This window comes from Exiguobacterium sp. s125 (assembly GCF_018618605.1).
In the GTDB taxonomy this organism is placed as follows: domain Bacteria; phylum Bacillota; class Bacilli; order Exiguobacteriales; family Exiguobacteriaceae; genus Exiguobacterium_A; species Exiguobacterium_A oxidotolerans.
This window is the reverse complement of record NZ_JACSMI010000003.1, coordinates 1-56,358: the sequence shown is the minus strand read 5'-3', so window position 1 is coordinate 56,358 and position 56,358 is coordinate 1. Positions and strand designations below refer to the sequence as shown.

Annotated in this window: 57 protein-coding genes, 10 tRNA genes, 1 rRNA gene, 1 riboswitch and 1 other annotated feature (1 of these 70 only partly in view); of the genes, 40 read left to right on the top strand and 28 right to left on the bottom strand. The window is 47.4% G+C overall.

Features of this window, described 5'->3' with window-relative positions:
- Positions 1-1,205, bottom strand: partial view of a GGDEF domain-containing protein gene (locus KNQ05_RS09970; protein WP_214802229.1) — the 5' portion only. Its footprint begins 472 nt before the window's first position; only the first 1,205 of its 1,677 coding nucleotides appear in the window; it begins with the start codon at positions 1,203-1,205; the stop codon falls past the left edge of the window.
- Positions 1,206-1,334: 129 nt separating this feature from the next.
- Positions 1,335-1,555: a binding site (T-box leader), on the top strand.
- Between the two features lie 56 nt (positions 1,556-1,611).
- Between KNQ05_RS09970 and argS the strand changes: the two genes are divergently transcribed.
- On the top strand, positions 1,612-3,294 hold the full coding sequence (gene argS / locus KNQ05_RS09965) for an arginine--tRNA ligase (protein WP_088838135.1): 1,683 nt from the start codon (positions 1,612-1,614) through the stop codon (positions 3,292-3,294).
- Positions 3,295-3,323: 29 nt separating this feature from the next.
- Positions 3,324-3,929, top strand: a complete 606-nt coding sequence (locus tag KNQ05_RS09960; RefSeq protein ID WP_088838133.1) for a hypothetical protein — start codon at positions 3,324-3,326, stop codon at positions 3,927-3,929.
- Positions 3,930-3,993: 64 nt separating this feature from the next.
- Here KNQ05_RS09960 and KNQ05_RS09955 read toward each other — a convergent pair whose 3' ends face one another.
- The 3 genes from KNQ05_RS09955 to KNQ05_RS09945 form a co-directional block, all read right to left on the bottom strand.
- Positions 3,994-4,587: a metallophosphoesterase family protein gene (locus KNQ05_RS09955; RefSeq protein ID WP_088838131.1), complete on the bottom strand. Its 594-nt coding sequence runs from the start codon at positions 4,585-4,587 to the stop codon at positions 3,994-3,996.
- Positions 4,588-4,650: 63 nt separating this feature from the next.
- Positions 4,651-5,061, bottom strand: a complete 411-nt coding sequence (locus KNQ05_RS09950) for a carboxymuconolactone decarboxylase family protein (RefSeq protein WP_088838130.1) — start codon at positions 5,059-5,061, stop codon at positions 4,651-4,653.
- Positions 5,062-5,147: 86 nt separating this feature from the next.
- On the bottom strand, positions 5,148-6,032 hold the full coding sequence (locus tag KNQ05_RS09945; protein WP_214766398.1) for a LysR family transcriptional regulator: 885 nt from the start codon (positions 6,030-6,032) through the stop codon (positions 5,148-5,150).
- 115 nt (positions 6,033-6,147) lie between these two features.
- Here KNQ05_RS09945 and KNQ05_RS09940 point away from each other — a divergent pair, with 115 nt between their 5' ends.
- Positions 6,148-6,930, top strand: a complete 783-nt coding sequence (locus KNQ05_RS09940; RefSeq protein WP_214805279.1) for a 3-hydroxybutyrate dehydrogenase — start codon at positions 6,148-6,150, stop codon at positions 6,928-6,930.
- Positions 6,931-6,978: 48 nt separating this feature from the next.
- On the opposite strand, the gene KNQ05_RS09935 is transcribed toward KNQ05_RS09940, so the two are convergent.
- The gene (locus tag KNQ05_RS09935) at positions 6,979-7,473 is read right to left on the bottom strand and encodes a YajQ family cyclic di-GMP-binding protein (protein ID WP_029331969.1); all 495 of its coding nucleotides are present in this window, start codon (positions 7,471-7,473) and stop codon (positions 6,979-6,981) included.
- Positions 7,474-7,579: 106 nt separating this feature from the next.
- Here KNQ05_RS09935 and pulA point away from each other — a divergent pair, with 106 nt between their 5' ends.
- Both pulA and KNQ05_RS09925 read left to right on the top strand, forming a co-directional pair.
- Positions 7,580-9,589 (top strand): type I pullulanase, encoded by a 2,010-nt coding sequence (pulA, locus tag KNQ05_RS09930; protein WP_214771696.1) that lies wholly within the window; start codon positions 7,580-7,582, stop codon positions 9,587-9,589.
- Between the two features lie 137 nt (positions 9,590-9,726).
- Entirely contained in the window at positions 9,727-10,209 is a 483-nt protein-coding gene (locus KNQ05_RS09925; RefSeq protein WP_029331967.1) for a hypothetical protein, read from the top strand.
- Positions 10,210-10,272: 63 nt separating this feature from the next.
- Here KNQ05_RS09925 and KNQ05_RS09920 read toward each other — a convergent pair whose 3' ends face one another.
- The gene (locus tag KNQ05_RS09920; protein WP_088838124.1) at positions 10,273-10,446 is read right to left on the bottom strand and encodes a YycC family protein; all 174 of its coding nucleotides are present in this window, start codon (positions 10,444-10,446) and stop codon (positions 10,273-10,275) included.
- A 108-nt stretch (positions 10,447-10,554) separates the two neighbouring features.
- Between KNQ05_RS09920 and KNQ05_RS09915 the strand changes: the two genes are divergently transcribed.
- The 3 genes from KNQ05_RS09915 to KNQ05_RS09905 all read left to right on the top strand — a co-directional run bounded on the left by KNQ05_RS09915 (position 10,555) and on the right by KNQ05_RS09905 (position 14,749).
- Positions 10,555-11,355: a hypothetical protein gene (locus tag KNQ05_RS09915; protein WP_088838122.1), complete on the top strand. Its 801-nt coding sequence runs from the start codon at positions 10,555-10,557 to the stop codon at positions 11,353-11,355.
- Positions 11,356-11,423: 68 nt separating this feature from the next.
- Positions 11,424-13,532 carry an MMPL family transporter gene (locus tag KNQ05_RS09910; protein ID WP_214805277.1) on the top strand — a complete coding sequence of 703 codons (2,109 nt, stop codon included), beginning with the start codon at positions 11,424-11,426 and terminating at the stop codon, positions 13,530-13,532.
- 101 nt (positions 13,533-13,633) lie between these two features.
- Complete coding sequence (locus KNQ05_RS09905; RefSeq protein WP_214805275.1) at positions 13,634-14,749, top strand: NADH-dependent flavin oxidoreductase; 1,116 nt, start codon at positions 13,634-13,636, stop codon at positions 14,747-14,749.
- Positions 14,750-14,909: 160 nt separating this feature from the next.
- Here the strand turns inward: KNQ05_RS09905 and KNQ05_RS09900 are convergent, their stop codons facing one another.
- The 6 genes from KNQ05_RS09900 to KNQ05_RS09875 form a co-directional block, all read right to left on the bottom strand.
- A complete protein-coding gene (locus tag KNQ05_RS09900) occupies positions 14,910-15,485 on the bottom strand; it encodes a 3'-5' exonuclease (protein WP_214766410.1) in 576 nt (191 codons plus the stop codon).
- A 127-nt stretch (positions 15,486-15,612) separates the two neighbouring features.
- The gene (locus KNQ05_RS09895) at positions 15,613-17,001 is read right to left on the bottom strand and encodes an MATE family efflux transporter (protein WP_088838116.1); all 1,389 of its coding nucleotides are present in this window, start codon (positions 16,999-17,001) and stop codon (positions 15,613-15,615) included.
- A gap of 180 nt (positions 17,002-17,181) precedes the next feature.
- Entirely contained in the window at positions 17,182-18,267 is a 1,086-nt protein-coding gene (locus tag KNQ05_RS09890) for a site-2 protease family protein (RefSeq protein WP_088838115.1), read from the bottom strand.
- Between the two features lie 99 nt (positions 18,268-18,366).
- Positions 18,367-18,918 carry a maltose acetyltransferase domain-containing protein gene (locus KNQ05_RS09885; RefSeq protein WP_371816012.1) on the bottom strand — a complete coding sequence of 184 codons (552 nt, stop codon included), beginning with the start codon at positions 18,916-18,918 and terminating at the stop codon, positions 18,367-18,369.
- 123 nt (positions 18,919-19,041) lie between these two features.
- Positions 19,042-19,926, bottom strand: a complete 885-nt coding sequence (locus KNQ05_RS09880; RefSeq protein WP_088838112.1) for an SDR family oxidoreductase — start codon at positions 19,924-19,926, stop codon at positions 19,042-19,044.
- 227 nt (positions 19,927-20,153) lie between these two features.
- Positions 20,154-21,506, bottom strand: a complete 1,353-nt coding sequence (locus tag KNQ05_RS09875) for an FAD-dependent oxidoreductase (RefSeq protein WP_214766414.1) — start codon at positions 21,504-21,506, stop codon at positions 20,154-20,156.
- A gap of 421 nt (positions 21,507-21,927) precedes the next feature.
- Here KNQ05_RS09875 and KNQ05_RS09870 point away from each other — a divergent pair, with 421 nt between their 5' ends.
- Both KNQ05_RS09870 and KNQ05_RS09865 read left to right on the top strand, forming a co-directional pair.
- Positions 21,928-22,545: a YitT family protein gene (locus KNQ05_RS09870; protein ID WP_088838108.1), complete on the top strand. Its 618-nt coding sequence runs from the start codon at positions 21,928-21,930 to the stop codon at positions 22,543-22,545.
- 72 nt (positions 22,546-22,617) lie between these two features.
- Entirely contained in the window at positions 22,618-23,178 is a 561-nt protein-coding gene (locus KNQ05_RS09865; RefSeq protein WP_088838107.1) for a GNAT family N-acetyltransferase, read from the top strand.
- 439 nt (positions 23,179-23,617) lie between these two features.
- On the opposite strand, the gene KNQ05_RS09860 is transcribed toward KNQ05_RS09865, so the two are convergent.
- The 9 genes from KNQ05_RS09860 to KNQ05_RS09820 all read right to left on the bottom strand — a co-directional run bounded on the left by KNQ05_RS09860 (position 23,618) and on the right by KNQ05_RS09820 (position 32,494).
- The gene (locus tag KNQ05_RS09860; RefSeq protein ID WP_214805270.1) at positions 23,618-25,009 is read right to left on the bottom strand and encodes a hypothetical protein; all 1,392 of its coding nucleotides are present in this window, start codon (positions 25,007-25,009) and stop codon (positions 23,618-23,620) included.
- A complete protein-coding gene (locus KNQ05_RS09855) occupies positions 25,006-25,923 on the bottom strand; it encodes an FTR1 family iron permease (RefSeq protein WP_088838100.1) in 918 nt (305 codons plus the stop codon). Before KNQ05_RS09855 ends, KNQ05_RS09860 begins: the two co-directional genes overlap by 4 nt.
- Positions 25,924-25,939: 16 nt before the next feature.
- The gene (locus tag KNQ05_RS09850) at positions 25,940-26,680 is read right to left on the bottom strand and encodes a hypothetical protein (protein WP_214805268.1); all 741 of its coding nucleotides are present in this window, start codon (positions 26,678-26,680) and stop codon (positions 25,940-25,942) included.
- The gene (locus KNQ05_RS09845) at positions 26,677-27,408 is read right to left on the bottom strand and encodes a glycosyltransferase family 2 protein (protein ID WP_088838097.1); all 732 of its coding nucleotides are present in this window, start codon (positions 27,406-27,408) and stop codon (positions 26,677-26,679) included. Before KNQ05_RS09845 ends, KNQ05_RS09850 begins: the two co-directional genes overlap by 4 nt.
- The gene (locus KNQ05_RS09840; RefSeq protein WP_088838095.1) at positions 27,405-28,838 is read right to left on the bottom strand and encodes an alkaline phosphatase family protein; all 1,434 of its coding nucleotides are present in this window, start codon (positions 28,836-28,838) and stop codon (positions 27,405-27,407) included. Before KNQ05_RS09840 ends, KNQ05_RS09845 begins: the two co-directional genes overlap by 4 nt.
- Complete coding sequence (locus tag KNQ05_RS09835) at positions 28,835-29,698, bottom strand: lysylphosphatidylglycerol synthase domain-containing protein (protein WP_214805266.1); 864 nt, start codon at positions 29,696-29,698, stop codon at positions 28,835-28,837. Before KNQ05_RS09835 ends, KNQ05_RS09840 begins: the two co-directional genes overlap by 4 nt.
- The gene (locus KNQ05_RS09830; RefSeq protein WP_088838092.1) at positions 29,677-30,597 is read right to left on the bottom strand and encodes an NAD-dependent epimerase/dehydratase family protein; all 921 of its coding nucleotides are present in this window, start codon (positions 30,595-30,597) and stop codon (positions 29,677-29,679) included. The genes KNQ05_RS09835 and KNQ05_RS09830 overlap by 22 nt, the downstream gene beginning before the upstream one ends.
- Before the next feature lie 24 nt (positions 30,598-30,621).
- Positions 30,622-31,806 (bottom strand): hypothetical protein, encoded by a 1,185-nt coding sequence (locus tag KNQ05_RS09825; RefSeq protein WP_214805264.1) that lies wholly within the window; start codon positions 31,804-31,806, stop codon positions 30,622-30,624.
- Between the two features lie 154 nt (positions 31,807-31,960).
- Complete coding sequence (locus KNQ05_RS09820) at positions 31,961-32,494, bottom strand: type III secretion system chaperone family protein (RefSeq protein ID WP_088838088.1); 534 nt, start codon at positions 32,492-32,494, stop codon at positions 31,961-31,963.
- 205 nt (positions 32,495-32,699) lie between these two features.
- On the opposite strand from KNQ05_RS09820, the gene KNQ05_RS09815 reads away from it, so the two are divergent.
- From KNQ05_RS09815 to KNQ05_RS09805, 3 genes are all read left to right on the top strand, one after another.
- Positions 32,700-35,156 carry a CoA-disulfide reductase gene (locus KNQ05_RS09815; RefSeq protein WP_214805262.1) on the top strand — a complete coding sequence of 819 codons (2,457 nt, stop codon included), beginning with the start codon at positions 32,700-32,702 and terminating at the stop codon, positions 35,154-35,156.
- 582 nt (positions 35,157-35,738) lie between these two features.
- Positions 35,739-37,184: an alanine/glycine:cation symporter family protein gene (locus tag KNQ05_RS09810; RefSeq protein ID WP_088838085.1), complete on the top strand. Its 1,446-nt coding sequence runs from the start codon at positions 35,739-35,741 to the stop codon at positions 37,182-37,184.
- Positions 37,185-37,352: 168 nt separating this feature from the next.
- Positions 37,353-37,814 carry a hypothetical protein gene (locus tag KNQ05_RS09805; RefSeq protein WP_088838083.1) on the top strand — a complete coding sequence of 154 codons (462 nt, stop codon included), beginning with the start codon at positions 37,353-37,355 and terminating at the stop codon, positions 37,812-37,814.
- Positions 37,815-37,871: 57 nt separating this feature from the next.
- Here KNQ05_RS09805 and KNQ05_RS09800 read toward each other — a convergent pair whose 3' ends face one another.
- Entirely contained in the window at positions 37,872-38,684 is an 813-nt protein-coding gene (locus KNQ05_RS09800) for an aldo/keto reductase (protein WP_088838082.1), read from the bottom strand.
- Between the two features lie 158 nt (positions 38,685-38,842).
- On the opposite strand from KNQ05_RS09800, the gene KNQ05_RS09795 reads away from it, so the two are divergent.
- Positions 38,843-39,043, top strand: coding sequence for a hypothetical protein (locus KNQ05_RS09795; protein WP_088838080.1), 201 nt, complete (start codon positions 38,843-38,845; stop codon positions 39,041-39,043).
- Between the two features lie 43 nt (positions 39,044-39,086).
- Here the strand turns inward: KNQ05_RS09795 and KNQ05_RS09790 are convergent, their stop codons facing one another.
- Together KNQ05_RS09790 and KNQ05_RS09785 are read right to left on the bottom strand one after the other, a co-directional pair.
- Positions 39,087-40,394, bottom strand: a complete 1,308-nt coding sequence (locus KNQ05_RS09790; protein WP_088838078.1) for a Na+/H+ antiporter NhaC family protein — start codon at positions 40,392-40,394, stop codon at positions 39,087-39,089.
- Positions 40,395-40,474: 80 nt separating this feature from the next.
- Positions 40,475-40,578: riboswitch (SAM riboswitch) on the bottom strand.
- Between the two features lie 79 nt (positions 40,579-40,657).
- Entirely contained in the window at positions 40,658-41,626 is a 969-nt protein-coding gene (locus KNQ05_RS09785) for a metal ABC transporter solute-binding protein, Zn/Mn family (protein WP_088838076.1), read from the bottom strand.
- A gap of 169 nt (positions 41,627-41,795) precedes the next feature.
- Here KNQ05_RS09785 and KNQ05_RS09780 point away from each other — a divergent pair, with 169 nt between their 5' ends.
- Both KNQ05_RS09780 and KNQ05_RS09775 read left to right on the top strand, forming a co-directional pair.
- Entirely contained in the window at positions 41,796-42,755 is a 960-nt protein-coding gene (locus KNQ05_RS09780; protein WP_214766429.1) for an alpha/beta hydrolase fold domain-containing protein, read from the top strand.
- A gap of 46 nt (positions 42,756-42,801) precedes the next feature.
- A complete protein-coding gene (locus KNQ05_RS09775) occupies positions 42,802-43,377 on the top strand; it encodes a histidine phosphatase family protein (protein ID WP_214805260.1) in 576 nt (191 codons plus the stop codon).
- 3 nt (positions 43,378-43,380) lie between these two features.
- On the opposite strand, the gene KNQ05_RS09770 is transcribed toward KNQ05_RS09775, so the two are convergent.
- Positions 43,381-43,872, bottom strand: coding sequence for a YwpF family protein (locus KNQ05_RS09770; protein ID WP_214805258.1), 492 nt, complete (start codon positions 43,870-43,872; stop codon positions 43,381-43,383).
- Between the two features lie 143 nt (positions 43,873-44,015).
- Here KNQ05_RS09770 and KNQ05_RS09765 point away from each other — a divergent pair, with 143 nt between their 5' ends.
- Positions 44,016-44,345, top strand: a complete 330-nt coding sequence (locus KNQ05_RS09765) for a hypothetical protein (RefSeq protein WP_088838070.1) — start codon at positions 44,016-44,018, stop codon at positions 44,343-44,345.
- 100 nt (positions 44,346-44,445) lie between these two features.
- Here KNQ05_RS09765 and KNQ05_RS09760 read toward each other — a convergent pair whose 3' ends face one another.
- Entirely contained in the window at positions 44,446-45,897 is a 1,452-nt protein-coding gene (locus tag KNQ05_RS09760) for a nicotinate phosphoribosyltransferase (protein WP_088838068.1), read from the bottom strand.
- Positions 45,898-45,913: 16 nt separating this feature from the next.
- On the bottom strand, positions 45,914-46,447 hold the full coding sequence (locus KNQ05_RS09755) for a cysteine hydrolase family protein (RefSeq protein ID WP_029331926.1): 534 nt from the start codon (positions 46,445-46,447) through the stop codon (positions 45,914-45,916).
- 164 nt (positions 46,448-46,611) lie between these two features.
- Here KNQ05_RS09755 and KNQ05_RS09750 point away from each other — a divergent pair, with 164 nt between their 5' ends.
- Genes KNQ05_RS09750 through KNQ05_RS09740 form a run of 3 tightly spaced genes read left to right on the top strand, consistent with a single transcriptional unit; the run spans position 46,612 to position 47,661 of the window.
- Positions 46,612-46,887: a 4a-hydroxytetrahydrobiopterin dehydratase gene (locus KNQ05_RS09750; RefSeq protein ID WP_029331924.1), complete on the top strand. Its 276-nt coding sequence runs from the start codon at positions 46,612-46,614 to the stop codon at positions 46,885-46,887.
- Complete coding sequence (locus tag KNQ05_RS09745) at positions 46,877-47,374, top strand: hypothetical protein (protein WP_214766433.1); 498 nt, start codon at positions 46,877-46,879, stop codon at positions 47,372-47,374. The genes KNQ05_RS09750 and KNQ05_RS09745 overlap by 11 nt, the downstream gene beginning before the upstream one ends.
- Before the next feature lie 23 nt (positions 47,375-47,397).
- On the top strand, positions 47,398-47,661 hold the full coding sequence (locus tag KNQ05_RS09740; protein ID WP_088838065.1) for a hypothetical protein: 264 nt from the start codon (positions 47,398-47,400) through the stop codon (positions 47,659-47,661).
- Between the two features lie 66 nt (positions 47,662-47,727).
- Here the strand turns inward: KNQ05_RS09740 and KNQ05_RS09735 are convergent, their stop codons facing one another.
- Positions 47,728-48,474, bottom strand: a complete 747-nt coding sequence (locus tag KNQ05_RS09735; RefSeq protein WP_159172340.1) for a rhomboid family intramembrane serine protease — start codon at positions 48,472-48,474, stop codon at positions 47,728-47,730.
- A 68-nt stretch (positions 48,475-48,542) separates the two neighbouring features.
- On the opposite strand from KNQ05_RS09735, the gene acpS reads away from it, so the two are divergent.
- The 20 genes from acpS to KNQ05_RS09635 form a co-directional block, all read left to right on the top strand.
- Positions 48,543-48,923: a holo-ACP synthase gene (gene acpS, locus KNQ05_RS09730; protein WP_088838061.1), complete on the top strand. Its 381-nt coding sequence runs from the start codon at positions 48,543-48,545 to the stop codon at positions 48,921-48,923.
- Positions 48,901-49,977: an alanine racemase gene (gene alr, locus KNQ05_RS09725; RefSeq protein ID WP_214766435.1), complete on the top strand. Its 1,077-nt coding sequence runs from the start codon at positions 48,901-48,903 to the stop codon at positions 49,975-49,977. The genes acpS and alr overlap by 23 nt, the downstream gene beginning before the upstream one ends.
- A gap of 139 nt (positions 49,978-50,116) precedes the next feature.
- Complete coding sequence (locus tag KNQ05_RS09720; RefSeq protein WP_012371670.1) at positions 50,117-50,341, top strand: hypothetical protein; 225 nt, start codon at positions 50,117-50,119, stop codon at positions 50,339-50,341.
- 3 nt (positions 50,342-50,344) lie between these two features.
- Positions 50,345-50,695 carry a type II toxin-antitoxin system PemK/MazF family toxin gene (locus KNQ05_RS09715; RefSeq protein WP_029331914.1) on the top strand — a complete coding sequence of 117 codons (351 nt, stop codon included), beginning with the start codon at positions 50,345-50,347 and terminating at the stop codon, positions 50,693-50,695.
- A 199-nt stretch (positions 50,696-50,894) separates the two neighbouring features.
- Entirely contained in the window at positions 50,895-51,221 is a 327-nt protein-coding gene (locus tag KNQ05_RS09710) for an STAS domain-containing protein (protein WP_088838058.1), read from the top strand.
- A complete protein-coding gene (gene rsbW, locus KNQ05_RS09705; RefSeq protein ID WP_029331912.1) occupies positions 51,218-51,700 on the top strand; it encodes an anti-sigma B factor RsbW in 483 nt (160 codons plus the stop codon). The genes KNQ05_RS09710 and rsbW overlap by 4 nt, the downstream gene beginning before the upstream one ends.
- Entirely contained in the window at positions 51,666-52,463 is a 798-nt protein-coding gene (gene sigB, locus KNQ05_RS09700) for an RNA polymerase sigma factor SigB (RefSeq protein ID WP_012371666.1), read from the top strand. Before rsbW ends, sigB begins: the two co-directional genes overlap by 35 nt.
- Before the next feature lie 63 nt (positions 52,464-52,526).
- Positions 52,527-54,647, top strand: coding sequence for a Tex family protein (locus KNQ05_RS09695; protein WP_214766437.1), 2,121 nt, complete (start codon positions 52,527-52,529; stop codon positions 54,645-54,647).
- Positions 54,644-55,084 (top strand): SprT family protein, encoded by a 441-nt coding sequence (locus KNQ05_RS09690; protein ID WP_088838056.1) that lies wholly within the window; start codon positions 54,644-54,646, stop codon positions 55,082-55,084. Before KNQ05_RS09695 ends, KNQ05_RS09690 begins: the two co-directional genes overlap by 4 nt.
- Before the next feature lie 149 nt (positions 55,085-55,233).
- Positions 55,234-55,308, top strand: a tRNA-Asn gene (locus tag KNQ05_RS09685).
- A gap of 9 nt (positions 55,309-55,317) precedes the next feature.
- Positions 55,318-55,409: transfer RNA gene (locus KNQ05_RS09680), tRNA-Ser, on the top strand.
- A gap of 49 nt (positions 55,410-55,458) precedes the next feature.
- A tRNA-Glu gene (locus KNQ05_RS09675) sits at positions 55,459-55,533 on the top strand.
- Between the two features lie 4 nt (positions 55,534-55,537).
- Positions 55,538-55,613 (top strand) — tRNA-Val (locus tag KNQ05_RS09670).
- A gap of 33 nt (positions 55,614-55,646) precedes the next feature.
- Positions 55,647-55,722: transfer RNA gene (locus KNQ05_RS09665), tRNA-Asp, on the top strand.
- 4 nt (positions 55,723-55,726) lie between these two features.
- Positions 55,727-55,798 (top strand) — tRNA-Gln (locus tag KNQ05_RS09660).
- Between the two features lie 7 nt (positions 55,799-55,805).
- Positions 55,806-55,881: transfer RNA gene (locus KNQ05_RS09655), tRNA-Lys, on the top strand.
- A gap of 17 nt (positions 55,882-55,898) precedes the next feature.
- Positions 55,899-55,984 (top strand) — tRNA-Leu (locus KNQ05_RS09650).
- Positions 55,985-55,988: 4 nt separating this feature from the next.
- Positions 55,989-56,065: transfer RNA gene (locus KNQ05_RS09645), tRNA-Arg, on the top strand.
- A gap of 19 nt (positions 56,066-56,084) precedes the next feature.
- Positions 56,085-56,161: transfer RNA gene (locus tag KNQ05_RS09640), tRNA-Ile, on the top strand.
- A 134-nt stretch (positions 56,162-56,295) separates the two neighbouring features.
- Positions 56,296-56,358, top strand: a 16S ribosomal RNA gene (locus KNQ05_RS09635); the annotation flags it as partial.

The following is a 56,358-nucleotide window of genomic DNA, read 5'->3' as shown; positions in this document are numbered from 1 at the left end:
GGGAGATCGGTCAAGGCATCCGTCCGGCTTTCGGCATACAATTGAAAGTTTTCTTGGGAACGCTCGAGTACGCGGCAAAATGTCCGAAGCAGGCGATAAATTTCATCCGCTTTTGCTTCATCATAAGCATCAGCGATTTGATGAAATAAAACGATTGAGACATCGACTTCTCCACTTGTGATGGAAGGAATCGCGAGCATCGAATGCCGATCGACGGGAAGCGAGAGTTGGACATCATTTCCCCAGTCGAACCGAAGGCCATAGAGAATCGGAGTCCGCAGATCATTCGCTGATAACGTATGAAATAAAGGTAAGACATCAACTGTCTTTTTTGTCCGAATGTCATAGATGATTTGTTTTCGTTGCTGCTGAATAGAAAGCCAGCCGTCGGAGAAATCAATTAGATGAGGTAAATCAATCAGTAAGGATTCAATCGCTTCCCGTTCAAAGCGTGAAACGAGCAACCGTTCCTTCGCATCGTCGAACCGTTTAGCGTTGTGTGTAGCTTGTAAGGATGCGCCACGCTGTTGTAGGAGTTGCTTGAATAAGAATAAAATTAAAGTCGAGACAGTCGCAGCAACTAACGGGTTTTCATCATAAAACCAAATCCCGAGAAGCGCGCTTAAAATACTGATTCCGTAAACGAGTGTCTGAAGTCGGATGAGGCGGGTCCAGTCATACTTTAAGTTTAAGAAACGATTGACGAATCGGCATTGAAGATAGGAAATAAGAAAGACACCCACCAGATAACCGACAAACGGGATAAGTGATTCGGTATAAGTAAAGCCCGGGCCGGTCGGACCTCCAAGTAGCAAGTAAGCGGAGGCGGGAACTGAGATATAGACGATGTCGAATAAGACGTTGACGGGGTACAGGTAGATGAATCGTTTTATCCGAATTTCTTTTTTATGCGAAAATAATTGGAAAATCAGGACGCCGAGTTGACTCAAAATGACGGCAATCAATAAACCGTAATTAAGAAAAATGAATAAAATAATACCTTCTTGAAATGTATAATAAATCCCACCACGGCGGATGTTATCGAATTGGAAGAGGAGGACTAAAATGAGAAGATAACTTGCATTTCCAAGCGATATCGCTGGGTTCATATGGACGGGAAAGGCAAGCGATGCAAGAAACAGCAAAACAACAGTAAGTGCTAAAGTGATCCAGCTCATACGTGCTACTTTTCGATAGTAAACCATAGCGGAATAGACCCCTCTCTGTGGCGATCCTTCTGTATCTATACCCGATTTGTGGAAATTATGATAAGTGATTTACAAAAAAATAAGGTTGAGAGAAATCGAGTCATTGCGTATAATGTGAAAGATATCAAATCGTCGATGACGAAGAAAGTAACGGTTTTATCTTGTCAGCCAGCGAATCAGGAAACGGTGGAAGCCTGAATGGACAAAGAAATCGTGAAACGCACTTCAGAGACGCTATCCGAATCGTAACGATCAGGCGTAGCCGGGGGAACCCCGTTATCCCCAATTAAGGTGGGTGTCGAAAACGACACCAAGAAGAGTGGTACCGCGGTCATTCCGTCTCTTTGCGAGTTGCGCAAAGGGCGTTTTTTATTGGAAAAAATAAACTGTTGGAGGTAATACAATGAGCTACAAACAACAATATGCTGAAGTTTTACAAGGAGTCATCGGAGACGCATTGACACTTGAACAAATTGAGCAACTGATTGAACAACCGAAACATGAAGACCACGGAGATCTCGCATTCCCTTGCTTCTTGTTGGCGAAAGCATTCCGCAAAGCACCCAACATGATTGCAGTAGATGTCGCTGAAAAAATCGATAATCCACTCTTTGCGAACGTTCAACCAGTCGGACCATATGTCAACGTCTTCTTGAACCGTGAGGTCGTCTCGCAAGAAATCGTCAATCGTGTCTTAAACGAAAAAGCGGACTACGGATCAAGTGAGTCAAATGGGAAGACGATTGTCACTGACTTCTCTTCACCAAACATCGCGAAGCCGTTCTCGATGGGACATTTGCGTTCGACGGTCATTGGAAATGCATTAAACCAAATTTCACGTAAAAAAGGATATGAGGTCGTTGGGATCAACCACTTAGGCGACTGGGGCACGCAGTTTGGTAAATTGATGGTGGCTTACAACATGTGGGGTAAAGAAGAAGATGTCCGGGCTGAGCCAATCAAAGAACTATTGAAACTCTATGTCCGGTTCCATGAAGAAGCAGAAAGTAAGCCGGAACTTGAAGATGAAGGTCGGGCCTGGTTCAAAAAACTCGAGCAAGGTGACGAACAGGCAACCGTTCTTTGGAAATGGTTCCGTGAAGTTTCACTCGTCGAATTCAGCCGTGTTTACGACATGCTTGGTGTACAGTTCGACAGCCTGAACGGAGAAGCCTTCTATAATGACAAAATGCAGCATGTCATTGACTTATTAGAAGAAAAAGAACTGCTCGTCGAGTCTGAAGGCGCGATGGTCGTTGATCTTGAAGCAGAAGGTATGCCACCTGCGCTAATCAAGAAAAAAGATGGCGCGACGCTTTACGCGACACGCGACTTGGCAGCTGCGGTCTATCGTCTCGAGACGTACCGTTTCGAACAAGCATTTTATGTTGTCGGCGGAGAACAAGCGCTCCATTTCAAACAGTTGTTTGCGGTTTTGAAAAAGCTTGGTTTTGATAATGTTGACGGCATGCACCATGTACCATTCGGTCTGATCATGAAAGATGGCAAAAAGATGTCGACGCGTAAAGGGCGGATCGTCTTGCTTGAGGAAGTCCTTCAAGATGCAATCAACGTCGCAAAACAAAATATCGCCGAGAAAAATCCGAACCTTGCGAATGCCGACCAAACAGCACAACAAGTCGGCGTCGGCGCAGTCATCTTCCATGACCTTAAAAACGAACGCATGAACAATATCGAGTTCGATCTCGAGCAGATGTTGAAATTCGAAGGGGAGACGGGTCCATACGTTCAGTACACAAATGCCCGTGCCAACTCGTTACTCCGTAAAGGCGGCTATGATGGTGCAGCCTTCGACGGAAGTGCTGACGATTATGCCTGGGGGGTCGTCTCGATGCTTAACCAATTCTCGGCAGTCATTGACCGGGCGTTCGTGCGTCGTGAACCATCCATCATCAGCCGTTATGTCCTTGATCTCGCACAAAGCTTTAACAAATATTATGGTCAAGTACGTGTCCTTGAAGAGGATGCGGCAAAACAATCTCGCCTTGCACTCGTGAAATCGGTTACGATTGTATTGACGGAAGGTCTACGCCTCCTCGGTGTCGGCGCTCCAGAAGAAATGTAATAAAATTAAATTAAAGATGGGGTTAGCATATGAATAAAGAAACAAACGAACGGTTGCAGCAGGCAGCAGAACGAATCAAGAACGAAGACATGAAAGAAGCGATTGCGTTCATCGCTGATTTTCACGGGAGAGTGGCAACGTGGTTGCCTGGAGAGTCTGTCGACTTCATCTTTGATGTCGTGACAGCACCAGGTGCCGATTTAATCGCACCTGTTAGTGGAGATGCACTCGAAACGAAAGTGAACTTCGAATTTTTCATGGGTAAAAAACAAACGCGTAAAAAATTAGGTGAACTTTTAGCGCTTTGGAAAGCACCACGTTCGAAGGAAACACTCAGTGAAATCGATGCGATTGGTCTTAAAAAATGGTTGGCCCGGAATGAATTCCGGTCGGAAGACAAGCCATGGGACTATCTCAACCGTCTCCACGTCTTATTGTTCCTCGATTCGATGACAACCGTCATCGATGATCATCAATTGACGACGTTATACGAACAACTTGTCGGCAAAACACCGGTCCCGACAAGCTTCGTCCGTCGTCAAGGAGAAGTACGTCGTGTCGTCGATAAATTCGTCGAGAAACATGAATTAACGCAGGTCGATTTAGTGAAAGCTTCACTCGTCCGTTACCTGTAATCAGAAAAGACCCTCGGATGAAAGCATGGAGATGACTCTAGCTTTTAACCCGAGGGTCTTTTTATCATGCTTGGCGGTAGACGATGGATTCTTCCTGTGTGTCGTAGAGCAACCATTCTCGCTCGACGAGAACAGGACCGACATTGACAGCATATCGTTCTTGTTTGATGGAAATCGGAACGTCCAGTTGCGTCGACAACCGGCGTCCGTCGCGAAACAAACCACGTTGATGACTATGACCGAAAAACAATAGTCGTTGTTCGAATTGGGAGGTGTTCGGTATTAACGTATAACTCCACTCGAACTGATCACCGTGTAAAAACAGGACATCGTCACCCACTTGCTTTGTCCGGGGGACCGACCGGAGTCGGTCAAGCAGTCCGGATACGCCGGTTGGGACGATTGAAAAAATCCGTTCTTCTTGGTTCCCGAGTAATGTTTCGAAATCAAGTAGCGCAACATAGTCGAAATCAAGCGTCACGACATCAGAGATGGACTCAAAAGTATGACGACGCGCTCTCTTTTTGCCGATATGGCACTCATGGACGTCGCCGAGCGAAAAAATCGTCGCTTGTGGAGCACGTTTACGGATATCCTGTAGCACGGCGCGCGTATCTGAAAATGAACTATGCAAATCGGCAATCAGTGCATATTGCATCTAGCATCTCTCCCTTGTAATAGGATTATACCCTGCCAGATGCATTGTCCATCCTCCGTTCGCTTAGTCCGTTTCGACAGTGATACCACGTTCTGCGAAAACAGTTTTTGCGACTTCAAGGGCATTTAAGACACGCGGAAAACCTGTATAGGGCACGAGGTGCATGATGGCTTCGACGATTTCATTTCCTGAGAGACCGGCTGTTAACCCCGTGTTGATGTGTAAGGCAAGTTGCGGTTCTGTTCCTTGTGTGACGAGCGTCGAGATTGTGACGAGTGCACGGTCACGGTTCCCGAGTCCAGTGCGACTATACACTTCACCGTAAGCAAAATCTGTAATCCATTCGCCGACGGCAGGTGCGATGTCTTTTAATGACTCTGAGATTTTATCATGTGTGGATTGAGCTGAATTCGCATCTGTGAACTCACTTAATTTTTTGAGACCGACTTCGTGACGTGTTTCATGCGTTGACATAGTAAATAACTTCCTTTCTGAAGTAACGATACATCCCATCATAACGAAAGAAAAATCATGCTACAAATACATGGTTTTTATACATATCATTCTTTTTGTGAATAAGAATCTTGGACGAAACGAATCCACTCCCGTGTGACATACGACTGATAACGTCCGGTCGGGACAGCGACACCTAATTGCCAGGGTACGCGAGTTTCTAACGGAACTGTTTTGACCCCGTTGACTTGAATCCGGTTTGCGAGCGAACGGGGGAGAAGTGTCACGGCATTTTCTTCTGCGACGAGCAGACAAAGGAAATCCCACTGCGAACTGACATGTGTAACAGTCGGTTCAAAACCAGCCGTTCGGCAGGCGTTTAAAACGACGTTATGGAGAGAGAAGGTTTCATTAAACAAAACGAACGGCATCTGTGAAACTTCTTCTAACGCGATGGAAGCGCGTGAAGCGAGCGGATGGTGTTCCGGTAAAAAAAGGTGCAGCTCTTCTTCCATAAAGGGGTAAACGGTTAAGTTTTCATCTGCAGGAAAGACGGTCGCAATTAAATCGACGTCACCCGCGACGATGGCTTTCTCTAAGGCGTGACCGCCGGCCTCGACGATGTCGATTGTTACCATCGGGTACTGTTCTGAAAATTGATGCAACAGACGGGGGAAAAAGAGTGAACCGATTAACGGAGGAAGGCCAATCCGGATGGTTCCTTTTGTTAAGTGCATTACGTCATAGAGATGAGAGGGGAGATCAGAAAGTTGACGTAAGATTTTTTCACCTTCAAGAAGGAGTGTTTCACCAGCGTCTGTCAACACGATTTGTCGTTTACTGCGATCAAATAGTGCAATATCGAGTTCTTCTTCAAGGCTGCGGACCATCTTACTTAAAGTCGGTTGCGTGACATGAAGATAATCGGCAGCACGCGTGAAACTTTTAAACCGGGCGACTTCAGTAAAATATTCGAGTTGTCGAAAATCCATCGTATTTCCTCCTATTCCTAATGGTTATATATAGCATAATAAGGATTCATTTTTATTATTGTTTTTGCAAGCGTACAGTAAAAGAAGTGAAACCGTAAAGAAGGAGTAGATAACAATGAAACAACTTGAAGGAAAAGTAGCGTTAATTACTGGAGCAGCAAGTGGAATCGGTCTTGAAATCGCTGAAGAATTTGCGCAAGAAGGCGCTAAGGTCGTGATTGTCGACTTGCAGGAGCAGGCAGCAAAAAGTGCAGCAGAAGCACTGACGGATAAAGGTTTTGACGCTTTTGCGGTCGCGGGTGACGTAACGAGTGAAGCGGCGATTAAATCGAGTATCGAACAGACGATGGCGCATTACGGAAAAATTGATATCGTCATCAATAACGCCGGCATGCAACACGTCTCACCCATCGAAGACTTCTCGACAGAGACGTTTGATTTGATGCAAAGTATCATGTTACGGGCACCATTTCTCTATACGAAATACGTGTTCCCGATTATGAAAAAACAAGAATTCGGACGGATTCTTAACATGTCATCCATTAATGGTTTGATTGGCTTCGCCGGGAAAGCTGCATACAACAGTGCGAAACATGGCGTGATTGGCTTAACGAAAGTAGCAGCACTTGAAGGTGCGACATCCGGTATTACGGTCAATGCGATTTGCCCGGGTTACGTCGATACACCACTCGTCCAAAAACAATTGTCTTCACTCGCTGAAACGCGGAACGTACCACTTGAGTCTGTCTTAGAAGAAGTCATCTACCCGCTCGTCCCACAACAGCGTTTGTTGCAAGTGAAAGAAATCGCAGATTATGCAATTTTCTTATCAAGTGATAAAGCAGCTGGCGTAACAGGTCAAGCCGTCGTCCTTGATGGTGGATATACAGCGCAATGAGCATAAGTAAATCCCTTCCTCCGACTTGGAGAAAGGGATTTTTGCTGCTTAACGGAAATTGATGAACTGGACGTCGACAGATAATGGTAACTCACGGACGATCTGCATGACTTGTTGCAAGTCATCACGCGATTTAGCCGTGACACGGATTTGGTCATCTTGAATTTGCGTTTTGACTTTTAATTTGGATTCTTTGACGGCATTGTTGATTTTTTTCGCATCATCACGGTCGATTCCGCTCTTTAGGATGACACGTTGACGGACTGTGTTCCCGGCTGCCTGTTCGACTTTTTCATACTGTAAGTTCTTTGTCGGGACTTCGCGTTTAATCAACTTCGTCGTCAAGACGTCTTTGACTTGATCGAGTTTAAAGTCGTCATCCGAGATGAGGATTAAATCCTCTTTCTCAAGTTTCATGTCACTCTTCGAACCTTTAAAATCAAAGCGGTTCGTAATTTCCTTCAGTGCGACTTGCATCGCGTTTTTGACTTCCTCGATGTTGATTTGTGACACGATATCAAATGAATTATCTTTTGCTGCCATATGGCATCTCCCCTTTCGTTCTATTCTCTATTTTAGAGAGGAACAGCGGAAGCGTCCACCACTTTGAAATTTTGTTATAATGAATACCATGAAATGAAAGGGGTGCATGGCTTTGAAACAAACAGCAGATATGTTGACGCTCACGCCAAAGGAGATGGATGAGCGTTATGCCTATAGAGGAATGGACTTGGGTGCGACTTTTGAAGAGACGACGATTCGTGTTCGATTGTGGGCACCGACGGCGGAACGTGTGGTCATCCGTCTGTACCGGACGCTGCGTGCAAGAAAAGTAGAGGAAGTCGAACTGTCAGCCGCTGAACGGGGGACATTCGTCGCAGAACTCGATCGTGCTGTGTATGAAGGTTATTTTTATACATTTCAAGCCATCGTCGACGGTCAGAAAGTCGAAGCGGTCGACCCTTATGCAAAAGCAGTCGGAACGAACGGAAAGCGTGGTGCATTAATCGATCCGTCCAACGTACAACCGGACCGTTGGATTGAGGAGCGACCGATGTTCCATTCGTCACAAGATGCTGTCATTTATGAGTTGCACGTTCGCGACGCGACAAGTCATCCGGCGAGTGGTGTGGTCGAACGAGGTACGTTCCGCGGATTGACGGAAGCAGGTACGCGGACGAAAAATGGTGGATTGACGGGACTCGACTACTTAGCTGATTTAGGTGTGACGCACGTCCAATTACTTCCTATCTATGATTTCGGTTCGGTCAACGAAGCAGCACCAAACGATCCGGATAATTACAATTGGGGATACGATCCGGTCAATTTCTTTGCACCGGAAGGTTCCTATTCATCAAACGCAGATGATCCGAAAGCACGCATCCGTGAGCTCAAAGAATTGGTCCAGGCACTGCATGACCGTGGAATCCGAGTCATCATGGATGTCGTCTTCAACCATACCTATGAAGCAGAAAAGGTTCCGCTTGGTCAGTTCGTTCCGGGTTACTTTTACCGTCAAGCGGCAGACGGAACGCTTTCGAATGGTAGTTTCTGTGGCAATGACACAGCTTCTGAGCGTTTCATGATGCGGAAATTCATCATCGATTGCGTGACGTACTGGGCAAAAGAGTATCATCTCGACGGATTCCGGTTCGACTTGATGGGACTCCACGATATCGAAACGATGAACCAAGTTCGTCATGCACTCGATCGAATCGACCCGTCGATTTTAATCATCGGTGAAGGCTGGGATCTTGATACACCGTTACCGCTCGACCAAAAAGCGAACTATTTCAATGCCCCGCAGATGCCGGGGATTGCACACTTTAATAACGGCTTGCGTGACGGGTTAAAAGGAGATGTCCAAACACCGGAGAACCGCGGCTTTATCAGTGGGGCGTTCGATCGGACGAATGAAGTCAAGCGCGGGATTGCCGGGAACGTTTCATCGCAAGGCTTTGCGGATGAGCCGAACCAAGTCGTCTCCTATGTCGAAGCGCATGACGACTTAACAGTTTGGGACAAGCTCTCTGTCTCACGCCCGGAGGATACGGATGAAGTACGACGTAAGCGTCAAATGCTTGCCAATGCGATCATTTTGACGGGACAAGGGATTCCGTTCCTCCACGCGGGTCAAGAGTTCTTCCGGACGAAGGATGGGATTCGTGATAGTTTCAATGCGGGAGAAGTCGTGAATCGGCTTGATTATGAACGGGCAGAGACATTCAGTTCTTCCGTTGAATATGTCAAAGGGTTGATAGCGATGCGTCGTCAATATCCGATGTTCCGCCTTGAAAATACAGCGATGATTCGCAAACATCTCCGCTTCCTAGAAGAAGGGGAAGGCATCATTGCATATGAGCTGAAGCGGACGTATGAAGGTTACGTCGAGCGGCAACGCGTCTATCATAATGCGACAGATGAAGACGTAACGATTGAATTGCCAAGTGGTGAGTTCGAAGTGCTTGTCGAAAACGGGGCAGTCAAAATTCATGCGCCTCGTCTGCACGAGGAACGGGAATTATTGATTCCGGCACTGACAACGACCGTAGTGGCCGAGCGAAAAGCAGACTATAAAAAGTATGCGGTCGCGGGTGGCGCGGCATTGACGATCATCGGTCTCTTATATGCAGCAAACAAACGTCGAAAAAAAGAGTAACCTAGTATGGCAGTCGCGTTGCGGCTGTCATCTTTTCGTATTAATTCTTTTTAGATAATCCAGTTTTAATTCATCTGATGCGGGAAAATAGATTAAGTAGTATTTAGAGGATTAGTTTTCTGAAAGGGAGCGTCAGCATGTTTGGATTTGATGATATCTGGAAATTTTTCTTATCGTTTTTTCTGTTATTACCGATTGTGACATTAATTCATGAAATGGGGCATTATTTCTTCGCACGATTGTTCGGAGGAAATATGGAAATCAATATTGGGTCAGGCAAGTCATTGGTACGTGTCGGACCGATTCGTTTGAATCGAATTTACTTTTGGGATGGCTGGTGCCAGTATGAGGCACTCCGGCATGAAAATAAATTTACGAACATCATGGTGTACTTGGGTGGTTCGTTAGCGAACGTTGCAGGTATTTTAATCGTCAACGGATTGATTTATGCCGGAGTGTTCGAAGCATCGATCTTTACGTATCAGTTCGCTTATTTCTCCTTCTACTTTGTTTTCTTTTCACTCTTTCCGATTGATCATCCGAATGGATATCCGAGTGATGGGAAAGCAATTGTCAATGTCTTTCGGTACGGCAAGTCGGAGTATAATCCGCAAGCGTAAAAAAAGAGGCCTAGCGCCTCTTTTTTTCGTAGGGATTGGAGTGCTGCTTGTCAGAAGTGGAGCTCAGTTTGTCTCCTCATCACTTGATTCAGTTGCAGCATCCGCTTGTTCGCTCTCGAGTTCGACTAACTTTTGGATTAAGATGTGACGCGGCATATGCATCAATTGTTCGAGTGGTACATTCAGACGCTTCGCGAGCTCGACTGCCGTATCAGCAGAAAGTTGTAATGGTTTCATGAAAGATCCTCCTTTTGATGATTGGTTCTAGTATACAAGACATACAACGCGAGCGCATCGACAGTAGCTAGAAATCAAGAAGGTTGATACCGTAGGAGGTAGGAAGTGATGTATATGTATAAACCAGCGGCTGAGCTGTTGCTCCATGAATCGGTATCGTTATTTGAACGAGTAGGAGAGGAATTCGTCTTGTTTCGAGAGCAAGGAGGATTTACGAAATGCGATGCGGATTTAAAAATAGTTTGGGAAACAGCCTGTGCTTATGTTCCATTCACGTGGTACCTCGAACCGAATGGAAGTCGTGCGTTCATCGTCTTCGAAGAAACGATTGTCTTCGGATTACTTGATTTAAAGAATGGTCAGATAACATATATGAATCGCCCGGATATCTGGGCGGATGCTTGGTTTAGTAACCTGTATGAGTGGAGTGGCAATCAACTGTTCTTATACGCAGCGGAAACGGATATCGTCCGCTTTGATTTGATGACGGAAGCAGGAACTTTTTCAGACTATGAAGAAGCCCCTTTATTAGGGCGCATCGTCGAGCGTGGATACAATGAACAATTGACGTTCGAACGATTTATTGCGCCGGCGACGATCATCTCGTACGATCCCGATCAGACGCGATACGTCATTTGGGATGCGGTCAAGCAAGAAGAACAAGTCATCCCGTTCTCGGACTATGAAGAATATTCACTCGTCGATAGTCAGAAACAATTGTTTTCTGTCACAGATGCGACACGATTTTACCTCTATGAGGATAAACAATTAAAGTTTAAATTTGAAGGGTGTCAGTCGTCCGTATTGTTAAAAAGTCTGTTGCTTGACGAACAGGCAAGACGACTAGCAATCGTTTCGACGTCACCGAATTTCGGAAACACGTGGGTTCAAATTTTTCACAAGACGTAAACACATCCTTTGTCGGTCGTACGAAGGATGTTTTTGCTGTCTAAGTAGAAAAAAGGAGGAGTCGACAGATGGAACGTCTTGGTCAGAAGATTGTTCGTTTTCGAAAAAGCATCAGTCTCGTCTGGTTGATTGCACTGATTGTCCTTGGGTATTTCGCCCTTCAGTTACCCGATCAATTGAAAGGGAACGGCTTCACCCGTGATGGGGAATTTCAACAAGTGGAGCAGGTGTTAGAACAAGAATTTAAGCAAGACCCCCATCAAATCATCGTCTTGTTTGAAGGGGATGAACAAACGATTCGCAAAGAAATGACGCGGCATGTCACGTTGTTTCGTGACATCAAAGGAGTCGGACAGGTCGTTGGACCAACCGAAAATCCACAAGCGATTCGGGACGGCAAAGGATATCTTACGGTCGGGACACCGGACATCGAACGGACATGGGCAAAAGCCATCGAAAACAAGCTGGATGTTCCGAGTGATGTAACTGTCCGTCTAACTGGAGAACCACTGATCGTCGACGACTTGAATACGGCCTCGAAAAACGACTTGGTTCGTGCTGAATTGATTGGTGTTCCAGCGGCTTTACTTGTCTTACTTATCGTCTTCGGGACCCCTTTGGCAGCTGTCTTACCGCTCATCATGGGACTCGTTACGTTCATCTTCGGTGCCGGGATTCTCTATTTTGTCGCGGGACAACAAGAGTTATCGATTTTCGTTCTAAACGCCGTCGCGATGATCTCACTCGCGCTCGGAATCGATTTTTCACTGCTTTACGTCAATCGTTTTCGAGAGGAACAGGGCAAGGGGTATTCGATTGCGCGGGCAGCAGAAGTCTCTGTCGCGACAGCCGGTCGTTCGATTTTATTTTCTGGGATTTGCGTCTTTGTCGGGCTCGCTGGTCTGTTAGTCATCGATGTCGACGTCTTTCAAGCGGTCGCAATCGGGACGCTCGTCTCGGTACTGGGTGCCGTCATTAGTGCCATCACGTTACTCCCTGCTTTACTCGCACTGTTCGGTGCAGGATTAGAAAAAGGACGGATCTTTAAGTCCGGCTCGGATCGTGGTGAACGACGCTGGCGGAATCTGGCGCGCTTCGTCATGAAGCGTCCTGTGGCGATTACGGTATTTTCATTGATATTACTCGTCCCGTGCTTGATTCCATTGCGTGACTTGGAGTTGAACATTCCGCAAGCGAGTGCCCTGCCGGAAGATTATGCATCAAGGCTTGCTTTTGAGTCATGGGAAAAAACGTTTGGGGATGACGGGACCGACGCAGTCGTCTTAGTCGAGGGGGACTTTTCGTCTGAAGCAGGACTCAGTCGTCTCGAGGACGCGACACGACAGTTTCAAGCAGATAGCGGTGTGAAAGAAGTAATTTCCGGCGCGACCTTAGCCGAGCAGAACGGACTCGATTTGCAGCAAGCCGTTCAAATCGAGCAGGCGAAACAACAGTTGACCCCTTGGATTGCGTTTGACGCGGACGTCGCCCGGGTGAACGTCAATTTAGCCGGTGCCCCCGGTGATCAAGCCTCGCAGGACTGGGTCAGGAAAGTCCGGGAAATGGGCTTTACGATTGGTGGTCCTGCCGCTTTCAATCAAGAAATCTACGATGAGATTTATGACAAGATGCCGCTTGCGCTCAGTGTCGTGTTACTCGCGACGTTCTTGATTTTATTGATTGCGTTTCGCTCGATCTTAATTCCGATTAAAGCGATTTTGATGAACTTACTCAGTCTCGGTGCGACCTTCGGATTGCTCGTCATTTTATTTGAATCAGGACTCGTTTTTCCGGCAGAAACGATTGGCATTTTGACGCCGATCTTTATCTTCTCGCTCGTATTCGGTCTATCGATGGACTATGAAGTATTCTTAGTTTCACGGATGGAAGAATATTATGACGAGACGGGTGACAATGACGTCGCGACGGAAATGGGGCTTGCGAAGACAAGTAAAATCATCACATCGGCTGCCTTGATCATGATTGTCGTCACGGGAGCGTTTGCCTTCACGGGTGTCAGCCCGATTAAGCAACTCGGTGTCGGGATTGCGCTCGCGATTTTCATCGATGCGACGATCGTTCGGATGCTGTTAGTTCCAGCCTTGATGAAGTTATTCGGACACTGGAACTGGTGGTGGCCGGGCGGTCGACGGAAACGTCAAACGAAGCTCCACTAAACAAGCGAGCAGATTGGCTAGGCACATCATTAGGCATTTTGAAAAGTCCGAGCGTATACTGACGATATTCAAGTTAAGATTTCAGAGGAGGATATGTTTCAATGGCTAATGAAAAGATGTTTGATACGTTTACACTTCCAAACGGAGTGACACTGAAAAACCGCGTCATGATGGCGCCGATGACAAACTATGCGGCAGAAGAGAATGGTGAAGTTTCGGAAGCGGAACTCGCTTATTATGCAGCACGTTCAGGTGGCGTCGGTGCAGTCATCACAGCTTGTGCCAACGTCACAGCGGATGGACAAGGTTTCCCGAATGAATTCGGCGCAGAGCGTGATGAACTCATTCCAAGCTTAAAACGTCTTGCAACAACGATCCAAGACAAAGGCGCAAAAGCCATTCTTCAAATTTTCCACGCAGGCCGGATGGCACCACCAGAACTCGTCGGCGGACAGACGGTCAGCGCGAGTGCTGTAGCGCCAGAACGTGAAGGTGCCATGACACCACGTGCACTCGAAGCAGAAGAAGTCGAAGCCATCATCGAAGCATTCGGTCAAGCGACGCGTCGTGCGATGGAAGCTGGATTTGATGGTGTTGAAATTCATGGTGCAAATACGTACCTGATTCAACAATTCGTCTCACCACACTCAAACCGTCGTGATGACAAATGGGGGGGCAGCCTTGAAAAACGTTTGGCATTCCCACTTGCTGTCGTCGATGCAGTCGAAGCGGTCGCAAAACAAGACCCATCGTTCATCGTCGGATATCGCTTCTCACCAGAAGAAATCGAAAACCCGGGGATTACACTAGAAGACACAATGCAGCTCGTTGATGTGCTCGCTAAAAAAGACTTAGACTACCTGCACGTCTCCGTCATGGACTTCTTTGCTGGTTCGATTCGTGATCAAAACGAAACACGTTCACCAATCACACTCGTTCAAGAGCGTGTGGGACAACAAGTTCCAGTCATCGGTGTCGGATCACTCCACACACCAGAAGAAGTCGAACGTGCCTTGACAGAAGTGCCGCTCGTCGCACTCGGTCGTGAATTAATCATGGAACCGAACTGGGTCGAAAAAGTCGAAGCAGGAGACGTCGCGTCGATTCGGACAGAACTTGATCCAACAACACAAGCAGAACTCGTGATGCCGGATGCACTGTGGCAAGGAATTATTAGCCGTCCGGGCTGGTTCCCGATTAAACAAACAACAAACTAAACAACGCGCTTAAAAAAAGGAGGCTTCGACGATGTAGTCGAGTCCTCCTTTTAGCATGCAGACGTTTTAAATCGCGTTCCGTCGTGGATCGCTTCCAAAGCGAAAAGCAACCATGAGCGTCATCTTATTGTATCCGAACAAATCGCCTATGAAATAAGAATTAATAAGCGACTTGTCCCATTCGTACACCACAAAATTCGTGGAGGGTGACGGGATGGTCAAGATTTGTCCGGTCGAGCATATCGTTTAGCAACAATGCGCAAATGTAGGCATCTTCCTTTGCATCGTGGTGTTTAAACGATACACCTAAAAACTCGGCCATCGTGTTCAATTTATGATTCGGCAGCCACGGATAAAGTTTACGGGATAGCTTGACGGTGCAGCCATATCGAAATGCGGGGATTTGATACAAGTCATACTTTTGAATTGCTTTTTGCAGAGCACCCATGTCAAATGCTGCATTGTGTGCAACAATCAGTTCGGCACCGGCAATCAAATCATATAAGCCGTGTTGTTCCATCGCTTCCGGTAAAGCAGGTTCGTTCCAAACGTCACTCGGACGGATGCCATGGACCCGAATATTTCCGGCATCGAATTCTTCTTCTGGATTGATCAAGACTTGATTACTCGTAACGACCTGACCGTTCGCGAGGACAGACCAACCGAATGCACAAATACTGCGACTGTTTCGATTCGCTGTTTCAAAGTCGATGGCTAATGTATAGGGTTGTACCATAATCATCACTCCTTTTCTTAGAGCATACCGTATTCAGACTTAGAATGCATGTTCGTATTTCGGCCCAAGCATCTTTTTTTCTCAAGAAACCCGCTCACATGACATGTGAACGGGACGGCGATGATAATTATTTAGCTTGAACGGCTTCAGGTGCTGGGTCTGTATATTCTTGGGGCTTAAAGAGCATGACCCGGTCGCGATAAGCAAAGACACTCGCAGTCAGGACTGCCATCAAGTCAGCAATCGGAAAGGCGAACCAGACACCGCTGACGCCGAAGAACATCGGTAAAATCAACACGAGTGGAATCGTGTAAAGTGTTTGACGTGATAAAGAAAGGAAAAGCGCGACACGGGCTTTCGCGAGTGATTGATACATGCCGTTAATGATCATCTGAATCCCATAGACAAACGAGACGGCGAAAAGAATCCGCATCGCGGTCGAACCATCATCGAGCAGTGCGGTATCATTCGTGAACATTCCGACCCAGAAGCGTGGGAAGAGTTGAATCAATAACCAAAGTGTAATCGATAATGACAGACCGTACCGCATCGCAAGTTTGATGGCGAGCGACATGCGGTCGAATTGTTTCGAACCAAAGTTGTAGCCGACGATTGGTTGCATCCCTTGGACGATTCCCATGATCGGCATCCCGACGAGCGCCATGAATTTGTTGATGACGGCGAAGGTCGCAAGTTCCGTCGTCCCCCCGTATCGGACGAGCATATGGTTGACGGTGATGAACAAAATCGATTGGGAAACTTGCATGATGAAGGACGACGAACCGATTTGCGACATCCGGACAACGAGCTTTGGTTCAAAACGGAAGGCTTCACGGTCTAATAGGAGACTTGTCTTTTTCTGTTTCGTAAAGAAGAATCGGAAAATCAAGATGGAACCGACGATTTGAGCGACGACGGTCCCGAGTGCCGCTCCTTTAATGCCCCAATCGAATCCGAAGATGAACAAAGGGGTCAAAATCGTATTAATCGCGACAGTTGTCAACATGACACGCATTTGATAGTTGGCGCGTCCTTCTGCCCGTAACATCGCACTTGATGCCATCGTCAACATGAAGAATGGGGAACCGAACAGCAAAACACGCAAGAAATCGATGCTGTATGGCATGATTTCATCGGTTGCCCCGAAGACACGCAACAATGGCTCGACGAAGATGAAGGCGGAGACGATGGCGAGCATACTGACGACGAACACGACCATCAAGACATTCGCATATGCGCGACTGGCTCCGATTAAATTTTTTTGACCGAGTCGTTGGGAGGCAATCGCGGCACCGCCGATTCCAAGTGAATTAGCAATCGCCATCAAAACGAGTTGGACGGGAAACGCGATTCCGACGGCAGCGACAGCAATCGTCCCAATTCCTTGGGCGACAAAAATCGTATCGACGATGTTATAGAGCGCAGTGACGAGCATACCAATCATCGCCGGGAGCGATAATCCAATCAATAATTTATTAATGGGTGCATCTCCCAATTGGGCAGTATTCTTATTCATCAGTAGGAGAGCCTCCTTTAAGGTAAGTACGTTGACTTTTACTCAGACTAGTCGCTTGGGTCGGCAGATGCAAGAAATCACTCCAGGCAATGTGCAAAGAGGAACTGTTCTATCCTTGTGACGAATCGGTATGAAAACAAAAACACTCCGGCAAAAGTACAGTGACGGAGTGTTTGCGCGTTAAGAGGGTAACGGTAAATAGCCTTTTGAGTATTCGAAAGCGAGGAAGAGAATCGCTCCGAGTGCCAAATAGGCAACTAACGTAATCGCTTGTTGTTTTTTCGGCATCTGGTGGTACTCAACCGATTTTTCCGCTTCAAGCAACGGTTCGATGCGTTGGTCGAGTCGACGCAGCAAGGCATCGTAATCATTCGCCGAATCATATTGATAGCGTAAGAGTTCGTCAGCAGCTGGTTTTGCTTCTTCCGGACTTGCACTCCGCAGACTTTGCAAGTCATGGCGTAAAGTCCATGCAATCGGATCATAGCTCGATGTAGCGGAGACTGTAGTCTCACCTGAGTCGAGTTGATCGCTCTCAGCCGGTTCAGCGATTGGCTGTTGTTCCTGTTCCGCTTTTGCTTGTAAAACACGGTTGCGGGCTGCCCGGTACAACATCAGGACGGATTGATTGTCTTCGTATTGTTTCGCAAAACGGTACCGTTTCCAGACGGCACTGCCGCCGAGGAAAGCGATCAACAATAAGATGATGCTGAAATGGGTGAGACCGTAGGCAATCAGGGCAGCGAGTCCTGCAATCCAGACGACGATCGGCAGACCAGCTAAAATCCGTCCGCCATCGAGCGGACTGACCGGGAGTAAATTGAATAGATTGAGCAGGGCACCTAAGTGGAAGATAACGAGCCAAAAATCATTTCCTGTCACGGCATATCCAATCAAAAGCGGGATAAGGGAGAGCAGTCCGGCGAGCGGACCCCCGTAGGCTAAGATTGCTTCTTGTTTCGGCGTTCGGAATGTATCTTTGATCCCGATGACGGCCCCCATGAACGGAACGAAAATCGCTGGTCCCGTCTTAAAACCCAGGCGTTTTGCAGCAGCTAAATGTCCCATCTCATGAATGAACAATAGGTAAAGCAAACCAACACCAAACCAAACACCAAAAATTTGGGCATAAAAGAGAAGCGAAATACCGAACGAAATCAGCGTTCCTCCGAACTTCGAAAATTTTAAGAGTGCAAGGACGACCTTTCCTTTCGAGAGCAAAAATGCTCCGGCGACGGCAAGGCCTCCCCAACGTTTTTTATCCATCATGAATTCCTTCTTCCATAAATATGACGTTCTGTCTCTAGTGTACGCCAAATTAAGAAAAAAAGTTTCATTTGCCGCCGGTTCAGTCTGTTTCCCATATCAAATCGTTTTGAGGATCTTAGCAGGGTTTCCACCCACGACCGTATTCGCAGGGACATCTTTAACGACGACGCTCCCGGAAGCGATGACCGCATTATCGCCAATCGTCACACCGGGATTAATGACAGCTCGTCCGCCGATCCAGACGTTATCCCCGATGACGACGGGTTTGCCGAATTCATACCCACTATTTCGTTCGACAGGATCTAACGGATGCGTCGCTGTATAAATGTGGACGCCCGGAGCAAGCATACAGTTGTCACCGATCGTAATCGGGCAAATGTCGAGCAGCACACAATCGTAATTGGCATAAAACCGGGCACCAAGCGTGATGTTGTAGCCATAATCACATTTAAAAGACGGTTCGATGTAAAAATCCGTTTGTTCCGTCCGGAAAAGTTGTTGCAGGAGAGATTTTCGGTCGGGCAGCTCTTCGATGCTCAGTTGGTTGAATCGATGACAAAGCATCTGCGCCCGTTTCCGGTCCGCCACGAGCTCCGCATCCCCGGCTAAGTACAACTGACCTTGAATCATCTTTTCTTTTTCTGTCACATGAATCATCTCCTAACGGTATGTATATCTTCATTAGACTAAATCGGACGGGGAGAAGCAACTGATACCAAAAAAAGCGGTTTTGATGTCGCCATCAAAACCGCTTTTTACTCTGGGATTCAATTAAGCAAGTTCAATTCCGCCTGTCACACCATAAATTTGTGCCGTGACATAACTGGCATCGTCAGACGCGAGGAAGACATAGACGCTCGAAAGTTCGACCGGTTGACCACTTCGTTTGAGTGGTGTTTCTTGTCCGAATTCCGGAATGTTTTCGCTCGGTTGACCACCTGAGATTTGAAGTGGTGTCCAAATTGGACCCGGTGCGACCGAATTAACGCGGATGCCTTTTGGCGCAATTTGTTTCGCGAGGCCGCGTGTGAATCCATTGATGGCAAATTTCGTTGAGGCGTAATCAAGTAAGTTCTCACTCGGATTGTATCCTTGAACAGAAGTTGTCGTGATGATTGAAGCGCCTTCTTTTAGAAGTGGGAGAGCGGCTTTAACGACCCAAAACAGCGAGAAGACATTAATTTCATATGTTTTCCGAAGTTGTTCTGTTGACAGATCCATGATGTCCTCGACAGCTTGTTGTTTTCCGGCGACGAGTGCAAGGATGTCGAGTCCGCCAAGTGAATCATGTGCCTCTTTGACAAGTTGCTGACAGAACGATTCGTCACTTAAATCACCTGCGAGTAAGTACGCTTTTTGACCAGCTGCTTCGACAAGTGCTTTTACTTCTTCTGCATCTTGTTGTTCTTCCGGGAGATAGTTCAGGAAGACATCTGCTCCTTCACGGGCATAAGCAATCGCAGCAGCACGTCCGATTCCTGAATCACCGCCTGTAATCAACGCTTTCTTACCTTTTAGTTTACCTGAACCTTTGTAGCTTTCTTCTCCACAATCCGGAAGGGGTTCCATTTTTGCCTGGACAGCCGGTGGCTCCTGATACTGTTTTGGGAAATCATCGTTGAAGTGTTGTGTAAGTGGATTTTTAGACTGTGACATGAACTGGTTCCTCCTAGGTAGTGGTTTGATTTGCATAAGAAGTATGTTCCCTGTCATTTCACGTTTAAACGTCAACTTATTAACCAAGTGAAGTTTTTATTAGAGCGAAAAGGCTGCTCGATAAGGCTATAGCAACAAATAACTGAATGCGAACGAAGGGCGAATAAAAAAATCGGAGTCCACAGGTGTGAACTCCGATTTTTACTAAAGATAAGGTGGATGAGCGATCAGACGCGTTCTGCTGTCAGCTCTTTCATCCCTTGTAGAGCTGCTTGATTCAGTAAGTTCCACGGTTTGTTGTAGTGCGGTTGGAAGAAGAAGTCGACGAAGGCCAGTTCTTCAAGCGTCATTTCATTTTGAATCGCGACCGATAACGTATTCATCGCTTGCGTCAAATCGACCTTCGAAATAATTTGGGCACCGACGACGCGATGAGAGTTTTGTTCAAAAACAAGTTTGAGTTGGACGTCTTCTGCAGTCGGCATAAATTCAGGTCGATACGCATCTGTGACGGTTGTACTCATGACTTCTAGTCCAAAGAATGGAGCAGCATCTTCCGTGACGCCGGTCGACGCGATATTTAAGTCATATAACCGGAGACCGGACGTCCCTTGCGTCCCTTGGTAACGAATCGTCGGGGCAAGTAAGTTTTTCCCGACGAGCGTTCCCATACGGACGGCGTTCGTCGCGAGTGGAATATAGGCATGTGTCCGGGCCGGATTGTAGTAGACGGCACAGCTGTCACCGGCAGCAAAGATATTCGGATTACTCGTCCGCATATAGTCGTCGACGATGATGGCACCGTTCGGTAACATATCGATTTGTCCTTTTAAAAGCTCCGTACTCGGACGGAAACCGACACAAAGAATGACGAGATCGGTCTCGAACGTTCCTTTGTCCGTGACGACTTGTGTGACGTTTCCGTCTACGCCGGTAAAGCTTTGAACAGTCTGGTTCAACTCGAGCTGAATGCCGCGATCTGTCAATTCACTTTCAATGATATCCGTGAATGAACGATCGAGGTATTTATTTAAAATCCGGTCGGCACTGTCGATGAACGTCACTTCTTTGCCGTATGCTTCAAACGCTTCAACGAGTTCAGCACCGATGTAGCCGGCACCGACAACTGTAATCCGCTCGGCATCCGTTGCTTTTTTGATGATGGTTTGAGCATGGTGGTAGTTTTTACAAAGTTCGATTTGATTCAGTTCAATGCCCGGTAACATCGGAATGATTGGCCATGAACCTGTTGTCATGATTAATTTGTCGTACGTATCGTGAACGGTTTCACCCGTCAGAAGATTTTTCGCAAGAATCGTTTGGTTCGTACTATCGATTTCAAGGACATCATGTTTCAAGCGCATCGTTGCTCCGAGGTCAGCCAGCTCGTCAGGTGAAGAGTAGAAGAGTGACTCGGCATGCTCAACGACACCACCGACGTGAAGGGCAATCCCGCAAGAGAGAAATGAAACGTTATCGTTTCGTTCATAGACTGTGATTTCAAGGTTTTCGTTCGTTGCCGTAAGCTCTTTGACTGCTGCTGTTCCTGCATGTGTACAACCGATGACTGCTACTTTCATGAGTAAAGTCCCCTTTTTGTTTAATTGTGATATTAATCACATTCGATTTGATAACCTTAGTGTAATACTTCACAATGTCGGTTTCAAGTAGTTTGTTCATAATTGAGCATAGTTTTGTCTGAATTGTGAATTTGTGAACAAAGAGGTAATGACTTATAACGTTTTTGTTAAAAGTCCGTAAAAATGTTTTAGTTTCTGAAGTTCGGGTTATAATAAGATGGAGAACTAAATGAAAGGGTGGAAACCGATGGATACCGAGAGGACCGATCATCTATTTAGCTTACCTGATTTTTAGCATCGCTGGTCTTACGTAAACAAGACAGTAATGGTTAAAAAAATCAGGGAGAGCGAAAATAGATGAATACCCAAACGGCAACAATAAAACCTCTCCCATGGAAGATACGGGAGAGGACAATAAAACATGAAACGAATCGCAACCATCTTAGCAGGAACGTTACTTATGGCGTTCGGCTACTATACTTTGAATGAACAGTTTGGATTAGCAGAAGGCGGATTTATCGGGTTATCTTTATTAGGACGGTATTTCTTTGATATCAATCCATCGATTTCGATGATCGTGCTCGACATTCCATTTTTTATTGGAGCACTTTATTTTAAAGGAAAACGCTTTGTCAGTGAGGCACTTGTCTCAGCAGGTGCACTATCGCTCTTTTATGAGATGTGGCATCAGCTCGATTTGTTCCATTTCCCGGAACAGGCCTGGCCGGCAACGTTAATCGCCGCCATTGCGAGTGGGATCATCACGGGATACGGACTTGGTCTTGTGTTGAAGAGTGGTGCTGCGACCGGTGGTGACGACCTTTTATCAATGGGCCTTAGCAAAGTGACAGGTTTATCGATCGGGACGATTTTATTTAGTCTCGATGCAATTGTTCTTGTCATTTCACTCGTCTACTTGCCAGTCAGTTTGACGCTTTATACGTTACTTGCAGTTGCCATCGCGGGACGCGTCGTCTCAGTCATGACACGCGAACCGGTTACTGTACCAGTAGTTAGACCAGCGCCACAACTGAAATAAATAAAATCCTTCCTGACATCAGGAGGGATTTTGTTTTAGGATAAAAAGAGATAACGAGAAGGGGGCTACCCAATGATTAGACAAGCGACTGCGGAAGACGCCGATCAAATCGCACCATTGATTGAACAGGCGATTCATGAAATTGCCGAGACACTGACCGGAACGCAGGAGAAGGAATTGATTTTGGAACGGCTTGCGCTGTTTGTGACGCAAACGGGAAACCGGTTAAGTCACGAGAACATTCTCGTCAAGGAGCTCGATGGGCGCGTCGTCGGCATCGTCATCGCATATGCGGGAGTGGATGCAGCGCAGTTGGATGAACCGATTAAACGTCAGCTCCTCGCGTGGACAGGTCAAGAGATACAAATTGATCAAGAGACGGAAGGAAACGTCTTTTATCTCGATACATTGTCGGTCGATCCGGCATATGGCGGAAGAGGAATCGGGTCTGAGCTGTTGCAGGCAGCAGCGGACGAAGGGGAGAAGCGTGGATTACGCGCGTTTACGTTAAATGCCGATCAGACGAATGCTGGGGCGCAACGTCTCTATCGACGTCTTGGATTCGTCCCGGTCAAGACGATTGAAATCAGTGGCGGACAATTTGATTACATGGAGCGACCGTATGCAACTTGAATGATGAGTGAAGTACTTTGAATTCATTTCAAGATTCGTTGATACGCAGACAAGACTTCGCTTTCCGCGGGCGAAACGTGAGCCTCCGCGTCGCCTGCGCGACTTACGGGGTCTCACCTGTTCCGCTTTTCCCGCAGGAGTCTTCGTCTTGTCTGCTTCTCAACGACGTTTTGTTAAGCTGTTAAAATCCATCCATCAAGAATCTGAAATCAAAAAATCACTCGCTTCACGCGACTCCTACAGGAAAAAGCGCAAGACGACTTGCGCTGTCAGAGACAAACAAGACCCGATTTTCTGCCTCATGGAGGCAGGAAAACTGGCTTGTGTCTCGCCTGAGGAAAGCGCGTGGAAAAGAGTGATTTTTTACGTTTACTTCAACTAATAGGTTAAGAAGCAATCATTTTCTAATCATCTGAAAAAAATAATGAAAAAAGAATTTTTATCTCGGAGCTTCTTCATTCAAGTTTAACCGGTACAACCGCGCCTCCGCATCCTCCGGTTCAAACCGGGGGTCACTCGTGAAGCAGAAAACCTCCGTCACTTCAATCGATACATCTGCCACCCGCAACTGTTTGAGTAATCGTCCGGTCAGGTAAACTTCCGCTGATTTAGGCTCCGCCCGCCATTTGCTGACAGATCCAATCGGAACGATCGTAGCGTCAGGACGTGCCATCAAAAACTGGCGGTCTTCTTCATCCGTAAAGATGGTCGCTGACGCCGGTAAACCGGTAATGGCATCCGCCAACTGGATAGTTGCCGGTTCAATTGTCGCTTGGCGGTACAAGGCGATACTTCCCATCACCAATTGAATACATAAAAATGGGACGAGCCAACGCACTGACAGATGGCGAACAAGCAGGAAGACGAGCAGTAAGACGAGAGGTAAAACATGGCGTGGTTTATCAATGTTTTGGGCCAACCAGACCCAAAGGAAATAACCAGTACCGGTGACGCTCCACCAAAGAGGAAGCGGACGGATTCGTTGGCAGAATAAGAATAGCCCTGAAGCAAGACCGAGCCAACTTGTAAATCCTAAACCATGCCAAACGATTTGTTTGAGTGTCAATCCAAGTCGTTCAATCAACGAGGCTTCGTCCGTTTGTGCCGTACCGCCCCAGTCCGAAAAGTGACCCGTCACGAAACTGAGTGACAATTGAGCGAAGGACGCGGGTCCCCCGACCGAGAAGGCGACCGGTAACAGCCAGGCAAGTTGTGCCAGGAGTAACGTCGCCAGTTCGGACAGGAGTTGCCAGTAGTCTTTTCGGGTTTGCCAAAGTAAAAAGAGTAACACGATTCCGAACGGCGCATAGGATAATCGTGTTGCCATCAACAGTCCGAATAAGAGGTACGGCAAAAGACGGAAATGACCGTGCCGAGCACGTTCGACACTCCACATGAAACAACAGAGGACACCAAGTGCAAGACCATCCGACATCCCGGTCGCAGAGATGACGACGAGTGAAGCAACCGAGATGACAGTGAAAGCAGCTAGTAAACGTGCCGTATCAAACGACTGACGTTTCAACAGCAAATATAACGGAATCAGTCCGCTCGTGAAGCCAAGCGTCGAGACGATGCCAAGCGCACGGACGGGTTCAAGCCCGAGTCGTGTGAGACCTGTCGCGAGTAAGATGAAAAACGGGTACCCCGGAAAATGTGGCTGCAAATTCGCCAAATCATACTGTCCAACCGCTAACGTAAAGTTGGCGATGTCGTAGCTTGCGACAAACGGGCTGACCAGATAAAGATGAACACCCAGCAATAGTGAGATGGCGAAACAGAGCGTGAAAAAAAGCGATCGTCCAAGTAGACGATCGCTCCGAACGGTCAAGAAACCTCCTGAAGTTTTTTGGCTGCTTTTGGTGTTCGATTTTGACGCATCAGCATGAAACCGGCAAACGCGAAGTAGCCCCACCAGGCGATCACTTGCTCAAGTGATGGATTATGGCTGTAGCCGAACATCGCACCCATAAACGTACCGATTTGTCCGCTGATTAATGTCGGATTGCCTGTATCGCGCAAATATTGAATTTGGTCGATGTAGTGTTCCGGCATAAACCCGACGATGTTATACAAGGCTGCCGGTGTTCCATCGGCATTCGTCAACAGGCTTCCGAGCAGTCCAAGGTCTTGGAAACGTCCAATCGTTTGGACGAGCATGCCGGCAGCAATAAACAGAATCAGGATGCCTGTCACTTGGAAGAAACGTTTGACTGGAATCTTCATCGTTCCGGAAACGAACAGGTAACCGAAGATTAAGGCGAGCAAGAGACCGGACACGGCACCATAACTCGTCAAGACTTTCTCGATTTCACCGCCGGAAATGGCAGCGAAGAAGAAAACCGTCTCGATGCCTTCTCGGACGATGACGAGGAACGAATGAATGATCATCGTGATGGCACTGCCTGTCGAGACCGCCGCCGCGACTTTTGCCTGCGAGGCCTGTTGGTTTTCTTTCGCCTCTTTCCCCATCCAGAGCACCATGTGTGTCAGTAAGATGACGGAGATCATCATGATACCAAGACGCAAGTACGTGTCGCTACCGAAGCTTGCGAAACTCGTAAAGACGACTTGGAATAAAAAGGCGACACCGAGGCTCGCGAGCAGCGCAAGTCCGACTCCGGCATAGACCCATTTTTTATATTGCGGTGCGTTGAGTCGATCGAGATAGCCGAGAATCAAACCGACGATCAAGACAGCTTCGAGACATTCACGAAGCGTAATTAAAAACGCTTGAAAATCCATCGTCCTTCCTCCCTAATCAGTGATGTTGACGTTTCTTTTTTCGTTGACCGATGATGACGATGACGATTAGAACGATGACAAGACCAATCGCAATCGTTTTCCAAATCTCATCTGTTCCGAAGGATTGTCCGAAAATCGAATCCTCTTCTTCAAATAAACCGGTTTTTTCTTCTCCGGGTAAAACGAATAGTGGTGTAATTGTATCTTCGATTAATGCAATGTTTTGATCAAATGTTTCTTTATCACTCGTTTTTTTCCCGACTCCGAACAGTCCGGGGTTCCCGAGCGCAGTAAGTGCATCGTCAAACGCAGTATACAATGCATCGGACGTTTTTGCATCTGTGCTTTCTTTGACATAAGGAGCAAGTACATCATATGTGCCGCGTGCTTTCGCAAGTAACAGCTTCGCCTGTCCGAAGTCTTCGAACTGCTCATCCGCAAAATGAAGACGACGTTCGATGTTTTGACGTAAGGCAACGCGATACGCCTGTTTGGCATTCTCTGCGTCTTCTTCCGCTAACGCAGCATCAATTTTTTCCTTCGCTTCAGGGAAGTAAAGTTTAAATTCTTTATCATACGCGTCAATCGTTTCCTTCGCAAGTGCATAATCTTTTTGATCGAGCTGTTCCTCAAATTGTTTGTAAGCTTCCGCAAAAGCTTCTTTGCCCGGGTCACCATAGCTGTAAGCAAACGCCGATAAAGGAGTCGCGAGGAGACAGAAGAAAACAACGACCGGAAGGACTAAACGTTTTATCATCCGAGATGCTCCTTTCGTTCAAAACGTTCTTCAATCGGTAGTGCAACGATTGGTCGACGCCACTCTTTGTAAATGGCAGGGACCACACGTTGAATATAGTTCAAGCGGATAAAAGATTTTCCTGATTCACGTACCCGGTAACGAATCGGTACTTCTTTCAGACGGAATCCTTTACGGACGAGATTCAACGTCAAGACTTGCGCGTAGTTGTAATCGTGGATGATTTCCGCGTGTTTGCAAGCAGCGCGTGAGAAAGCACGCATCCCGCTTTGTCCGTCATGAATTTTTCGTTTCAGTAAAACACATTGAAGCCACGTAAAGACGTGATTCCCAATATAGCGATAGAGGCGCATTCCGTCAATCGTCCCGAGGAATCGTGATCCGAAGACATAATCCGCATCGTTCGCTAAGATCGGTCGAACGACGTCCGGAATTTGATCGGCCGGGTACTCGTTGTCCGCATCAATCATCACGGCGACGGTCGCATCATGGTCATAAGCGCGATACAATCCTTCGCGGACCGCAGCGCCAAGACCACGATTTTGTTCGAACCGGTAGACTTGAGCACCGTTCAGGGTTGCGACGGTCGATGTAGCATCGGTCGATCCATCATCGATGACAATCGTTTCGACGGGGATTCCGTCAATCTCATCCGGGATTCGTTTTAAGACGAGTGGGAGAGAGGTTTCTTCATTGTGAGCCGGAAGGAAGACGACGATTTTCTTCATGAGCGTTCCTCCTTAAAAGCTTCCGTCAACAATACGCCACGACTGTCGTGCGGGATATCGGCACCAAGCAACTTCGTAATCGTTGGTCCAAGCGACAGGATATGCCGGTGTGTATCGACCTTGCGACCAGCATGAATGTGTTTGCCATACATCCAAAATGGGACGAAACGTTCTCCTTCGTCGAGGTGACCATGCCCGCCGATCCCGTCGGCTTGACCATGATCGGCCATGACGATCAGTGTCGCATCGTCTAACTTACCGAGACGATCGAGTTCTTCACAAAACTCTGCGAGTAGCGCATCGGCTTCCTCGATTTTTTGAATATATTCCGAGTAGAGCGTCCCGCGACTATGACCGGTTTGATCCGTTCCGATTAATTGGATTGCAAGCAAATCCGGATCTTCTTCGTGAACGATTTGCTTGGCCCGTTCGATGATGTTGCGGTCGGCGACATCATTATGCATGACGGCTGTCACGGTACTGACGTCGGTCGAACCGAACGCATCGACGAGGTGGGCAATCCCGAGAATCTTGCCGGATTTATTGACGGCACGCAACCGGTCGAAGACGGTATCCGTTTTGACACCGGTCGTATTCCAGACCATGTTGGAATGAATTCCGTGATCTTCCGGACGTGCTCCCGTGAACATCGAGCTGAAGCAGACGACTGTCCGGGCCGGGTAGACGGTTTCCATATTCGTATATTCCGTTCCTTCTTGACGCAATCGCTCGAGAAACGGAGTGTTCGCAGCCATGTATCGGTCTTTTCGCATCCCGTCGACAATCAAGACGTAGACTTTGTCTGAAGTCGGCAAGCTGACGTCTTTTGTCGGCTCAGTCGGAAGTTTCGGTTTCCAGTCGAAGAGATAATGGTGGAGAATCCAAGCAAATAGTAACAATCCGGCAGGGAACAAGACGTACGACCAGTCAAAGGTCGGATTGATTGACGCTGTTTGCCAGTAGGCAAGTAAGAGTGCGACTTTCGGTAGTTGTTCTTGCGCGTTACCACTCGTCGAGTCACTGTTCTTGAGGACGAGTTTCCAAAAACGCGTGAAGTTGAGCCAGTCCGTTCCAATCCGTAAATGGTAATAAATCGTTCCCCAGAAGAAAATCGTGAAGAAGAAATAAAGACCTGCTCCGTAAGCGAATAGGGGCAGGAGCCGTGTATCCGTTCCTTCAAGGAATAACCAGACGATGACGGGCATCCATAAATAATTACGAAGGAACAGCGGGAAATCAAATTTCCAGTACAGTACGAATAAAGGCAACGTCACTAAAAATCCGAAGCCGGCACCGCTCAGTGTCTGTTGGAACAAAAGGCAGTAGCTGAGGAAGACACCGATTGTAAAAATCGGGGTGAATGGTTTTCCTTCATTCAACAGATTCCACATACGGGCTGCGACTTTTTCAAAACGTGAAGCACTTTTCATGAAGATCCTCCTTTCTGTTGATTCTTGAATTGGCGAAACAGTAATGTGACACTACGGTGATGTCTGACCAAAAAATACAAAGGTGCGATGAAGGCGAACGCATATTTGAACGTGTGCGTCATCAAGGCAAGTTCATAAGGATGGTCGACGCCTGCCGTCTGTAGAACCGTTCCCATGGCGAGCTCATACGTGCCGAGACCACCGGGGGTGAATTGAGCAATTCCGGACAAGACACCGGCACTCATCGCGATTAAGACGAGGGGGAAGGGAAGGACAGCGTTCACGCCTAAGAATAAGCAGTAAACGGCGCCCGCTTCCAAACACCAAGCGAGTGTGCCATACCCGATTAATGCGTACATCGTCCGTAAAAAAGGGCGGACGACGACTAAGGCGAGTACACCGAGCACAATCGCGATACCTGCAGGAAGAGCTGTTTTCGTCGCGAGCAAGCCGAGCGAGACGAAGAATCCGAGGACGACCAAATCAATGCCGCGCTGTGCGACAAGGATTGCCGTTGTCCGTTTTAAGGGACTAGCGATGGCACGTGCCGTCAGCAGGCGAACACCTTCGCCGAGTTTGACGGGTGACAAGTGATTGACGGCAAGGCCGAGATAGAGGCTCGTCAAATAGATTGGCAAGGGTGCCTGCCGCTGATCAGCCACGCGCCAGGCGACAGCGCGGACATAAAAAGCACCTGCATACAACAAGCTTGCGAGTAGCGTCCAGTAAGAGCGTGAAAGGGTGCGCAAGTAATCATAGAGGACAGGTAACTCGAGCACGAACCGAATTAATAAAAAAACAACCGCAAGCGTCAAGAGGACGCTTGCGGTTGTACGGATTACATGCGCCCGAGATGCCATGTAATCATCCGCTCGAGTCCTTCATTCAAGGTAACGGAGGGCGTGTAGTCGAATGCTTGTCGTGCAGCTTCCGTATTACTCCATGTCATCGAGACATCTCCTTCTCTTTGCTCGGTGAACGTTACCGGAACACCGTATCGCTCACTGAGGGACCTGGCAATCGTTCGGACCGACTCCGGTCGATTCGCCCCTAAATTATAAGTCCCGATTGCGCGCGCTTGAAGTGCTTGTTCCATCCCGCGTGTAATGTCATCGATGTACGTGAAGTCGCGTACCGGGTCACCGAACACGACAAGTTCTTGACCACGAAGCGCTTGTTCGATGAAGCGGTAAAGAGCCATATCCGGGCGCCCGGATGGTCCGTAGACCGTAAAGAAGCGGAAGATCGTAACCTGTAATCCATATAGGTTTTGATAGGCATTACAGAACGTCTCGGCACTATACTTTGCCGCGGCGTATGGACTGACGACTTGACCGGTCGCCTGCTGTTCGCTCAACGCACCTGTCTGCTCCCCGTAAACCGAAGAAGAAGAGGCAAACAAGACTTGCTGAATCTGATGTTGTTTTGCCGCTTCAAGGACGGTCACCGTCATATCGATATCTTCTTTGATGTAGCGATGCGGCTCACGTAAAGATCCGGGAACGCCAGGTAAAGCAGCAAGATGGAACAGGGCATCGAATTGACCGGATGAACACCAGGCATCGAGTCCGACGTGGACATCTGCTTCACAGATGTTTACGCCAAGTCGTGTCAGCTCCGCTGCCCGTTCGCGTTTCAAGTCGCTTGCATAATAATCGGTGAAGGCATCGATGATCGATACGGTATGACCACTAGTACGCAAACGAGTTGCAAGTGCAGCACCGATGAAGCCAGCGCCACCCGTAATTCCGATGTTCAAAGGAAGTTCCTCCAATCGTCTTGCTTAGTTGAACGTATCGAGCGCATCGACGATTTTTTTGCTCACCGTTTCCGCTTCTGCGTCATTTTTTTCGATGAGATCGTACCATGTGTTAGCGTCAGCAAGAACAGCGTCTGCCTCTTCTTTACCGAGACGATTTTCGAGGGTCGGCTTCATCGCGATGACGAACATGTTTGCTTCCATCGCTTCGACACGTGCTGTATCGACATCTTTCGCTTCGAGTGCTTCCATTGCTTCTTCATGATAACCGACGACTTTCTTCGTCAATGCTTTGGCGAAGAGTCCTTCGATCTCTTCATAAGAGACGTCTGCTGGTTTTGTTTTTGAGAAGTCGTATTGTTCTTTTAGTTTTGCAACGGCGGCTTCATCGCCACCGGCAAGTGACTCTTCGATTGCGAGTAAGAATCCGTAGCCTTCTGCTTGTTCCATTTGTAACTCTTGTTCGTCGGCACCGGATTTAGCGCCATCCTCGATTTTTTGTGCATAACCGAGTGCTGCGAGATAGAATGAACGGTAAATCGACTTATCCGTCAACTGTTTTGCGACTTTAAAGTCAGCGACGTTTTCAGCCGAGATGGCGTCTTCTTGTGCTGCGAGACCGGACGTGATCGCTTGTGCGATGGCTTCTTCGTTTTTGAAGTCATAACTCGCATCGCGCTTTTCGGCTGTCGGGATGAAGACAGTTTCCGCCATGTTTTTGATATTTCCTAACGTCGCCATGGCGTCATCCGTTTTTCCGGCCGCGACTGCTTCTTCTGCTGTTGCTTGCATTGATTTTTGGAGTTTATAGAAGTAAGACTGAAGTCCTTTATCGACAAGCTGACGGGCAATGTTCTCATCCAAATCCTTTGATTCGACGCCTGCGAGGGCAGAAGTGACGACTTGTTCGATTTCAGGAGCGGCAGTTGCGACGCCACCTTTTAACTTCGATTCATAACTCGTCTGGACCATCTTCCAATCGATGGCTTGTCCTTCTTTCGCTTTATCGAGTTCTGTCTTGATTGAGCTGAAGAGTGTCAATTCGTCCGTTAATGTCGTTGCGGCGATTCCGGCATTCGTGTTTTTATCAGACGTTTGCTCCGTTTTGTCTTCTTTTGGAGCTGTCGTTGTTTCTTTTTCATCCGTTCCGCAAGCTGCGAGTAATCCGGCTACCATAAAGAGTGACGCTACTTTAAATCGTTTTTTCATCTGTCTCATTCCCCCAGGAAAAATAAAATTATCTACAAAATGATGTCGTTTTCACAATTCTCACTATAACGAGAATAATTCTCATTGTCAATTGAACTTAAAACAAAAAAATGGCTCCAGAGAAATCTCCGGAGCCATTTTTTTTAAATATAAATTATTGAATTTGGTCATACAATTTCGTTAAATACGCGTACACTTCGTCAGAGGCTTGGAACATCATGACCGAGTGGCCGAAGATGGCAGCCGGGTTGAAGCCGTGATCTAAGTCGATTGTTGAAGCAATCGTTACGTCGCGATCGCTATCGAGGACGACGCGGAAGTACTTGAACTCTTGGTTGAAGTCATTGATTGCGTTTAAGATAGGAAGATCTTCGACACCGTCTGGAACGTGCGTAACGGTACGAGCGAATAACTCAACGTCCGTCGTCGTTTTACTGAAGACGATCATCATCATCGGCTCAGCGCCAGCTGGTGTTTTTTCTTGTGTCATAAAGAAGACGTGTGTTTCATTTTCACGTGCTTCCATTGGAATGCCTTTTTCGACTAAGAACGCTTGGAATGCTTCCAAGTGTTGTTGTTGAACTTCCGTTACCCCGTTTTCGTTTGTTCCTTCTTGATTACGTTCTGGGTGAAGCGGTGTGACCTTGTTGTCCTCATTCGTTTCGTTCGAGTTACGGTCCTGGTCCATTTTAAATCCCCCTTATAGATACTGTAATCTCAGTTTCAAGCATTTTAAGAGGAATTGCAACTAATGTCCGTTATCATTTAAAGAAGAAACAGTTTGAAAATAAGACAAGTATGTGAAATGTAGAGCAAACTACTTGAAACCACATACCTTAATGGGTATATTGTAAAGCATAGAGAGTACGATTCGATTTAGGAGGAAAACAGACATGAAAACAATCATTGTTGGTGGAGTAGCAGGTGGAGCGACCGCTGCAGCACGATTACGCCGGTTGGATGAAACGGCGGAAATCATTTTGTTAGAACGTGGAAAAGAGATTTCGTTCGCGAACTGTGGATTACCGTACTATATCGGGGATGTCATCAAAGACCGGAACAAGCTACTCGTCCAAACACCTGAGGGGATGCATGCCCGGTTTAACTTGGATGTTCGGAATCTGTCGGAAGCGATTCAAATCAATCGTGAACAAAAAACGGTCACAATCCGTAAAGTCGATACAGGTGAAGAATATGAGGAGTCATATGACAACTTAATTCTTTCACCAGGAGCAAAACCGATGCGTCCATCAATTCCTGGTATCGAAGAAGCGACGAACATCTTTACGTTACGTAACATTCCGGATACGGACCGGATGCGTCAATATGTCGATGAGAACCGTCCCGCACGTGCCGTCGTCATCGGTGGGGGGTTCATTGGACTCGAAATGGCAGAAAACTTGGTCGAACGTGGTGCGAAAGTCACATTGGTTGAAATGATGGATCAAGTCATGGCACCGGTCGATCCGGAAATGGCAGCCATCGTCCATGAACATCTACGCGCAAAAGGGGTCGAGTTGATTTTATCGGATGGTGTCGCCCGCTTTGAAGAGGCAGGGAGACGTGTTGTCTTGACGAGCGGCAAGACGATTGAAACGGAAATGAACATCTTGTCGATTGGTGTCATGCCGGAAAGTAACCTTGTGGCGGAAGCAAAACTTGAGTTGGGAATCAAGAATACAATCAAAGTCGATGACACGTTACGGACATCTGATCCATCGATCTTTGCGATTGGTGACGCCATCGAAGTGAAAGATTACGTGACAGGAGAGGCGATGCATGTTCCACTCGCGTGGCCGGCGAATCGTCAAGGGCGTCTCGTTGCAGACATCATCGCCGGACGCGACGTCAAATATACAGGTGCGCTCGGTACAGCCGTCGCAAAAGTATTCGATATGACGGTCGCTTCGACCGGAAATAACGAAAAACGGTTGAAACAGTCTGGTCGCCGCTATGAAGCGGTTCATCTCCATCCGGGTTCGCACGCCGGTTATTATCCGGGTGCCAGTCCAATCTCAATGAAACTCTTGTTTGATCCGATTGACGGAACGATTTACGGCGCGCAAGCGATTGGGATGACGGGTGTCGAAAAACGGATTGATGTCTTAGCGACGGCAATCAAAGGTGGATTAACGGTCCTCGACTTGCCAGACCTTGAATTATCATACGCACCACCGTATAGCTCGGCGAAAGATCCCGTCAACATGGCAGGATACATCGCTTCGAATATCGTGTTAGGGGACAGCGAAAACGTCCATTGGCATGAAATTGATCAAATCGTCGCAGCCGGCGGATTGTTACTCGATGTCCGTGAACCGTCTGAAAATGAACTCGGTTCGATTCCGGGCTCGGTCAATATCTCATTACCGACGCTTCGCACGTCACTCGACGAGCTACCGAAGGATCAGCCGATCTACGTGACATGCCAAGTCGGATTACGGGGATATGTCGCGAGTCAGCTCCTTAAACAAAACGGCTTTGAGGTGAAGAACTTGAGCGGCGGATATAAAACATGGGCGACGGTCAATCGCGATCAAGAAGCGCGAAACCAAGCACGGGAGGAAACAGCAGTGACGACGATTAAAAGTGAGCCGAAACAAGCCGTGAAAGCAGAGCAAATCACGCTGCTCGATACATGTGGATTACAGTGCCCGGGACCAATCGTTGAATTAAAAACAAAGATTGATCAACTGCAGGACGGAGACCAAGTCTTCATTAAAGCATCGGATCCTGGTTTCTTACCGGACGTCCAGGCATGGGCAACAAAGCTCGGACATACCGTCCATACGGCAGAAATGAATCAGGGAATTGTCGAAGTTTTACTTGAAAAAGGGCAAGGACAAACGGAGCAACACGTGACAACGGCACCTGTCGCAAAAGCAGATGACGCGACGATGGTCGTCTTCAGTGGTGATCTTGATAAAGCACTTGCGTCATTCGTCATCGCACAAGGTGCACAAGCGATGGGCAAACAAGTCACGATGTTCTTCACGTTCTGGGGACTGAATGTCATTCGTAAGCCGGATGCACCAGCCGTCGACAAAGCACCGATGGAACGCATGATGGGGATGATGATGCCGAAACATGCCGGTGATCTTCCATTATCCAACATGAACATGGCAGGCGCCGGTCAAAAAATGATGAAAAAAGTCATGAAGGACAAACAAGTCGATGCGCTAGAGACGATGATGGCAAAAGCGCAAGCAGCAGGCGTCCGGATGATTGCGTGTACGATGTCGATGGACATCATGGGGATTAAAAAAGAAGAATTGTTAGATGATATCGATTATGGTGGGGTCGCAAGTTATCTTGGTGCGACAGACGATGCCAACTTAAATCTATTCATCTAAAGAATCGAAAAGAGCCCTTCCGCGAAAAGTGGAGGGGCTCTAAGTGTTTGTCTAAAGATGGAGGGGGTGACTAATTCAGATGAACATCCATCCTTGTGACGGACGTTTCCGCCATCCTCACTTTCCTTGGGCGGAAGGTAAGCCGCGGCAGCCCGCATTTCATGCGGTCATGCCGGGTCTTACCTCTTCCTGACGGAAACGCGAATCACGTTTCCTTTTCCCATAGGAGTTGAGGATAAACGTTTCCGTCCTCCGTTAATCGAATGGCCGATGATTCCACTTCCACGGAATCATCGGCCATTTCGATGTAAATGCTTCTTTTTCACGATGGCTTAGTGTGTATTTGGGACACGCATGAAAAAGTCCTGATTCCGTTTAATTGGTAGCCGTCCCTCCTTTTGAGTGAGGCCGTTCTTTTTTGTTCACAAACGAAAAACCTCACATCTAATGTGAGGAAATGGATGGAAATGCCTCGTAATCAGAAGTTGACTGATACAACTGTATTTGATTTTTCAAAAAAACTTTCGTATTATAGAACACATGTGAAGAAATGTTACATAAGAGAGAAGTGGGGGAGCCTGTATGGAGAAACAACTGATGGATATCGTAACGAATATTAGTGATGTATTATGGTCGAGCGTCCTGATCATCTTACTTGTTGGCTTAGGCATTTATTTTACGATTCGCATGGGATTCGTCCAATTCCGGATGTTACCTGAAATGTTACGGTTACTGTTCCAGGGAACAGATAAAGGAAAGGATGGCGTCTCACCATTCCAAGCGTTCGCGATCAGTACGGCTGCACGTGTCGGGACCGGGAACATTGCCGGTGTTGCGACAGCCATCGCACTAGGTGGACCCGGTGCCGTCTTTTGGATGTGGCTGATTGCCTTGATCGGTTCAGCGTCAGCATTCGTCGAAAGTACACTTGCTCAAATTTATAAAGTCCGTGATGAGAAGGCATGGCGTGGGGGCCCTGCCTACTACATGGAAAAAGCGCTTGGCCAACGGTGGCTCGGAATCGTCTTCAGTATCTTGATTACAATCTCGTTCGGGTTTGTCTTTAACTCGGTTCAATCGAATACGATTTCATTGTCACTTCAAAGTCAGTATGGCATCGATAAGATGTGGATCACGATTGCACTCGTTTTATTAACATCACTCGTGATTTTCGGTGGAGTACGTAGTATTGCAACGGTCTCTGCATTCCTTGTTCCGATCATGGCGGGCGGATACATTTTAATCGCCCTCTTCATTATGATTACGAATCTTGAATTGTTGCCGAACGTCTTCGGCTTGATTTTCCAAGAGGGACTTTTAGAGTTCAAGACGCTTGCTGGCGGAGCAATTGGTGCTGCAGTTCTTAACGGAATTCGTCGTGGTCTGTTCTCGAATGAAGCCGGTATGGGTTCTGCTCCGAATGCTGCTGCGACGGCTGAAGTGTCACACCCCGTCAAGCAAGGTTTGATTCAATCATTCGGTGTATTTGTTGATACGTTACTCATTTGTTCGTCAACAGCGATGATCATCCTCGTCAGTGATGTCGCGACGAAAGACGCGAACGGAAAAGCAGTTGCCGGGATCGAACTCGCGCAAAACGCACTCTCGACTCAGGTCGGAGTGTTTGCGACGACGTTCATGGCACTTGCGATCTTCTTGTTCGCATTTAGTTCAATCATCGGAAACTATTATTACGGTGAATCGAACATCAGCTTCATTAATGACAATAAAACACTGATGATGGCTTACCGTGTCATCGTACTCGGGATGATTGTCTTCGGTTCAGTCGTACAGACGGCAGGTCTTGTCTGGGCGCTTGCTGATATTTTCATGGGCTTGATGGCAGTCGTCAACTTGTATGCGATTTTCCGCTTATCTAAAATCGCGAAACTCGCACTTGATGATTACCTCGAACAACGAAAATCCGGAAAAGATCCGCGTTTTTATGCGAATTCGATTCCGAACTTACCAGGTAAAGAATCTCTTGAGGCGTGGGAAACGGACGAATCAAAAGAAAAAGCGATTTAATCAAAAAGAACCGGCATTTTGCTGGTTCTTTTTGCATGTAGACAACGTGCTATCAGAAGGTGAGAGCGTTTTTTTTCGTTGCTTTTTAGTACGCAGATTCTAAAAAAATTACTAAAGCATCGAAAAAATGGGAATAGCTATTAAAGAAACGAAGAAAGGAGAGGGAGGATGGAAAACGTACATTACGTTCGTGTCGCGGATGCCGTTTGGGATTCGTTTGGTGACGACCCGCATATCATCATGGACTGGATTCTTTTTATCCATGAGACGCAGCCGGATTATGAACAGCTATTTGCTCTGGAAGACACGGCAGCCCTCTATCACTTGATGAATCAAATCGATATCTATATCGATCAAGAGACCCATTACAACTTAGGTCGAGCGATTGTCGGTGAAGAGTTGATTGTCAACGAAACACAAGCAGCAATTGTCGGGATTCTCCCTCTTCCGTTAATCATCATCTCAGCAGAAGTCATGCGAAATTTTGATCGTCGGTCACTTGAGACGATTTATGATGAAGCGGGGCAACATGGAGAATTCGACGACGTGTGGGAACAGTTTGCTGATTTACGCGCATACTTCAGCAAGGCTGAAACGACAGAAGAGACGATTCTTATTTATTACGCTTAAAAAAAGACTGCTACGGGATAGGTCCCGTCAGCAGTCTTTCGTGTATCGGTCAGTGGATTAAAAGTCAATTTCGTCAGGGTCCGGTCCGAGGCGGACTTCTGTCGCGAGACGATCGATTTGTTCGAGGTCGTCTGCATCGAGTTGGAAATCAAACACATCGAAGTTTTCAGCAATCCGTTCTGGTGTGACTGATTTCGGAAGCGCAACGATTCCGTTATCGAGGTGCCAACGTAGAACGACTTGTGATGGGCTCTTACCATGTTTTTCAGCAATCTCTTTGAAATCATTGATTTCAAGGAACTTACCTTGCATGAGTGGGCTCCATGCTTCGACTTGAATGCTGTGATCTTGCAAGTACTCATGCAATTCATGCTGTGGAAGTTGTGGATGAAGCTCGACTTGGTTGATCATCGGCGTCATGAGTCCTTCTTCAGCAAGTGTATCGAGATGATGTTCTTTAAAGTTCGATACACCAATCGCCTTGATTTTACCTGCTTCGTAAAGTTCGACCATGGCTTTCCATGCTTCGACATAACCTTCGACCGGCCAGTGAATGAGATAAAGATCGAGATAATCGGTTTCTAGTCGCTCAAGTGACTCAGCGAAAGCCTCTTTCGTCCGTCCGGCACGAATGTCATCGTTCCAAACTTTAGACGTCAAGAAGAGTTCTTCACGTTTCACGCCGCTTTCTTTGATTCCTTTTGCGACACCACGTTCGTTTTTGTAGACGGCAGCCGTATCGATATGACGGTAACCGACGCGAAGTGCTTCTGCGACGGCAGCCGGTGCTTCCGTCTCTTCATCGACTTGCCAGACACCGAACCCGATCTGTGGAATCGTGATACCATTTGAAAGTTTTGCGTATTGCATGTATATACTCCTCCTTCAATGAAACTAGAATATGGATTTGCCTGTTCAGTTTAGCATGAACTTAGCGGAACATCTGTTTTGATGCTCATAAGCAGGGAATATAGAATGGGAAAGAGAAGAAAGTCTACTGATGCATAAACGAAGAGAGGTGTAATATCATGGTGAAATCGATTAAAAAAGTACCAAAAGGAGTCTGGACAAGCATCGCAGCACTATTAGGTGCTCAAGCCACGTTCCTCTTTCTTGGTGCCCGCAAGACAGGACGCAACCCATGGGTATGGGGGGGAGCAGGACTTGTTCAATTTCCGCTTCCGGCGATTGCCTATTTCATTTTGAATCGTCAAGAAAAACAGAAATAAAGTGAACCCCCCGTCGCAGACGAAGCGACGGGGGGTGTTTGTTTTACGACATGTTGTTTTTCTGTGCGGCATCACTCTTCCGGCGTGGGAAGCCGAAGAAGATTGCCAGTGATCCACAAACGAACAGTAAAAATGGATAGAACAAATAAGGAATCAGTTCGGGTGACGCCGTTTTCGTCAATTCAGCGGCAATCAAAAGTTGCGCTCCGTACGGGATGATTCCTTGAACACCACAGGAAAAGAGGTCGAGGATACTGGCTGACTTCTTCCGGTCGATGTCATACGTATCCGCGATTTCAGCAGCGAGCGGACCGGCGACAAGAATCGAAATCGTATTATTTGCTGTTGCGAGATTCGTTGCACTGACGAGGGCAGCCATACTGAACTCAGCTCCCCGGCGTTTCGAAATCTTTCGTGTCAGCGTTTCTTTGAGATAAGCAATTCCACCGTTATAGGTGATCAGGCTGACGAGTCCACCCATCAGCAACGTCAAGATTGAGATTTCTGCCATCCCCATCAATCCGTCAGACATCGCGAGGACAAATCCACTTACTCCGAAACTACCGTCGATCATTCCGATGATGCCTGTCAATAACGTCCCGCCGAGTAAGACGAGAATGACGTTGACACCAAAGAGTGCGAACACGATGACGGAAAGATACGGAATCAGCTTATAAAATTCAAATGCTTTCGCTTCGACGACATCTCCGGAACCTGACACGAAAGCGAGTAAGATGACAGTGATGACGGCAGCAGGCAAGACGATTAAAAAGTTCGTTCTGAATTTATCACGCATGTTCGTTTTTTGTGTCCGGACAGCGGCGATTGTCGTATCTGAGATAAACGATAAGTTATCACCGAACATTGCTCCACCGACGACGGCAGCAGCGGCGAGTGCGACATTGACACCCGTCGCGTCATGAATCCCGAGTGCGATCGGTGCAAGGGCAGCGATTGTGCCGGTCGAAGTTCCCATCGCCATCGAGATGAAAGCGGCAATGATGAACAATCCACTCATTAAAAGAGACTGGGGTAGGAAACTGAGTGCAGCGTTGACGGTCGCATCAATGGCTCCGATTGCATTCGCTGTTCCAGAAAATGTGCCGGCGAGTAAAAAGATGAAGACCATGATCATGATGTCCGGATTTCCGGCACCGCGGGCAATCCGCTCGACGGTCTGGTTGATGTCTCCCTTAGATGTCGCAGCAGCAAAAATCAAGGCGATTAAAGCTGCAATCAAGATGGGGAATTTGTAAAAGTCGTTATAGAAGATTCCTGCACCGATGAATAATACAAGGAAAACGAACAAGGGGAACAACGCCCATTTGTTCGGCGTAACCGTTTCGTTCATGTGAATCACTCCATTTCTTCAGCATACAAAAAAAGACCCCTTCGCAAGAAAGAAGGAGGTCTTTACTGAAAAAGACGCTCTTCTTATCTCTCAAGCCATAGCTTGCTGGATTTGGCACAGTACGAATCAATCGTCCGCTGCCGAAACATCATTGGGCCAGTCCCTCCGTTTCTCGCGATAAAAAGAAGTCATTTAGTTGTTTAGTCGTTGTTTAAAACACGTTTATTACCCTAACGTATCTTTTAATGCTTGTCAACTGTACCTTACTGCAGTGCTTGTTTGAGCGTCGTCACGTTTTCGTTCATCAAATCAAAGTACGATTGATCTTGTTGATCTTTTGCGACGGACTCGAGGTTATGAATCGTAATCGATTCGGCACCGATTTCTTTTTGGATGACACGGGCGACCTTTGGCGACACCGTCTCTTCGAAGGCGATATAGTTTAAGTCATGCATCTCTGCTTCCTTGACGATGGCAGCCAGCTGTTTTTGGGACGGTTCGTCAGACGGTGAAATACCGGCAATCGGCAGTTGCGTGAAACCGTAACGTTCCGCCAAGTACCCGTATGCGGCATGCGTGACGAGAAGCTCCTTTTTCGAACCGGAGTCAACAGCTTTTTGTAAATTTTGGTCGAGTTCATCTGCTTGTTTGTTAAAGAGTGCGAGGTTTTTATCAAACGTTTCCTTCCGGTCAGGTGCTTCCTTTGCTAATGCGGTCGTAATCGAGTCAGCCATTTTCTTGGCGTTGTTCGGGTCGAGCCAAACATGCGGATCGTATTGTCCATGATCGTGCGACTCTTCTTCAGCCTCGTGATCATCATGGTCATCGTGTGCGTCTTCTTCGTGCGTATGAAGCGAAGCGGAAGCTTCGAGTAAGTCGATATTTTTACTTGTCTCGACAAAACGAATGGAATTACCGGCTAAACTTTCCTTAATCTTTTCAGAGTACGGCTCAAGGGTTGTGCCGGTAAGTAAAAATAGATCGCCTTTCGCAATCGTCGTCAGTTGCTTCGGAGTCGGCTCATACGAATGCGGGTCGGCGCCAGGGGGAACGATTAATTCGACCTGGACGTCCTTTCCGCCGATTTCTTTGGCGATGGCTGCCGTGGCGAACGTCGACGTATAAATTTGCAATTTACCGTCTTCGTCTGAATTTGAAGTCGATGAGCCGCATGCGGCGAGCAGACTGGCAGTTACTGTCGCGATGGTTAACGCTGGAATGATTTTTTTCATATATGAACCCTCCAAGATAATTAAAACGTAATTGTTCCGATTTGGACTTTCTAACTATATCCGACGGAAATTAAAGCGTCAAGTCGGAATGTTGTGAAGTTCTAGTTCAAAATAAATCGGGTAAGAGAAGAGTAGAAGTGAAATCGGAATGAGCCTTGGAGGTGATGAGGTGAAACGTGAAACAGCATGGTTGATGGGTGGCGCCGCTATTTTGACGACGGCTGCTGCTGGTGCGAGTATTTGGAATAATTATGGAGCCTTACTCAGATGGACGGAGCCGGTCTTGCCGCTTACCGAAAAGCAATTAGCACCACGAAATCTTTTATACAAGACGGTCAATCAGCAGGACTTGACGTTAGATATTTATTATCCGCCGGGAGAAGGGCCGTTTCCGGTCGCGATTTATGCTCATGGCGGCGCATTCGTTCGTGGAAACCGTGATGATGTGTTTAGTTTTGCTCCAATCATCGACCGGTTTTTAGAACTCGGGATTGCCGTTTGCAGCATCGACTATCGTTTATTTGAGGATGGCAGCTACTTTCCGGACAACCTGGAAGATGTTCGAGATGCCTTATGTTTTTTAAATCAACAAGCGGATGAATTACGCATCGCGCGCGGTCGGATGCTTTTATGGGGTGATTCAGCAGGTGGAGCCCTAATGTTGACGACGGCGCTTGCTCCGACTGAATTTATCGGCGAACAGGCGGAGGCGCATCTTCCTTTAATCAATGGAGTCATCGCCTTGTATCCGCCGACGAATTTTCTGTTGTTTAAATTCATTCAAACCTGGATTGCCCATATCAAGTTTTATGGGGGTGGACGGGAAGAATGGCGACAGTTGATGATGCGTGTCTCCCCGGCGACACATTTAAGTTCCGACTCGCCGCCGATCATGTTGCTGCACGGAAAAAAGGATCCGATTGTCCCGTTTGCTCAAGCACTCCACTTTGTTGAGAAGGGGGCGGATGTCGGGGCGGATGTTCGATTATTCTCTTTCCCGAATGGTACACATTCGCTGGCGAGCTTTGCCCAAACTGAAAATCCACTCAAAATTGAACGTTTGCTCGAACGAATCGAAGCCTTCAGTTGTCAAGTGCTTGTCTTACCGAAACGAGAGGCGCTTCATTAGGAAACATGATACAATCAGTCATATTTCTTTAGAAGGAGACTGCAATATGACGGAAATTTGTTTAGTACGACACGGTCAAACGGACTGGAACTTAAACGAGCGGATTCAAGGACGTGAAGATATACCGCTTAACGAGACCGGTAGAAAACAGGCGGCTCTCAGTGCTGCCTACCTGGCAGAAGAACAGTGGGACGTCTTGATTTCAAGTCCGCTATCGCGAGCTGTCGAAACTGCTGAAATCATTGGTCGATCGATCGGTCTAAGCTTGACGGAAACGGATGAACGGCTTGTCGAGCGCGAATTTGGAACGGCTTCCGGTGAACCGGTCGCCGGAATTTACGAAGCAGTGCAGGCAAATGATGCAGAGCGCGTCCCGGGGCTTGAAACGGAAGCGGAAATTCAACAGCGTGTCTTCAGTGCGGTTGAAGAACTGACAGAAAAATATCGAGGAAAACGCCTCTTAGTCGTCTGCCATTCGCATACGATTAAAGCGGCACTCTCCTCGATTGATGAGACATTCAGTTACCGGACGCCGTTAAAAAATGCATGTGCGAATTACATTCGTTTTTCCGACCGTTATGAGATTGAACGGATTAATGTAGCGGACCATATCACAATTTGAACATCAACCTTCGACGGTTGCCGGATGTTCTTGTAAGTACTGTTTAAACGTTTCTTTCGCGATGCTCGTGATATGAGTACCACGTTTAGAGCGTCGGTCTTTATATTCTTGAATCAGCTCTTCGCCAGTAAAGTTGTCTTCGACGACTTCACGCAAAATCGATTCGGATAAATCATTTTTCATCATGACCATCTTACCGGTAAAGAGATAAGAGACGCCTTCGCTCAATTGCGTACTTTCATAAGGCGTGACGATCATGGCGGCGGGGTCATTGTCCGGCCGTGAAATCGTGATTTCAATCAAAGCGCGCAGCTTTTTCTCGAACAGTTCTTTCAAAATCGGTTGATCGGTGTCGGTGACGACGATTTCAGCGACCCACTGGGCGGTTTGGTCGGTACTCACCGTCAGCCCATCTTTAATCTGAACGGGGATTGTCGTATCTCGCCCTGATTCATCCATGAGAATACGTAATGTACACAATTTAAAGGTTTTCAAAAAGAACTCCTCCTTTTGTTGTTCGTACGTGATTTTCTTCAGTATAACGTGAGTCTGTCGCCTGCGCGAAACTTTTCGTAACGTCTTCGAGTCGAACTATGTTTAAATGGAACTAGAAATCAGAAACAGGAGGACCGTTTATTATGCCGCAAGCACTTATAGGAATATTAGGAATCGTGGGGATTATCTTACTTGCCCATCACATCATCATGTATTGGCATGCTGAGCCAAAAGATCGCCCGACGCTTGCGTACCGCATAGCGCTCCTGATCGCCTGTTTGCTTCTTATCAGTGGAAGTGATCATTTAATTAGTATCTTTTACGCCGATTCTCTTGCTGAGTTCGGTCAACGGATTACCTATATCGTCTTCATCGGAGGTGCGCTTGGTTTTGCGTGGTACTTTCGTCAACAAATGGAACAAGCGACAGCCAAAATGACTGCTCACCCAAACGAAACAGCCCACTTCAGTTGAAGGGGCTGTTTTTAGCGTATAGAAAAATGAGAGGGAGATGAAAAGGTAGCCTTTCAAGACGTCCGTCAAGAAGCTTGATTCTTGAGGCTGCTTGATTTTGTTATTTTACACCACTTGCGAGGCGTGTTTTCCGAATCATGTCGAGTTTCAGTTTCCAGAGACGGTCGCTGAACGTGACGGCATAGATTTCAGGTAGACGTAGACGTTTGTACTCTTCCCACAGGCGTCCGATTTGCTGTTCGTGGAACTGACGACTTTCTTCAATCGTCGGAACGGTATACACGAGTTCACCGTCCTTAAAGATCGGTGCAAGTAACCGTTCAACCTTAAAGTTTTCAATCCGGTTCCGGAACGACGGGTCACGGACGTCAATCAAATCGACGAAGTCGAGTTGACTCGGATCTTCATCGAGTAACGTGATGTAGTCGCCTTTGAACTTGTTCGTTTCCGGGTCGACGATGCGGTACGCCTCCTTGATATGCGGTGTCGTCGTCTTCGCTTTTGAAGACGAAACTTTGATGACGGGTGCAAGTTCGCCGTCAATTTCGCGGGCGACGAGTTTATAGACCATGCCGAGCGCCGGTTGTTCGTACGCCGTGATGCCGCGTGTTCCGACGAGGAAGGTGTTTGCCTGTGCCCCTTGGATGCGAAGGTCTTGAATGACATATTCGTCTAAATCACCAGACAGGACAATTTCGACGTCGAGTAAGCCGGCTTCATCAAGCATCTTCCGGGCGCGTTTTGATAGGTAGGATAAGTCGCCGGAATCGATTCGAATCCCGCGTAACTTATGTCCGTCTGCTGCGAGTTCTTTTGCGACCGTGATCGCGTTCGGGAGTCCGCTTTTAAGCGTATCGTACGTATCGACGAGCAGTGTCGCCTGATCCGGATAATGCGATGCGAACGTCCGGAAAGCCGTCAACTCATCATCATGAAACTGGATATCTGCATGCTCCATCGTTCCACCACATGGGATACCAAAGTCGCGGCCGGCCGACGCGAGGCTTGTCACGTCGAACCCGGCTAAATAAGAGGCACGTGTTCCGAAGTAAGCAGCATCGATTCCTTGGGCGCGGCGTGAACCGGCTTCGAGGAATTTCGCGCCTGGTGCCGACTGCCGAATCCGTGCGTATTTTGTCGCAATCAACGATTCGTGATTGGCGATGTTCAAGATGGCCGTTTGCAGTAACTTCGCCTCAAAAATCCGTGCTTCAATCCGGACTAATGGTTCGTTCGGGAAGACGATTTCGCCTTCTTTGACACTCGAGAGGGAGCCATTGAATTTAAAGTTACGTAACTCATCCTTGAATTCATCCGGGAACCCGATCATCGTTTGAAGATACGTAATGTCTTCTTCTGTGAAGTGGAGTGTCTGGATATATTCGATGATATTTTCAAGACCGGCGAAGACGACATAACCACCTTCGAATGGATTGCTGCGGTAATAGACGTCAAAAACAGCACGTTCATTATGGCGCCCTTCCTTCCAGTAGATATACATCCATCTCGGAAGATAGAGGTCAGTATGAAGTGCAAGATTACGTTGTAACATGAAGACAGATCCCTTCTTATTCGCCGACGACTTCTGCGCCGATCGATTGTTTAAAGTGTGTGAGTGCCCAGTCGTGGCCGGCCGCATTGAAGCTGGCGACGGCGTCAGCATGGACGACGATTTTATAGCCGAGATTGTACGCGTCGACAGCAGTGTGCAAGATGCAGATATCTGTACAAACGCCGACGAGGTGAACTTCTGTGATATGCCGTTCACGAAGACGTAAATCTAGGTCCGTCCCAGCAAAGGCGCTATAGCGCGTCTTGTCGATGACATGATCCGCAACACGTGCCATCTCTGCGACCTGTCCGAATAAGTCCCGTCCGTGTGTTCCCCGAATATTATGAGGCGGGAAGAGGACGGTTTCCGGATGGAATGTGTCGCCTTCTTCATGAAGGTCGTTTGCAATGACGACATAATCGTTCGTCGAAAATTCATCCATGAGCGATGCGATGCGTCCTTCGATGAGTTGACCCGGTTTACCGCAAGTCAGCTTACCTTCATCGGCGACGAAATCAAACGTATAATCAATAACGATAAGAGCGCGCATGAGCGATAGCCCCTTTCCTGAATGGGATATAGTGTTCTCTTTCACATTGTACTCTATCTCACTTCGAAGGCAAAAGGAAGAAATCGAACGAGTAGAGGTATAAGAAGTAAGGAAAGTAGGGTATAAGGTATAGGACGAAAACGATAGTAGAGGAGGAGAATGGAATGGAACGGTTGAATGAGTATGAGGTAGAAGAACGTTTAGAAGGTCTGAATGACTGGAGCGTCGTCGATGACGAAATCGTACGCATCTACACATTGGATTCTTTTCCGGCGGCACTTGATTTTGTTCAAGAGGTCGGTTCTTTAGCAGAACACTTGAATCATCACCCGCGGATCATGATTGATTATAAACAGGTGACGCTCGCCGTGACGACACATGATGCCGGCGGGTTGACTGGGAAAGACTTCGAACTCGCGGAGGCCTGTGATGCCATCTAAACTATTCATTACATTCGGTAGCGGTAACTTTGTCGACCAAATTCGCTCGCGTGATGCTCAAATTCGGGCAGCGGGTGGAAGCGGAGAAGCATTACTCTGGATTGAAACGGACGGAAAGTCACCGTTTCAAAGCGGGAACAGCTATACACTCCTCGAAACGCGTGGTAATTTTGATGAGAAGGGGACGATTTTTTACTGGTCGATTCCGGCAGATCAAAATAGCGGCGATCTTTTCATCCATCAGGTCATGTCGGACCCGAAAGTACTCGGGGCAGAATATGGCAGTTTTCAAGCCTTACGGATTGCCCGCGTCGAACGGGCGACGGATCTCGTGTTATTGATTCAATTCAAGGACGAAGGAGATGCGTCACGTTACGCAAAATCAGTTGAACGCTTGACGGTTGATCAGTATGCTGAAGAGGCAGGGAAGTCGTTTGCGCCTTCTCCAATTATGAAACGTTATCAACTTGTACCACCATTACATTAAAATGACACAGGGGGAAGAACCAGATGAAAAAGAATTATTTTGTACTCGCAACAGTAGGTGGCGCACTAATCGGAGCAACACTCTCATTACTTCATAAAGATACGCGCCAAGCACAAATCGAAGCGACGAAGCGTGCGTTTGGCGGAGCCGGCACACAACTTTCGGCAGTCAAACAAGATCCAAAAGGACGTTTTGAAGAAATTCGTGCCCTCTACACAGATAATCAAGAAACCATCCATAATCTGATTGACGATGTGAAGGATCTTGCGGAATCTTTCCGGAAGTAAGAATAAGAAAAAAGCGCCGAGTCTGTTTTCCGTAGTACGGAATCAGACAAGGCGCTTTTTTGTAGATTAGATGAATCGCGCGAGTAGACCGAAAACGGCAAAGGCAACGATGACATAAAACACGATGCGTCCCGTTTGACCGGATCCTGTCGAGTGAACGACATGACCACCGAACGTCGCCCGTTGACCCGTATTAAACGGACGTGTGAACGGAACAGCGCTTTTTCCGAAGATGAATCCAGCTAGGAATCCGAGGAGGAAACCATACAAGTGACCGAAGACGGAAACGTTCGAGCCGATCAGTGTAAAGACGGCCGTGATGGCACTAAAGATGTAGACGAGTCGTGCATCTTCGACAGAAATGATCGTCCGACGAAAACGACCGAGATAAACGTAAAAGCCAAGCAAACCTAAGATGGCTCCAGATGCTCCCGCCTGTCCATAAAATAAGTTATCGCTCAACGTGACATACGTCAACACGTTAGCGAGCGTTCCTACAAGCAAGTAAAAGATGGCAAATTTCACATGCCCGATCATCCGCTCGAGCGCAGGAGCGAAAATAATCAACGCAAACGTATTAAAGGCAATGTGCCAAAAATCGTAGTGTAAAAATGTCGCCGTGACGACACGCCACCATTCGCCATTCGCGATGAATAAATTAATCGCTGAACCATAACTGAGTGGAGAGAAACCAAAGCCGAGTAACTGATTCAACTGCTCGATGACAAACAGAGCGACTTGGATTAAAATGAACAACGAAACGACCGGATAAGAACGTGTGAACGTTTGTAGATTTTCCGTTCGACTAAACATGACAACACCTCGCTTCACTTTCATTCTATATGAAGTGGACGAAGAATAGAACTGTGGAGGCGTAGGGAATGATTTATGGTATCGGTCTTGACTTGATTGAATTAGAACGCGTTCGTCTGACACTCGAACGTCAACCCCGGATGCTGACACGTATTTTGACGGATCGTGAACAAGCGCGGTATGAAACATTGGCGAACGGACGCCGACTTGAATATCTCGCGGGACGGTTCGCTGCAAAAGAAGCGTTTGTCAAAGCACTCGGCACGGGGATTGGGCGAGAAGTGTCTTGGCGCGATCTTGAAGTACTAAATGAAACATCAGGTCGCCCTATCATGACGGGGCCGTTTGACGGTATGATTCATGTATCGATTACGCATTCGGATCATTATGCGGCAGCACAAGTCTTATTAGAAAAGAGGGATGGCGATGTACCGACCGACGTGGATTGAAATTGATCGTGCTGCGATTGCACACAATGTACGCGAGATAAAGGCAAGAATCGGCGACCAATCGATGATGGCCGTCGTCAAAGCGGATGGCTACGGGCACGGTGCGATCACTGTGGCAGAAATTGCATTGGAAAACGGGGCTGACTTACTTGGCGTCGCTCTTCTTGAAGAAGCAATCGAGCTGCGCGAAGCAGGTATCCAAGCACCGATTCTCATGCTCGAGACGTTATTGCCGGAGCATGTCTCCGTCGCTTCGAATTATGATGTGGCGGTTCCTGTATTTTCAGCCGAGTGGTTACGGCAAGCAAAACAACATCTGACGGAAATCGATTCGCTTCGGATTCATATTAAGGTCGATAGTGGGATGGGACGGCTCGGTCTGCAAACGATGCAAGAACTGGATGAACTTTTAATGGAGCTCGATTCTGATTTGCTTGAGCTCGAAGGAATTTATACACATTTCGCGACAGCGGACGAACTGTCGAGCCGTCTGTTCGAACAGCAACGGACGACGTTTCTCGGCTTCGTCGAACGCGTACCGCACGTGCGATATATCCATGCTGCGAATTCTGCTGCTGCGATTCGACTCGCAGGTCAGGATGACCCGTTTAATATCGTCCGCATCGGGATTGCCCTTTACGGCGCGATGCCGTCTGACGAGATGATTCCATATTATGATTTCCTTCAGCCGGCATTTTCGTTGAAGAGTCAGCTGATGCAAGTCAAGTGCGTCGAACCCGGACAGACGATCAGTTATGGGGCGACGTACACGGCACCGACGGACGAATGGATCGGGACCGTCCCGATCGGCTACGCCGATGGGTGGTCGCGACGTTTTCAAGGGTACTCACTCATCGTAGATGGTCAACCGTGTGAAATCGTCGGTCGTGTCTGTATGGACCGGTTAATGATTCGTTTACCGCAGGAATACCCTGTCGGCACAGAAGTGACGTTAATTGGAACGGGCGCGCCGATTGATGAAGCAGCCCACTGGTTAGGGACGATTAACTATGAAGTCCTTTGTCAATTTTCAAAACGTGTGCCGCGAAAATAAATTTAAAAAACCATCAATATGATGGCAAAAAAATGTTATTTCTTTGAATTTTGATTGTATTTTCTGAATTCGACTGATATATTGAAGTAGAAAGTGAGTCGTTCGTTAAGGTTTCAGTGAATCTGGAGGTGCCATTATCTTGGTCCAACAACGGGAAAAGCAGTTTGTTGAGCGAAATGTAGCGAAGGAGACGATTGGGATGAAGTCGAACCATACGACCGAAGAACGCAAGCGTCAGCTACGTGAGGAATTGAAGCGTGGTTACGAAGAAATGGCAGCAATCAATTTATCAATCGTTGGTGAAATGTTCCAGATTGAAACGGAGGCGGAGTTCTCGCTCCTACGTCAAGTAAGCGGGGTGTAAGCTTTGATAGTCAAACGTGGCGACGTGTTTTATGCAAATTTGTCACCTGTGGTCGGATCGGAACAAGGAGGAGTACGTCCTGTCCTTGTCCTACAAAATGATATTGGTAACCGATTCAGCCCTACTGTTATCGTGGCTGCGATCACGGCACAGATCGACAAAGCCAAACTACCGACCCATGTGGAAGTATATCGAGAGCGACACGGATTAGAACGTGATTCGGTCATCCTACTTGAGCAGGTCCGTACAATCGATAAGCGCCGTCTGACGGATAAGGTGACACACCTGGATCCTGAGACGATGATGAAAGTGAATAGTGCCGTTGCAATCAGCTTAGGCTTGATTGATTTTTAGGCACCTACATAGAAGCACGAGAAGAGTCGATACATTTGTATGCGACTTTTTTTGACTAAATTTTTAAAAATAGGTTTAGAAGTGTTTTAATGCGGGAAATATACTTAAGTGACTTTTTTTAAGGAGCCACTTTATTTACAATCAACTGATGAAACAGAGAGAAATCATATAGCATATTTCCTTGAGGAGGAACTTGAAGATGGATTTAACAATTAGAACAGAGCAACTAGATGGTCAGACGCATCTCTATATCGTAGGAGAGATTGATACGTATACGGCACCAAAACTTCGTCAAGAACTCGTTCCCGCTGTAGAAGCAAATGATGTCGTCGTTCACTTGGATGAAATTCATTACATGGATTCGACAGGTCTCGGTGTATTCGTCGGAGCGCTTAAAGCATCGAAGAAAAACGGTACATCGTTTACGCTTGTTGGTGTTTCAGAACGTATTCGTCGTCTTTTTGAAATTACAGGTCTTTCAAGCATCATTACAATCGACAGTGGTGTACGAGGTGGTACGCAATGAAAAACGAACAACTTGAAATGACACTACCTGCAAAACCTGAATACGTGGCAATCGCGCGTTTGACGGTTTCAGGTGTCGCAAACCGCATGGGCTATACGTATGATGATATCGAAGACATCAAAATTGCTGTTTCTGAAGCATGTGCGAATGCTGTTCAACATGCTTATGAAGACCAGCAAGACGGATCAATGGGCTTAACATGTAACGTTTACCCGGACGATCGTCTTGAAATCATCGTCAAAGACAACGGTGTGACATTTGATAAAGATAGCGTCAAACGCCAAAGTGAACCAATTACGGATTCGCACGATCTAGACTCACTGCATGAGGGGGGACTAGGGATCTTGATGATTGAGGCATTGATGGATCAAGTCACGATCGAAAAAGCAAACGGCGTCACTGTCCATATGACAAAATATATGAATAGAGATGAGGTGGGTCAAAGTGCCAGCAAAGTCTCAACAACGCCATCACAGTGATGACGAAGTCCTTCGACTGATTGATCTGTATCAACAAGATGACCAAGATGAAGAAGTCCATGCCGCGCTACTCGCCCGTTACTCGGATCTCGTCGAGGCACTCGCCCGTAAATTCTCACGTGGCCGTCCGATTCATGATGATCTCGTTCAAGTCGGGATGATTGGATTGCTTGCCGCGCTTCGTCGTTTCGATAAAGAGTTTGGGCGAAGTTTCGAATCGTTCGCTGTCCCAACAATCATCGGGGAAATCAAGCGATTCATTCGCGATAAAACATGGAGCGTCCATGTTCCGCGTCGAATTAAAGAGCTAGGTCCGAAGATTAAGAAGGCTGTCGAAGAATTGACGACTGAACTACAACGTTCACCGCGAATCGACGAAATCGCTGCGCGTCTTGAAGTGTCAGAGGAGGAAGTGCTCGAAACACTCGAAATGGGTAAAAGCTATCAAGCGTTATCCGTTGATAGCTCGATTGAAGCGGATCAAGAGGGCAGCACGGTCACTTTACTTGATTTAGTCGGTAACCAGGAAAATGGTTATGACTCGGTCGACCAAAAGCTGATTCTTGAAAAAGCATTTGCTGTACTGACAGACCGTGAGCGTTCGATTCTTGAATGTGCGTATTACCGCAACATGAGCCAAAAAGAAACGGGAGAACTTCTCGGTATTTCGCAAATGCACGTTTCGCGTTTACAACGCCGGGCGTTGCAGAAATTACGAGAAGCGATCAAAGTAGAACCGAATGAAGTATTCTCGAAAGACTGATGCCATGGCGTCAGTCTTTTTTTCTGTCGATTCTTCGGTATAATGAGGGGGAGGTGAGGAAAAATGGAGAAGAGAATCGCAACAGAATTGAATTTACGACCCCAGCAAGTGAAAGCCGTCTTACAGTTGACGGAAGATGGAGGAACAATTCCATTCATCGCACGTTATCGTAAAGAGCAAACTGGTGAGCTCGACGAAGTCGAAATCAAGGCGATCCTCGATCGACATAAAAGCATCACGCAACTCGAAACTAAACGTGACGATGTCCTTCGGAAAATCGAAGAGCAGGGTGTGATGACCGAGGCATTGAATCAAGCGTTGCGTGAAGCGACGACGTTACAACAGATTGAAGACCTATACTTACCGTTCCGTCCGAAACGACGGACGAAAGCGGAAATTGCACGAGAGGCAGGGCTCGCGCCACTCGCAGAGTGGCTCCGTTCGCCGAAACCCTATGAAGAAGCGGGCTTCAAAAAATTGTTCGCAGGGCTTGAAGAAGCAGAGGCAGTCGCTGGTGCAGAAGCAATCATCGCGGAAGAGTGGGGCGAACAAGCAACTGTCCGCGATTACATTCGTCAAGTGACACACCGTGCTGCAGAAATCGTGACGAAACAAAAAAAGGATGCCGTCGATGAGAAAAAGGTCTTTGCCCAGTACTATGAGTACAACGAGCGGGTCCGTCAAATCGTGCCGCACCGGATTTTAGCAATCAACCGGGCGGAAGCCTTAAAAATCGTGTCCGTGAAAGTCATGTTAGACGAGCAGCAAGTATTGCCATACTTACTTCGTCCTTTTAATCGGTTGCCCGAACAAAAGCGCCAGCTTGTTGAAGAAGCAGTCAAAACAGGATATAAAAAATCTGTTTTCCCGGCAATTGAGCGTGAAATCCGAAATGAATTGACGGAGAAGGCGGAGAACCAAGCGATTGAAGTCTTTGGTAAAAACTTGCGCCAACTCTATATGCAACCACCGATGAAAGGGAAAGTCATGTTAGGACTCGACCCGGCTTACCGGACGGGATGTAAGTGGGCAGTCATTGATCCGACGGGTGAATTAAAAGAAGTCGGCGTTATTTACGTCACGATGTCTGAACAAAAAGCGAAGGAAGCCCGTACTAAATTATCAGAACTGGTGAAGAAATATGGTGTCGAGCTGATAGCGATTGGCAACGGGACGGCATCCCGTGAAACCGAATCCTTTGTAGCGGACTGGATTAAAGGGCATACGGAAGTCGCTTTTACGATCGTCGACGAAGCGGGTGCAAGTATTTACTCGGCTTCAGAAATCGCACGGACGGAGTTCCCGGACCTCCAAGTCGAGCAACGTTCAGCGATCTCGATTGCCCGTCGTCTTCAAGATCCGTTAGCTGAACTTGTTAAAGTCGATCCTCAATCAGTCGGGGTCGGTCAGTACCAGCATGACGTGACACAAGTGAAATTAAAGGAGACACTCGACTTTGTCGTTGAGACCGTCGTTAACCAAGTCGGTGTCGATGTGAATACGGCGTCTGAGTCCCTGCTCGGGTATGTAGCGGGAATCACGAAGGCGACAGCGAAAAAAATCGTCGAACGCCGTTCCGAACTCGGGGCATTTGCTTCACGGAAAGAACTGTTAAAAGTGCCGCGTCTCGGAGCGAAAGCATACGAGCAGGCAGCCGGTTTCCTTCGTATTCCTGAAGGGACGCATCCGCTGGACCGGACACCGATTCACCCGGAACAGTATAAAACTGTCGAACAACTGTTTAAGCAGCTTCAGTTAGCGCTGACGACCGTCGGGACGGAAGAACTCCGCACGAAGTTAGCGGAACTTCCAGTGAAGGATACGGCAGAACAACTCGAGATTGGTGAACCGACGCTCCGGGATATCATTGAAGCCTTGCAGCGTCCGGAGCGTGATCCGCGGGAGGCACTGGATAAACCGATTTTACGACAAGATGTGTTATCACTGGACATGATTCAAGTCGGAATGGAGTTCCAAGGGACCGTCCGGAACGTGCTCGACTTTGGAGCATTCGTCGACATCGGTGTAAAGGAAAGTGGACTCGTCCACATCTCGAAGTTAAGTAACCGACGCGTCAAACACCCGCTCGACGTAATCGCCGTCGGAGAAATCGTGACGGTCTGGGTGACGAGTGTCGAACCGGAACGTGGCAGAATCGGTTTAACGATGGTCAGTCCATCATGACGAACGAACAATTACAGCAATACGTCGAGCAGCTTTCGCTCGACGTGTTTGCTTTACCGTTTAGACACAAGGCCGTTTTTAATGAAAGACTACGCACGACAGGTGGCCGTTATTTTTTGACGGATCATCATCTTGACTTTAATCGACGCTATGTAACGGACGCCAAAACCTTTCGTGGCATCGTAGTTCATGAACTTTGTCACTATCATCTTCACCTCGCAGGACGGGGACATCGTCATCAAGACCAAGACTTTAAAGACTGGTTGATGAAGTATGGTGGCTTACGGTACAGTCCGCGATTAGACGGAGACGAAAAAAAATCGCATCAATACGAATGTCATAAATGCGGTACATTATATAGAAGGAAAAGAAAGATGAATCCGGAGAAGTACCGCTGTGGGAAGTGTCGTGGAAAGATTTTTTACAAAAGTAGTTGACGTTCATTTCGGAGCGTGATAAATTATAGAAGTCGTCAAAACGACAGCAACTAAACAACTTATCGTCACTAAAAACTTTTTTAAAAAAGCATTGACGGCAAGAAAGAAAGTTGCTACTATATAAAAGTGCTCCGAAACGAACACAACATTCCGCAATAGCTCAGTGGTAGAGCAACCGGCTGTTAACCGGTAGGTCGTAGGTTCAAATCCTACTTGCGGAGCCATTATCTTTTGGAGATGTACCCAAGTGGCTATAAGGGGCGCCCCTGCTAAGGGTGTAGGCCGGGAAACTGGTGCGAGGGTTCGAATCCCTCCATCTCCGCCAGACCTCTTATGTGAAAATGTTACTTGAGAATAATTATTGCATATTTTATGGCCCGTTGGTCAAGCGGTTAAGACACCGCCCTTTCACGGCGGTATCACGGGTTCGATTCCCGTACGGGTCACCATAATGGAGGATTAGCTCAGCTGGGAGAGCATCTGCCTTACAAGCAGAGGGTCGGCGGTTCGATCCCGTCATCCTCCACCATTTTCAATTTCATACTTAACGTAACAAAAATGTGGTCCTGTGGTGTAGCGGTTAACATGCCTGCCTGTCACGCAGGAGATCGCGGGTTCGAATCCCGTCAGGACCGCCATTTTTGGGCTGTGGCCAAGTGGTAAGGCACTGGATTTTGATTCCAGCATGCGAAGGTTCGATCCCTTCCAGCCCAGTTTTCTCGTGTCATTAGCTCAGTTGGTAGAGCATCTGACTTTTAATCAGAGGGTCGCAGGTTCGAATCCTGCATGACACACCATTTTAAATTTTAATATTGCGGTCGTGGCGGAATGGTAGACGCGCTAGGTTGAGGGCCTAGTGGTGGCAACACTGTGGAGGTTCAAGTCCTCTCGACCGCACCATATCGCACCCTTAGCTCAGCTGGATAGAGTACTTGACTACGAATCAAGGGGTCGGGAGTTCGAATCTCTCAGGGTGCACCATATTTTGTTTGCTTTTGACGGGCCTATAGCTCAGCTGGTTAGAGCGCACGCCTGATAAGCGTGAGGTCGGTGGTTCGAGTCCACTTAGGCCCACCATTTTTCAAAACAAACAATGACGAACTTTGAAAACTGAACGATGAGGCAAAAACGTATCTTCGGATACAAACAATGAATGAAGCGCAAGCTTCGTCAACGTGACTTTTGGTCACAAAAACGAGCAAGTCAAACACTTTATGGAGAGTTTGATCCTGGCTCAGGACGAACGCTGGCGGCGTGCCTAATACATGCAAGTC

Coding starts and splice junctions, on each gene's coding strand:
- argS (WP_088838135.1), top strand. CDS start 1,612: ATGAGCTACAAACAACAATATGCTGAAGTTTTACAAGGAGTCATCGGA.
- KNQ05_RS09960 (WP_088838133.1), top strand. CDS start 3,324: ATGAATAAAGAAACAAACGAACGGTTGCAGCAGGCAGCAGAACGAATC.
- KNQ05_RS09955 (WP_088838131.1), bottom strand. CDS start 4,587: ATGCAATATGCACTGATTGCCGATTTGCATAGTTCATTTTCAGATACG.
- KNQ05_RS09950 (WP_088838130.1), bottom strand. CDS start 5,061: ATGTCAACGCATGAAACACGTCACGAAGTCGGTCTCAAAAAATTAAGT.
- KNQ05_RS09945 (WP_214766398.1), bottom strand. CDS start 6,032: ATGGATTTTCGACAACTCGAATATTTTACTGAAGTCGCCCGGTTTAAA.
- KNQ05_RS09940 (WP_214805279.1), top strand. CDS start 6,148: ATGAAACAACTTGAAGGAAAAGTAGCGTTAATTACTGGAGCAGCAAGT.
- KNQ05_RS09935 (WP_029331969.1), bottom strand. CDS start 7,473: ATGGCAGCAAAAGATAATTCATTTGATATCGTGTCACAAATCAACATC.
- pulA (WP_214771696.1), top strand. CDS start 7,580: ATGGCTTTGAAACAAACAGCAGATATGTTGACGCTCACGCCAAAGGAG.
- KNQ05_RS09925 (WP_029331967.1), top strand. CDS start 9,727: ATGTTTGGATTTGATGATATCTGGAAATTTTTCTTATCGTTTTTTCTG.
- KNQ05_RS09920 (WP_088838124.1), bottom strand. CDS start 10,446: ATGAAACCATTACAACTTTCTGCTGATACGGCAGTCGAGCTCGCGAAG.
- KNQ05_RS09915 (WP_088838122.1), top strand. CDS start 10,555: ATGTATATGTATAAACCAGCGGCTGAGCTGTTGCTCCATGAATCGGTA.
- KNQ05_RS09910 (WP_214805277.1), top strand. CDS start 11,424: ATGGAACGTCTTGGTCAGAAGATTGTTCGTTTTCGAAAAAGCATCAGT.
- KNQ05_RS09905 (WP_214805275.1), top strand. CDS start 13,634: ATGGCTAATGAAAAGATGTTTGATACGTTTACACTTCCAAACGGAGTG.
- KNQ05_RS09900 (WP_214766410.1), bottom strand. CDS start 15,485: ATGGTACAACCCTATACATTAGCCATCGACTTTGAAACAGCGAATCGA.
- KNQ05_RS09895 (WP_088838116.1), bottom strand. CDS start 17,001: ATGAATAAGAATACTGCCCAATTGGGAGATGCACCCATTAATAAATTA.
- KNQ05_RS09890 (WP_088838115.1), bottom strand. CDS start 18,267: ATGGATAAAAAACGTTGGGGAGGCCTTGCCGTCGCCGGAGCATTTTTG.
- KNQ05_RS09880 (WP_088838112.1), bottom strand. CDS start 19,926: ATGTCACAGTCTAAAAATCCACTTACACAACACTTCAACGATGATTTC.
- KNQ05_RS09875 (WP_214766414.1), bottom strand. CDS start 21,506: ATGAAAGTAGCAGTCATCGGTTGTACACATGCAGGAACAGCAGCAGTC.
- KNQ05_RS09870 (WP_088838108.1), top strand. CDS start 21,928: ATGAAACGAATCGCAACCATCTTAGCAGGAACGTTACTTATGGCGTTC.
- KNQ05_RS09865 (WP_088838107.1), top strand. CDS start 22,618: ATGATTAGACAAGCGACTGCGGAAGACGCCGATCAAATCGCACCATTG.
- KNQ05_RS09855 (WP_088838100.1), bottom strand. CDS start 25,923: ATGGATTTTCAAGCGTTTTTAATTACGCTTCGTGAATGTCTCGAAGCT.
- KNQ05_RS09850 (WP_214805268.1), bottom strand. CDS start 26,680: ATGATAAAACGTTTAGTCCTTCCGGTCGTTGTTTTCTTCTGTCTCCTC.
- KNQ05_RS09845 (WP_088838097.1), bottom strand. CDS start 27,408: ATGAAGAAAATCGTCGTCTTCCTTCCGGCTCACAATGAAGAAACCTCT.
- KNQ05_RS09840 (WP_088838095.1), bottom strand. CDS start 28,838: ATGAAAAGTGCTTCACGTTTTGAAAAAGTCGCAGCCCGTATGTGGAAT.
- KNQ05_RS09835 (WP_214805266.1), bottom strand. CDS start 29,698: ATGGCATCTCGGGCGCATGTAATCCGTACAACCGCAAGCGTCCTCTTG.
- KNQ05_RS09825 (WP_214805264.1), bottom strand. CDS start 31,806: ATGAAAAAACGATTTAAAGTAGCGTCACTCTTTATGGTAGCCGGATTA.
- KNQ05_RS09820 (WP_088838088.1), bottom strand. CDS start 32,494: ATGGACCAGGACCGTAACTCGAACGAAACGAATGAGGACAACAAGGTC.
- KNQ05_RS09815 (WP_214805262.1), top strand. CDS start 32,700: ATGAAAACAATCATTGTTGGTGGAGTAGCAGGTGGAGCGACCGCTGCA.
- KNQ05_RS09810 (WP_088838085.1), top strand. CDS start 35,739: ATGGAGAAACAACTGATGGATATCGTAACGAATATTAGTGATGTATTA.
- KNQ05_RS09805 (WP_088838083.1), top strand. CDS start 37,353: ATGGAAAACGTACATTACGTTCGTGTCGCGGATGCCGTTTGGGATTCG.
- KNQ05_RS09800 (WP_088838082.1), bottom strand. CDS start 38,684: ATGCAATACGCAAAACTTTCAAATGGTATCACGATTCCACAGATCGGG.
- KNQ05_RS09795 (WP_088838080.1), top strand. CDS start 38,843: ATGGTGAAATCGATTAAAAAAGTACCAAAAGGAGTCTGGACAAGCATC.
- KNQ05_RS09790 (WP_088838078.1), bottom strand. CDS start 40,394: ATGAACGAAACGGTTACGCCGAACAAATGGGCGTTGTTCCCCTTGTTC.
- KNQ05_RS09785 (WP_088838076.1), bottom strand. CDS start 41,626: ATGAAAAAAATCATTCCAGCGTTAACCATCGCGACAGTAACTGCCAGT.
- KNQ05_RS09775 (WP_214805260.1), top strand. CDS start 42,802: ATGACGGAAATTTGTTTAGTACGACACGGTCAAACGGACTGGAACTTA.
- KNQ05_RS09765 (WP_088838070.1), top strand. CDS start 44,016: ATGCCGCAAGCACTTATAGGAATATTAGGAATCGTGGGGATTATCTTA.
- KNQ05_RS09760 (WP_088838068.1), bottom strand. CDS start 45,897: ATGTTACAACGTAATCTTGCACTTCATACTGACCTCTATCTTCCGAGA.
- KNQ05_RS09755 (WP_029331926.1), bottom strand. CDS start 46,447: ATGCGCGCTCTTATCGTTATTGATTATACGTTTGATTTCGTCGCCGAT.
- KNQ05_RS09750 (WP_029331924.1), top strand. CDS start 46,612: ATGGAACGGTTGAATGAGTATGAGGTAGAAGAACGTTTAGAAGGTCTG.
- KNQ05_RS09745 (WP_214766433.1), top strand. CDS start 46,877: ATGCCATCTAAACTATTCATTACATTCGGTAGCGGTAACTTTGTCGAC.
- KNQ05_RS09740 (WP_088838065.1), top strand. CDS start 47,398: ATGAAAAAGAATTATTTTGTACTCGCAACAGTAGGTGGCGCACTAATC.
- KNQ05_RS09735 (WP_159172340.1), bottom strand. CDS start 48,474: ATGTTTAGTCGAACGGAAAATCTACAAACGTTCACACGTTCTTATCCG.
- acpS (WP_088838061.1), top strand. CDS start 48,543: ATGATTTATGGTATCGGTCTTGACTTGATTGAATTAGAACGCGTTCGT.
- alr (WP_214766435.1), top strand. CDS start 48,901: ATGTACCGACCGACGTGGATTGAAATTGATCGTGCTGCGATTGCACAC.
- KNQ05_RS09710 (WP_088838058.1), top strand. CDS start 50,895: ATGGATTTAACAATTAGAACAGAGCAACTAGATGGTCAGACGCATCTC.
- rsbW (WP_029331912.1), top strand. CDS start 51,218: ATGAAAAACGAACAACTTGAAATGACACTACCTGCAAAACCTGAATAC.
- KNQ05_RS09695 (WP_214766437.1), top strand. CDS start 52,527: ATGGAGAAGAGAATCGCAACAGAATTGAATTTACGACCCCAGCAAGTG.
- KNQ05_RS09690 (WP_088838056.1), top strand. CDS start 54,644: ATGACGAACGAACAATTACAGCAATACGTCGAGCAGCTTTCGCTCGAC.